The organism is Limnohabitans sp. 2KL-17 (assembly GCF_003063415.1).
Classification (GTDB): domain Bacteria; phylum Pseudomonadota; class Gammaproteobacteria; order Burkholderiales; family Burkholderiaceae_C; genus Limnohabitans_A.
The window spans coordinates 1-53218 of sequence record NZ_NESK01000028.1; the positions used below are offsets into that span (position 1 = coordinate 1).

At 58.9% G+C, this 53218-nt stretch carries 56 protein-coding genes; 28 read left to right on the top strand and 28 right to left on the bottom strand.

Annotation, left to right across the window (positions count from 1 at the left end):
- Positions 1 to 252: 252 nt before the first annotated feature.
- From B9Z45_RS13590 to B9Z45_RS13605, 4 genes are all read right to left on the bottom strand, one after another.
- Entirely contained in the window at positions 253 to 1095 is an 843-nt protein-coding gene (locus B9Z45_RS13590) for a 3',5'-cyclic nucleotide phosphodiesterase (RefSeq protein WP_146180918.1), read from the bottom strand.
- Between the two features lie 27 nt (positions 1096 to 1122).
- Positions 1123 to 1467: a cyclic nucleotide-binding domain-containing protein gene (locus B9Z45_RS13595; RefSeq protein ID WP_108407763.1), complete on the bottom strand. Its 345-nt coding sequence runs from the start codon at positions 1465 to 1467 to the stop codon at positions 1123 to 1125.
- Positions 1468 to 1484: 17 nt separating this feature from the next.
- Positions 1485 to 1955, bottom strand: coding sequence for a cyclic nucleotide-binding domain-containing protein (locus B9Z45_RS13600; protein WP_108407764.1), 471 nt, complete (start codon positions 1953 to 1955; stop codon positions 1485 to 1487).
- Between the two features lie 223 nt (positions 1956 to 2178).
- Complete coding sequence (locus tag B9Z45_RS13605; protein ID WP_108407765.1) at positions 2179 to 3090, bottom strand: SDR family NAD(P)-dependent oxidoreductase; 912 nt, start codon at positions 3088 to 3090, stop codon at positions 2179 to 2181.
- A gap of 140 nt (positions 3091 to 3230) precedes the next feature.
- Here B9Z45_RS13605 and B9Z45_RS13610 point away from each other — a divergent pair, with 140 nt between their 5' ends.
- Positions 3231 to 4115 carry an NUDIX domain-containing protein gene (locus B9Z45_RS13610; protein WP_108407766.1) on the top strand — a complete coding sequence of 295 codons (885 nt, stop codon included), beginning with the start codon at positions 3231 to 3233 and terminating at the stop codon, positions 4113 to 4115.
- A 41-nt stretch (positions 4116 to 4156) separates the two neighbouring features.
- Positions 4157 to 4522 carry an Hpt domain-containing protein gene (locus tag B9Z45_RS13615; RefSeq protein WP_233252205.1) on the top strand — a complete coding sequence of 122 codons (366 nt, stop codon included), beginning with the start codon at positions 4157 to 4159 and terminating at the stop codon, positions 4520 to 4522.
- 57 nt (positions 4523 to 4579) lie between these two features.
- Here the strand turns inward: B9Z45_RS13615 and B9Z45_RS13620 are convergent, their stop codons facing one another.
- Together B9Z45_RS13620 and B9Z45_RS13625 are read right to left on the bottom strand one after the other, a co-directional pair.
- Positions 4580 to 5605 (bottom strand): tRNA-dihydrouridine synthase, encoded by a 1026-nt coding sequence (locus B9Z45_RS13620; RefSeq protein ID WP_108407767.1) that lies wholly within the window; start codon positions 5603 to 5605, stop codon positions 4580 to 4582.
- Positions 5606 to 5617: 12 nt separating this feature from the next.
- Positions 5618 to 6136: a GNAT family N-acetyltransferase gene (locus B9Z45_RS13625; RefSeq protein WP_108407810.1), complete on the bottom strand. Its 519-nt coding sequence runs from the start codon at positions 6134 to 6136 to the stop codon at positions 5618 to 5620.
- Positions 6137 to 6239: 103 nt separating this feature from the next.
- Between B9Z45_RS13625 and B9Z45_RS13630 the strand changes: the two genes are divergently transcribed.
- The 4 genes from B9Z45_RS13630 to bktB all read left to right on the top strand — a co-directional run bounded on the left by B9Z45_RS13630 (position 6240) and on the right by bktB (position 10577).
- Positions 6240 to 7082, top strand: a complete 843-nt coding sequence (locus tag B9Z45_RS13630) for a cytochrome c (protein ID WP_370445845.1) — start codon at positions 6240 to 6242, stop codon at positions 7080 to 7082.
- A gap of 8 nt (positions 7083 to 7090) precedes the next feature.
- The gene (locus B9Z45_RS13635; RefSeq protein ID WP_199221910.1) at positions 7091 to 8416 is read left to right on the top strand and encodes a cytochrome c; all 1326 of its coding nucleotides are present in this window, start codon (positions 7091 to 7093) and stop codon (positions 8414 to 8416) included.
- A gap of 88 nt (positions 8417 to 8504) precedes the next feature.
- Positions 8505 to 9260 carry an SDR family NAD(P)-dependent oxidoreductase gene (locus B9Z45_RS13640; protein ID WP_108407812.1) on the top strand — a complete coding sequence of 252 codons (756 nt, stop codon included), beginning with the start codon at positions 8505 to 8507 and terminating at the stop codon, positions 9258 to 9260.
- 132 nt (positions 9261 to 9392) lie between these two features.
- Positions 9393 to 10577, top strand: a complete 1185-nt coding sequence (bktB, locus tag B9Z45_RS13645; protein WP_108407769.1) for a beta-ketothiolase BktB — start codon at positions 9393 to 9395, stop codon at positions 10575 to 10577.
- Positions 10578 to 10581: 4 nt separating this feature from the next.
- Here the strand turns inward: bktB and B9Z45_RS13650 are convergent, their stop codons facing one another.
- The 5 genes from B9Z45_RS13650 to B9Z45_RS13670 all read right to left on the bottom strand — a co-directional run bounded on the left by B9Z45_RS13650 (position 10582) and on the right by B9Z45_RS13670 (position 15046).
- The gene (locus B9Z45_RS13650) at positions 10582 to 10941 is read right to left on the bottom strand and encodes a RidA family protein (protein ID WP_108407770.1); all 360 of its coding nucleotides are present in this window, start codon (positions 10939 to 10941) and stop codon (positions 10582 to 10584) included.
- The gene (plsY, locus tag B9Z45_RS13655) at positions 10938 to 11567 is read right to left on the bottom strand and encodes a glycerol-3-phosphate 1-O-acyltransferase PlsY (protein ID WP_108407771.1); all 630 of its coding nucleotides are present in this window, start codon (positions 11565 to 11567) and stop codon (positions 10938 to 10940) included. Before plsY ends, B9Z45_RS13650 begins: the two co-directional genes overlap by 4 nt.
- Before the next feature lie 28 nt (positions 11568 to 11595).
- Entirely contained in the window at positions 11596 to 12087 is a 492-nt protein-coding gene (locus B9Z45_RS13660) for an aminoacyl-tRNA deacylase (RefSeq protein WP_108407772.1), read from the bottom strand.
- A gap of 9 nt (positions 12088 to 12096) precedes the next feature.
- A complete protein-coding gene (locus B9Z45_RS13665) occupies positions 12097 to 13158 on the bottom strand; it encodes an aldo/keto reductase (protein WP_108407773.1) in 1062 nt (353 codons plus the stop codon).
- Positions 13159 to 13282: 124 nt separating this feature from the next.
- Positions 13283 to 15046, bottom strand: coding sequence for an acyl-CoA synthetase (locus tag B9Z45_RS13670; protein WP_108407774.1), 1764 nt, complete (start codon positions 15044 to 15046; stop codon positions 13283 to 13285).
- Between the two features lie 25 nt (positions 15047 to 15071).
- Here B9Z45_RS13670 and B9Z45_RS13675 point away from each other — a divergent pair, with 25 nt between their 5' ends.
- The 5 genes from B9Z45_RS13675 to B9Z45_RS13695 all read left to right on the top strand — a co-directional run bounded on the left by B9Z45_RS13675 (position 15072) and on the right by B9Z45_RS13695 (position 21532).
- Positions 15072 to 15986 carry an alpha/beta fold hydrolase gene (locus B9Z45_RS13675; RefSeq protein WP_199221911.1) on the top strand — a complete coding sequence of 305 codons (915 nt, stop codon included), beginning with the start codon at positions 15072 to 15074 and terminating at the stop codon, positions 15984 to 15986.
- 44 nt (positions 15987 to 16030) lie between these two features.
- Complete coding sequence (locus B9Z45_RS13680; RefSeq protein WP_108407776.1) at positions 16031 to 16561, top strand: hypothetical protein; 531 nt, start codon at positions 16031 to 16033, stop codon at positions 16559 to 16561.
- A 70-nt stretch (positions 16562 to 16631) separates the two neighbouring features.
- Positions 16632 to 17736, top strand: a protein-coding gene (gene prfB, locus B9Z45_RS13685; protein ID WP_108407777.1) for a peptide chain release factor 2 whose coding sequence is annotated in 2 segments (ribosomal slippage) — positions 16632 to 16712 and positions 16714 to 17736 — 1104 coding nt in all. Because the reading frame shifts where the segments join, the coding sequence is not laid out codon by codon here.
- Positions 17737 to 17769: 33 nt separating this feature from the next.
- A complete protein-coding gene (gene pepN, locus B9Z45_RS13690) occupies positions 17770 to 20481 on the top strand; it encodes an aminopeptidase N (protein WP_108407778.1) in 2712 nt (903 codons plus the stop codon).
- Positions 20482 to 20509: 28 nt separating this feature from the next.
- Positions 20510 to 21532 (top strand): class 1 fructose-bisphosphatase, encoded by a 1023-nt coding sequence (locus tag B9Z45_RS13695; protein ID WP_108407779.1) that lies wholly within the window; start codon positions 20510 to 20512, stop codon positions 21530 to 21532.
- A 58-nt stretch (positions 21533 to 21590) separates the two neighbouring features.
- Here B9Z45_RS13695 and B9Z45_RS13700 read toward each other — a convergent pair whose 3' ends face one another.
- Positions 21591 to 22487 (bottom strand): NYN domain-containing protein, encoded by an 897-nt coding sequence (locus tag B9Z45_RS13700; protein WP_108407780.1) that lies wholly within the window; start codon positions 22485 to 22487, stop codon positions 21591 to 21593.
- A 101-nt stretch (positions 22488 to 22588) separates the two neighbouring features.
- Between B9Z45_RS13700 and B9Z45_RS13705 the strand changes: the two genes are divergently transcribed.
- Complete coding sequence (locus tag B9Z45_RS13705; RefSeq protein WP_370445846.1) at positions 22589 to 23323, top strand: CoA pyrophosphatase; 735 nt, start codon at positions 22589 to 22591, stop codon at positions 23321 to 23323.
- A gap of 7 nt (positions 23324 to 23330) precedes the next feature.
- Positions 23331 to 24305, top strand: a complete 975-nt coding sequence (locus tag B9Z45_RS13710) for a CobD/CbiB family protein (protein WP_108407782.1) — start codon at positions 23331 to 23333, stop codon at positions 24303 to 24305.
- A gap of 22 nt (positions 24306 to 24327) precedes the next feature.
- Here B9Z45_RS13710 and rsgA read toward each other — a convergent pair whose 3' ends face one another.
- Genes rsgA through B9Z45_RS13725 form a run of 3 tightly spaced genes read right to left on the bottom strand, consistent with a single transcriptional unit; the run spans position 24328 to position 26882 of the window.
- Entirely contained in the window at positions 24328 to 25308 is a 981-nt protein-coding gene (rsgA, locus tag B9Z45_RS13715; RefSeq protein WP_108407783.1) for a ribosome small subunit-dependent GTPase A, read from the bottom strand.
- Positions 25309 to 25314: 6 nt separating this feature from the next.
- Entirely contained in the window at positions 25315 to 25626 is a 312-nt protein-coding gene (locus B9Z45_RS13720; RefSeq protein WP_108407784.1) for a 4a-hydroxytetrahydrobiopterin dehydratase, read from the bottom strand.
- Positions 25623 to 26882, bottom strand: a complete 1260-nt coding sequence (locus tag B9Z45_RS13725) for a M48 family metallopeptidase (RefSeq protein WP_108407785.1) — start codon at positions 26880 to 26882, stop codon at positions 25623 to 25625. Before B9Z45_RS13725 ends, B9Z45_RS13720 begins: the two co-directional genes overlap by 4 nt.
- 92 nt (positions 26883 to 26974) lie before the next feature.
- On the opposite strand from B9Z45_RS13725, the gene orn reads away from it, so the two are divergent.
- Both orn and B9Z45_RS13735 read left to right on the top strand, forming a co-directional pair.
- Positions 26975 to 27565 carry an oligoribonuclease gene (gene orn / locus B9Z45_RS13730; RefSeq protein ID WP_108407813.1) on the top strand — a complete coding sequence of 197 codons (591 nt, stop codon included), beginning with the start codon at positions 26975 to 26977 and terminating at the stop codon, positions 27563 to 27565.
- A 247-nt stretch (positions 27566 to 27812) separates the two neighbouring features.
- Complete coding sequence (locus B9Z45_RS13735; protein WP_108407786.1) at positions 27813 to 29897, top strand: DEAD/DEAH box helicase; 2085 nt, start codon at positions 27813 to 27815, stop codon at positions 29895 to 29897.
- Between the two features lie 151 nt (positions 29898 to 30048).
- Here B9Z45_RS13735 and rplS read toward each other — a convergent pair whose 3' ends face one another.
- The 4 genes from rplS to rpsP all read right to left on the bottom strand — a co-directional run bounded on the left by rplS (position 30049) and on the right by rpsP (position 32250).
- The gene (rplS, locus tag B9Z45_RS13740; RefSeq protein ID WP_108407787.1) at positions 30049 to 30432 is read right to left on the bottom strand and encodes a 50S ribosomal protein L19; all 384 of its coding nucleotides are present in this window, start codon (positions 30430 to 30432) and stop codon (positions 30049 to 30051) included.
- Positions 30433 to 30576: 144 nt separating this feature from the next.
- Positions 30577 to 31344 carry a tRNA (guanosine(37)-N1)-methyltransferase TrmD gene (trmD, locus tag B9Z45_RS13745; RefSeq protein ID WP_108407788.1) on the bottom strand — a complete coding sequence of 256 codons (768 nt, stop codon included), beginning with the start codon at positions 31342 to 31344 and terminating at the stop codon, positions 30577 to 30579.
- Between the two features lie 26 nt (positions 31345 to 31370).
- Positions 31371 to 31982 (bottom strand): ribosome maturation factor RimM, encoded by a 612-nt coding sequence (rimM, locus tag B9Z45_RS13750; RefSeq protein WP_199221912.1) that lies wholly within the window; start codon positions 31980 to 31982, stop codon positions 31371 to 31373.
- Between the two features lie 16 nt (positions 31983 to 31998).
- Positions 31999 to 32250, bottom strand: a complete 252-nt coding sequence (rpsP, locus tag B9Z45_RS13755; protein WP_108407790.1) for a 30S ribosomal protein S16 — start codon at positions 32248 to 32250, stop codon at positions 31999 to 32001.
- A gap of 137 nt (positions 32251 to 32387) precedes the next feature.
- Between rpsP and B9Z45_RS13760 the strand changes: the two genes are divergently transcribed.
- Positions 32388 to 32909 carry a GNAT family N-acetyltransferase gene (locus tag B9Z45_RS13760; protein ID WP_108407814.1) on the top strand — a complete coding sequence of 174 codons (522 nt, stop codon included), beginning with the start codon at positions 32388 to 32390 and terminating at the stop codon, positions 32907 to 32909.
- 8 nt (positions 32910 to 32917) lie between these two features.
- On the top strand, positions 32918 to 33364 hold the full coding sequence (locus tag B9Z45_RS13765; RefSeq protein WP_108407791.1) for a hypothetical protein: 447 nt from the start codon (positions 32918 to 32920) through the stop codon (positions 33362 to 33364).
- A gap of 33 nt (positions 33365 to 33397) precedes the next feature.
- On the opposite strand, the gene folK is transcribed toward B9Z45_RS13765, so the two are convergent.
- From folK to B9Z45_RS13790, 5 genes are read right to left on the bottom strand one after another with little or no spacing between them, the layout of a single operon-like run.
- The gene (gene folK, locus B9Z45_RS13770) at positions 33398 to 33883 is read right to left on the bottom strand and encodes a 2-amino-4-hydroxy-6-hydroxymethyldihydropteridine diphosphokinase (RefSeq protein ID WP_108407792.1); all 486 of its coding nucleotides are present in this window, start codon (positions 33881 to 33883) and stop codon (positions 33398 to 33400) included.
- Between the two features lie 18 nt (positions 33884 to 33901).
- Positions 33902 to 35473: a polynucleotide adenylyltransferase PcnB gene (pcnB, locus tag B9Z45_RS13775; protein ID WP_108407793.1), complete on the bottom strand. Its 1572-nt coding sequence runs from the start codon at positions 35471 to 35473 to the stop codon at positions 33902 to 33904.
- A complete protein-coding gene (locus B9Z45_RS13780) occupies positions 35470 to 36138 on the bottom strand; it encodes an HAD family phosphatase (protein ID WP_108407794.1) in 669 nt (222 codons plus the stop codon). The genes pcnB and B9Z45_RS13780 overlap by 4 nt, the downstream gene beginning before the upstream one ends.
- Entirely contained in the window at positions 36135 to 36821 is a 687-nt protein-coding gene (gene hda, locus B9Z45_RS13785) for a DnaA regulatory inactivator Hda (RefSeq protein WP_108407795.1), read from the bottom strand. The genes B9Z45_RS13780 and hda overlap by 4 nt, the downstream gene beginning before the upstream one ends.
- Entirely contained in the window at positions 36818 to 37909 is a 1092-nt protein-coding gene (locus B9Z45_RS13790) for an AI-2E family transporter (protein WP_108407796.1), read from the bottom strand. Before B9Z45_RS13790 ends, hda begins: the two co-directional genes overlap by 4 nt.
- A 159-nt stretch (positions 37910 to 38068) precedes the next feature.
- On the opposite strand from B9Z45_RS13790, the gene purM reads away from it, so the two are divergent.
- Complete coding sequence (purM, locus tag B9Z45_RS13795; protein ID WP_108407797.1) at positions 38069 to 39100, top strand: phosphoribosylformylglycinamidine cyclo-ligase; 1032 nt, start codon at positions 38069 to 38071, stop codon at positions 39098 to 39100.
- Positions 39101 to 39111: 11 nt separating this feature from the next.
- Here the strand turns inward: purM and B9Z45_RS13800 are convergent, their stop codons facing one another.
- Both B9Z45_RS13800 and murJ read right to left on the bottom strand, forming a co-directional pair.
- A complete protein-coding gene (locus B9Z45_RS13800; RefSeq protein WP_108407815.1) occupies positions 39112 to 39972 on the bottom strand; it encodes a SirB1 family protein in 861 nt (286 codons plus the stop codon).
- A gap of 17 nt (positions 39973 to 39989) precedes the next feature.
- The gene (gene murJ, locus B9Z45_RS13805) at positions 39990 to 41555 is read right to left on the bottom strand and encodes a murein biosynthesis integral membrane protein MurJ (RefSeq protein ID WP_108407798.1); all 1566 of its coding nucleotides are present in this window, start codon (positions 41553 to 41555) and stop codon (positions 39990 to 39992) included.
- Between the two features lie 133 nt (positions 41556 to 41688).
- Here murJ and rpsT point away from each other — a divergent pair, with 133 nt between their 5' ends.
- Positions 41689 to 41997 carry a 30S ribosomal protein S20 gene (rpsT, locus tag B9Z45_RS13810; protein WP_108329882.1) on the top strand — a complete coding sequence of 103 codons (309 nt, stop codon included), beginning with the start codon at positions 41689 to 41691 and terminating at the stop codon, positions 41995 to 41997.
- Between the two features lie 288 nt (positions 41998 to 42285).
- Here rpsT and B9Z45_RS13815 read toward each other — a convergent pair whose 3' ends face one another.
- The gene (locus B9Z45_RS13815; protein ID WP_108407799.1) at positions 42286 to 42606 is read right to left on the bottom strand and encodes a DUF3579 domain-containing protein; all 321 of its coding nucleotides are present in this window, start codon (positions 42604 to 42606) and stop codon (positions 42286 to 42288) included.
- Between the two features lie 211 nt (positions 42607 to 42817).
- Here B9Z45_RS13815 and B9Z45_RS13820 point away from each other — a divergent pair, with 211 nt between their 5' ends.
- The 8 genes from B9Z45_RS13820 to B9Z45_RS13855 all read left to right on the top strand — a co-directional run bounded on the left by B9Z45_RS13820 (position 42818) and on the right by B9Z45_RS13855 (position 51091).
- Positions 42818 to 44020 carry an aspartate aminotransferase family protein gene (locus B9Z45_RS13820; RefSeq protein WP_108407800.1) on the top strand — a complete coding sequence of 401 codons (1203 nt, stop codon included), beginning with the start codon at positions 42818 to 42820 and terminating at the stop codon, positions 44018 to 44020.
- Complete coding sequence (argF, locus tag B9Z45_RS13825; RefSeq protein ID WP_108407801.1) at positions 44017 to 44985, top strand: ornithine carbamoyltransferase; 969 nt, start codon at positions 44017 to 44019, stop codon at positions 44983 to 44985. Before B9Z45_RS13820 ends, argF begins: the two co-directional genes overlap by 4 nt.
- 16 nt (positions 44986 to 45001) lie before the next feature.
- Complete coding sequence (locus tag B9Z45_RS13830) at positions 45002 to 45310, top strand: YkgJ family cysteine cluster protein (RefSeq protein ID WP_108407802.1); 309 nt, start codon at positions 45002 to 45004, stop codon at positions 45308 to 45310.
- Positions 45311 to 45378: 68 nt separating this feature from the next.
- Positions 45379 to 46005 carry an arylformamidase gene (gene kynB / locus B9Z45_RS13835; protein ID WP_108407803.1) on the top strand — a complete coding sequence of 209 codons (627 nt, stop codon included), beginning with the start codon at positions 45379 to 45381 and terminating at the stop codon, positions 46003 to 46005.
- Between the two features lie 22 nt (positions 46006 to 46027).
- A complete protein-coding gene (gene kynU, locus B9Z45_RS13840) occupies positions 46028 to 47314 on the top strand; it encodes a kynureninase (RefSeq protein ID WP_108407804.1) in 1287 nt (428 codons plus the stop codon).
- 10 nt (positions 47315 to 47324) lie between these two features.
- Entirely contained in the window at positions 47325 to 48230 is a 906-nt protein-coding gene (gene kynA, locus B9Z45_RS13845) for a tryptophan 2,3-dioxygenase (RefSeq protein ID WP_108407805.1), read from the top strand.
- An 87-nt stretch (positions 48231 to 48317) separates the two neighbouring features.
- Positions 48318 to 48827 carry a (2Fe-2S)-binding protein gene (locus B9Z45_RS13850; RefSeq protein ID WP_108407806.1) on the top strand — a complete coding sequence of 170 codons (510 nt, stop codon included), beginning with the start codon at positions 48318 to 48320 and terminating at the stop codon, positions 48825 to 48827.
- Positions 48824 to 51091, top strand: a complete 2268-nt coding sequence (locus B9Z45_RS13855) for a xanthine dehydrogenase family protein molybdopterin-binding subunit (protein WP_108407807.1) — start codon at positions 48824 to 48826, stop codon at positions 51089 to 51091. The genes B9Z45_RS13850 and B9Z45_RS13855 overlap by 4 nt, the downstream gene beginning before the upstream one ends.
- 10 nt (positions 51092 to 51101) lie before the next feature.
- On the opposite strand, the gene B9Z45_RS13860 is transcribed toward B9Z45_RS13855, so the two are convergent.
- Positions 51102 to 52307: an FAD-dependent monooxygenase gene (locus B9Z45_RS13860; RefSeq protein ID WP_108407808.1), complete on the bottom strand. Its 1206-nt coding sequence runs from the start codon at positions 52305 to 52307 to the stop codon at positions 51102 to 51104.
- A 123-nt stretch (positions 52308 to 52430) separates the two neighbouring features.
- On the opposite strand from B9Z45_RS13860, the gene B9Z45_RS13865 reads away from it, so the two are divergent.
- Positions 52431 to 53102, top strand: a complete 672-nt coding sequence (locus B9Z45_RS13865; protein WP_108407816.1) for a tripartite tricarboxylate transporter substrate binding protein — start codon at positions 52431 to 52433, stop codon at positions 53100 to 53102.
- Positions 53103 to 53218 lie beyond the last annotated feature (116 nt).

Here is a 53218-nt window from a genome sequence, read left to right on the forward strand (position 1 = left end):
CGCATCGTGAAAAGGCTCTCGGTGAAGGTGTCAGCGCCGCGCATCATGTGTCCGTGTAGTTGCTCAACAATTAACGTTTCTCAGGGGCTCGGCGTGGACCTAAACATGGGAGTATTTCAGCAGCCTGTTAAAGGCCCAGGCCACCTAGCGTTATCAGCTCAAAGGATGGTGGCCAGTGTCTTTACCAACCCCAGCGTTCCCTGCTCTGAACCCGAGCGCCGCACCGTTTCGGCTTGGGTCTGACTTGCATTGTCAGGACTGGCCTGAAGAAGTGAAGGCATTGATTTTTTGATTAATTTTATTTTTAACATTCAATACATGGGATGAAGGGCTTGAGAAAATAACATTTTGCAAAAAATTCAGTTGACCGGTTTCGGTCGCAATGGTTTTATAAGCGGAATAATCAATGAATTTCCACTCCTCAGACAAGGCCAAACTTAAATCCTCACTGAATTCAGAGATACAGCTGGCCATGATATCGGCTTCATTCAACAAAATTGTTAACCAGTCTTGAGACCATTCAAAAATCTGATTTTCAACTCTCAAATGATTTGCTCTCATCATTGAAAAATCCGATCGCTCTACGGCATATTTAATCCGGTCAATCCAAATTATTGGGATATGGTGTTTTTCCAAAATGGGCATCACGGCTGCCAAGGATTTTTTTTCAATCTCTGCGGGGTTTGTGTTGATACGTCCAGGGTGTTCGAAATCATGCACGGCTGCGGTCAGCAAGCCAGCCGCCATCCATGCTGGTTTTCGTGAATGAAACTGCTCGGTTTCTATGAGCATTTGCAAAGACATGGCCACTGACACATCAGCGGTATGAAGACGATTGTGGTAATTGGGCTCATGGATATGGGCTGCATTCGAATACATTATTTCAAAGGCTTCAGACACTTCCAGGGCCGCTGAAAGCATTTGTTTCACCTCTGACGTCAATTCACTGTCTCGAAAATCCATGAATTCAATGCACTCTTGCATGACTTTCGGCAAGCCCACCCAGTGTTGCGGCCATGAAGCACGCAGCGTCATCCATGCATGATCCAAACAAGAATTCCAACTTGCGGCCTTTTTATCCAGAAAAAGATTCAAGTGACCTCCTTGAAAACTGACAAGTCTTTAATCTCTTTTGATGGCATTGTTCATGGATTGCTGCAACAAAAGCGCCTCCATGACCACCACAAACAATGGGGAAAAGGAGCAAAGCAAATTGACGGCTTCTATATTGTTGATTTTTTTGCAGACCACGTCTCCTTTGGCGCAAACAGTTGCATTTCTTATACCGCCAGACAAAATGGCTGCCTCACCAAAAGATTGCCCCTCTGGAATGGCCCCAAAAACCTGACCCTTTTGATCAAGCAGTTCCACCTGGCCTTTTTTCAGAAAATACAGGTCCGTTGCAGGATCTCCTAACTTGAAAATCGTCTGACCATCACTGAATTCTTCAAGAATAAAATTACTCATGGTGGTTTTTCAGAGTGTTAAATGGTTGTCAAATTTCGCTTGATGATCGTGGCCATGATCAAACGCAATTCTGCTGGAAGAACTTTTACAATTTGATTAACTTTGTGGAATGAAATGATCTTGACTTGCACTGAAGTTAAAGCAACCGCTGTATATCTTGATGCCAAGCCAGCCATGCCCTCTGCTAAACCCAGTACGGAACCAGCCCCCAGCATGTGAATCTTGTTGCCGCGCTGAATTTGCACCTCTCCATGAACCACAAAATAAGCGTCCTCGAACTTTTGGCCAATTTCAATGATTTTTTTGTTTTTCAGAAACAAGTTTTCATTGAGCAAAGGCGTCCGCAAAATACTCAAAAACAGTCGTTCATCACTCGACAGATGCCCTGCTTTCAAGGCCGCAGAACCCTCGCCCGAGTGCAGGTAATGGGCACCGAGTTTGACCAACTTTTCTGAATCAACCGAAAAGCAAAGCGGTTGGGCTGTCATTGATTTTTTTCTCCGTGTGTGACCAACGTGTTGAAGATCCGCGTTCCCTTATACCCCGCATATTCAAGTACGAGGTGCAACACGGTTGAACCGACTGTTTGTTCTTACTGCGCGGGCCTTGGTGGAAAGCACATTTTTCAAAACAATATTTTCAAAACCCGACGCAGCACCCCCATGCCCGCCAGCACCTGAGCACCACCTGTGAGCACCTGATGCTCGAAGGTCAGGCTCGGTGAGCCTTCATCGCCTTGTCCACTTCCAGTGCGCCTTGCGCAGAACCCGACAGCGGCACCAACTCGCCTTGGCGGTCCTTGACCTGCGCCATGGCCGCAGCCAAGCGCTCGGCTGCATCAGGGCCGGTGCCCAGGTGTATGCCCTGAGTCAGGGTGATGTGCGCTACCTCAAAGCTGCCTGCACCGGCGCAGATAATGGTGCGGTTGGGTGCCTCTTCGCTGGCCATCACCAGCATGGCGGGCACCACGGCGCTGGGCTCCAAAGCCTTGAGCACTTGCTCTGGCATCAGGCCTTCGGTCATGCGGGTAGCGGCAGTGGGGGCCAGGCAGTTCACCCGAATGTTGTGCTTTTCACCCTCGATGGACAGGGTCTGCATCAAGCCCGCCACCGCCATCTTGGCCGCACCGTAATTGGCTTGGCCAAAGTTGCCGTACAAACCGCTGGAAGAGGTGGTCATCACCACACGGCCGTAGTTTTGCGCCTGCATGATGGGCCAAACGGCCTTGGTGCAATGCACCGCGCCCATGACGTGCACGTCCATCACCAGCCTGAAGTCAGCCAGTTCCATCTTGGCAAAACTTTTGTCGCGCAAGATGCCGGCGTTGTTCACCAAAATGTCCACCCGGCCCCAAGCGTCCACCGCCTGCTGGACCATGGCTTTCACGGCATCAAAATCGGTGACCGATGCGCCGTTGGCCATGGCCTCACCCCCGGCTGCGCGAATTTCATCGACCACGGCCTGCGCCGCCGAAACCGATCCACCCACCCCGTGCACATCGCCGCCCAAGTCATTCACCAGCACTTTGGCGCCGCGTGCTGCCAGGGCCAGAGCATGCTGTTTGCCCAAGCCCCCCCCTGCGCCCGTGACGATCGCAACGCGGCCTTTGAATTCGATGCTCATTTATTTTTCCTTGGATTGATGGCTTGTGAGTGGGTGACAGGGCCGAACAGCACCATCTGCTAATCTGGTAACTCAGAGAAGCTTTGTTCGACTTTAAAGCAGCCAGCCATTGTGTTGTGTTGCACGATTGACACCCCGCCATGGAACTCAACACCAACATCATCACCACCGCACCTCTGGACTCTGCTTCGGTGGTCTTGCTGCGCGACAGTGCACAAGGCATGCAAGTGCTTTTGCTCCGGCGCCACCAGGCGTCCAACGTGTTGGGTGGCGCCTATGTGTTTCCGGGTGGCAAACTCGACGCGGCTGACCAAAGTCCTGGTTTGCTGGCCCAACTGAGCCAGGATATCGGCACCTTGCACCAGCGACTGGCCGAGCCAGATCTGAGCGCTGAACGGGCTGCGGGCCTTTTTGTGGCGGCTATTCGCGAGGCGTTTGAAGAGTGCCGCATCTTATTGGGCCAAACCAGCGATGACAGCCCGGACCTGCAAGCCTTGCAAGACGCTTTGGCCAGCGGGCAAAGCTGGTCAGAGGCCTTTCAAAACCTTTCGCTTCGCTTGTCCACCGACACCCTGGTGCCCTGGACCCGTTGGATCACACCCCGACAGTCATCCGTCACCCACAAACGCTTTGACACCCGTTTTTTCATCACCCGGGTGCCCGAAGGTCAAACCGCCGAACACGACAACCATGAGACCACTGAAGCGCTGTGGATTACACCGCGCGAGGCGCTGGTCCGCTACTGGGACCACCAAATCGAGCTGGCACCGCCGCAAATCATGGGTCTGGTTCAGCTTGGCAGACACCAGAACACCCAAAGTGCGCTGACAGAAGCCCAAAGCCGCCGCCCCCCCGTGGTGGAGCCAGAACCCTTCGACCAAGACGGCGTCCGAACCATTTGCTACCCCGGTGACCCACGGCATTCGGTGGCGCGATCGGCGTTTCCCGGCCCGACCCGCCTGATGTTCAAAAACAAGCGCTTTGAGCCAGAATTGGGTTTGGCAGCTTTGCTGGGTCAAGATTAACTATTACAATTTGTAACACTAATAGATCATCTCCAGCATTCATGAACGAAACAACTGCCCCCATTTATCTGTCTGTTGAACGGGCGATCGAATTCATTGGCGATGCCAACGGGGTTTTGTCCTTGTTGAACACCTTGCACCAGACTTTGGGCGAAGACCTGCCGCGTATTCAGGCATTGTTGGAAAATGATGACATGCATGGTGTGAACCGCGTGTTGCACCAGCTGAAAGGATTCACGCCTGTGTTCTGCGTTGACAGCCTGGTTGAACTGGTCGTGCGTGTTGAGCAAATGAGCAAGCACGCTGAACCCACTGATGTCCGTGCAGCCTACAACCAATTGGCCCCCCAGCTGGAGACGCTCCGCACTGAAGTCGCCACACACCTGGCGCGCCACCCGCAGGCTTGAACAAGCCTTGATCCGTTTCAGTGGACTGCACAGCCACTGGACGACAAAGCACCAACCTCAGGCGCAAATTTCAGTCTTACCGATCTTTTCTGAAGATTCTGGCAAGTTTTGTGCGTCCAGCCACTGCGCAATGGCGGCGGGGTCATGCATCAGACGCAGTTGGTCAAACGCCTCGTGTGCCTGTGGGTGGACCCGCCGCAAATAATTGAGCCATTGCTTGAGCCGCCCCGCGCGGTGCCGAGGCGCCACCCGCTGGCTGATGCCCTGCCAGAACAGGCGCATCAACACCACGATGTGTGCCCAGGTCACGGGCTCCCCGATCGACGTTCCTGTCTGCACTGAATCGTGGTGCGCAATGGCCAAAGCCAGACCCGGGTCGGCCACCATGCCACGCCCGATCATCAGCCGCTCACACCCGGTCACTTCGCGGCAACGCAATGCATCTGACAAAGTCCAGATTTCGCCATTGGCCACCATGGGCAATCGCACATGCTGGCGCAAATCGGCAATACGGTCCCAGTAAGCGGGCGGCCGGTAGCCATGAGCCTTGGTTCGGGCATGCACGACCAGATCGCTGGCACCGGCAGCCTCAATGGCCTGTGCGCAGTCCTCGGCGCGTCGGTCATCGTTGAAGCCTAGGCGCATCTTCGCCGACACCGGGATGTGCGCCGGCACTGCACGGCGCACAGCAGCCACGATGAGCCCCACCAACTCGGGCTCATCCAGCAAGACCGCGCCACCCCGGTGCTGGTTCACTGTTTTGGCGGGGCAGCCGAAATTCAAATCAATGCCGGCAGGTCCCAGTTCGGCCAATGCGGCCGCATTGTCTGCGAGGCAAATTGGGTCTGAGCCCAGCAACTGCACACGGACCGGCACCCCTGCGGGGGTGCAACTTTTGTTCAGCAATTCAGGCGCCACGCGAATGAAGGCTCGGCGTGGCAGTACGGTGTTGGTGACCCGGATGAACTCCGACACGCACAAGTCCACACCACCCACACGCGTGAGCATGTCACGCAAGGTGTGGTCAAGTAGCCCTTCCATGGGCGCCAACAAAATGCGGCTGCCCAAGCTGCTTGCGGTCATGGGGTCAGGCCATCAACTGAGCTTGCGCTTGAGCCGGACTTCTTCAATCTTCACGCCCCCCAGTGGCACGGTGCGGGCGGTGTTCATTTCGCGCTTGAAACCCGCCAAATCGTGGAAACGCAAGGTTTTCTCATGCAAAAGCGGCAACCAGACGGTGACCTCCGTGCAACCCTCTTCTTCCAGGCCTTCGAGTGCCGCGTCCCACAAGGCCAGGCCAATACCTTGCCCCAAACGGTCGGGGGCCACGTAAATGGCCCAGATTTCGCCTGTTGTATTTTTGGATTTGGGGTCGCGTGAACGGTCAAATCCGACAAAACCGACCACCTCACGGTCATCGATGGCCACCATGACTTGCGGCTCACCGTATTCAATCGCTTCTTTCCAGAAGGACACACGTTTGGGCATGGGGGTGGCGTCCCAATGCGCATCAGGCACCTGGCCAGCGTAGGCAGCGCGGCAGGCGCTCACATGCAGTGCGGCCACTGCGGGGGCGTCTTGAAGGGTGGCAAATCGGACTTGGATATCGGACATGGCTTGAACTTGAAAGGAAAAAAACGTGCTGAAAAACCAGGTCTTTCGGCGCAAAACCAGACATTGTCGCCGCTTCGGTTATCTTCAACACATGAGGACGTCTTTGAGCAGCATGAATTATCCGTTGGCACATCACCTGAACGTCCTTGGCGGTCAAGCTGCCAACACTTTCAAGAAGGGGCGAACCTGGTTTTTTGCAGGGCTTGTCTGGACAGTCGGTGTTCTTGCCACGGGCCTGGCCGGCGCCCAAACCCCTGGCCGGTTTGCCGACGATATGGCCGAACGCACCCGTGCCTGCACCGCCTGCCACGGCGACCAGGGCCGCGCTGGACCCGATGGCTTTTACCCGCGCCTGGCAGGCAAGCCGGCAGGCTACCTGCACAACCAGCTGCGCAATTTTGCGCAAGGCCGACGCCATTACGACCTGATGGCGCGTCTGGTCAACCCCTTGGCCGACGACTATCTGGGCGAAATGGCCCAGTACTTCGCCAACCTGAAACTGCCCTACCCGCCCCCCACGGCCAACAATCCCATCTCGCCCGAACGCCTGGCCAAAGGCCAGCAGCTGGTGACCCAAGGCGACCCCGCACGTGGTCTGCCCGCTTGCACGCAATGCCATGGCGTGCGTCTGACAGGCGTGCAGCCCAACGTGCCGGGCTTGCTTGGCTTGCCACTGGACTACCTGAACGCGCAGTTGGGCGCCTGGCAGACCGGGCAACGCCGCGCCCACGCCCCCGATTGCATGGCCAAAGTGGTCAAACGCATGCCGGCTGCAGACCTGATTGCTGTTTCGAGTTGGCTGGCACGCCAGCCCTTACCACCTCAAACTCAGGCAGCAGATCGCCCCCCTGCAGGCCCCGCGCTGCCAGAAGCGCTGCGCTGTGGCAGCGCGCCCGAACTGTCTGCCCAGGAGCCAGCGAAGCCCAATGCCGGAGGCCGATCATGAACCGCCTCATGCTTTCCGCAAAACCCTTTCGGCGATTGGGCCAAACCATTTTGCTCAGCCTTGGAGTGCTCGCTTTAGGGGTGGTGTGGGACAACTGGGGCGACATGGTTTTGCCCCAAAAAGACGCCCCGGCCCTTTCGGGCATGACGACCGAAGCCCAAATCGAGCAGGGACGTTACCTGGCCCTGGCGGGAAACTGCATGGCTTGTCACACCAGCCTGGGCGGGCCAGCACTGGCAGGCGGACGCCGCATCGACACGCCTTTTGGTGGTGTCTACAGCAGCAATCTCACCCCCGATCCGCAGACAGGCCTGGGTCGATGGGATGCGCAAGATTTTTGGCAAGCCCTGCACTTGGGCCGCTCCAAGGGTGGGCGCTTGCTGACCCCGGCCTTTCCTTACAACCACACCAGTGTCATCGCCCGCGAAGACAGCGATGCGATTTTTGCCTGGCTGAACACCCAAGCCCCTGTCGCCCAGCCACAGCCCGCCCACAGCCTGGTCTGGCCCGTGGGCACTCAGGCGGCCCTGGCCGTCTGGCGCAGCATGTACTTTGAGCCCAGTCCCTTCGTGGTGGACAAGCAGCAAAGTGCCCAATGGAACCGTGGTGCTTACCTGGTGGAGGGTCTGGGCCACTGCGCGGCATGCCACAGCCCGCGCAATGCGCTCGGAGCGAGTGGCGCGGTCAATGATCTGTCAGGCGGCCTGATGCCGGTGGTCAATTGGTACGCCCCCGACCTGACCCGTGACGCCGAAACCGGCTTGGCCAGCACACCCCTGCCCGAGATCGTGCGCCTGTTGCGCACCGGTGCATCGGCCTCGGCTCAAACCAACGGCCCAATGGGCGAAGTGGTGCAACACAGCCTGCAACACCTTAGTCCGAATGATCTGCAAGCCATGGCGGTTTATTTGCAATCGCGTGCACAAAATGCCCCAGAGCAGGCCCTGCAGAGTCCTCGCCAGCCAGCCCGCATCAGCCTGCAAGTCGCCAACCATGGCACCAAGGTGTACGAACGCCATTGCCTGCAATGTCACGGTGAAAAGGGCGAAGGCATCAACACCCCAGATGGCAAGGTGGCCTACCCGTCCCTGGCAGGCAACCGCGCTGTGCTGATGAAGGACCCGACCAATCTGGTGCAAGTGCTGTTGTACGGCGGCTACGGCCCTGTCACCAAAGGCCACCCCCGCCCATTTGGCATGCCCCCTTTTGTGCTGGAGCTGGACGACCGCGACATTTCGGCCGTACTCACCCACCTGCGCACCCAGTGGGGCAACCAGGCTAGCGAAGTCACGCCCCTGCAAGTCAACCGTATACGGGCAGCGCAAGGGCATTGATAAGTCTGATGGGTCTGCCTTGCCCCAAGGCACAGGCGTGTCAACTTCAGCACCGAATTGCCATGGCCTTCCTATTACCATGCTCACCATGAAACACCACCTTTACATCCTCACCGGGGCCTCGCGGGGCATGGGCTTGGCCATCGCCGAGCAATTACTGCAAGAAGGCAACAGCCTGCTGTGCATCTCGCGCCACGCCAACCCCAGCCTGCAAGCGGCGGCACAAAAAAACAACGTGTCCTTGGTGCAATGGACCCAGGATTTGGCCGATGGTGAAGGCGCCAGTCATCGCTTGAAGACTTGGTTGCAAAGCCAAAACGCAGCCGATTTGGCGAGCGTGACCCTGATCAACAACGCCGGCGCCATTCCCCCGATCCTGCCACTTAGCCAATCGAGTCCCGCCGATTTGGCACAGGCGTTGCGCGTGGGTCTGGAAGCGCCCATGGCCTTGTGCGCGGTGTTTTTGGGCGCCACTGAAACATGGACCATGCCAAGAAAGGTGCTCAACATTTCTTCGAGCCTGGGGCGCAATGCCATGGCCTCACAAGCAGGGTATTGCGCTGCCAAAGCAGGCATGGACCACTTCACGCGCTGCATGGCACTGGACGAAGCCCTCAAGCCCAACGGCGCCAAAGTTTGCTCTTTGGCCCCTGGCGTGATCGACACCGACATGCAAATTCAGTTGCGTGGCGCAGCCGGGGAGGCTTTTCCGGACCAGTCAACGTTTTTGCAACTCAAGGAAAGAGGTCTGCTGAGCAGCCCGTCCCATGCGGCAACACTGGTGCTGGGATATCTCGCCCGTCCTGACTTTGGTCAAAAGTCCGTGGCCGACATCCGGGACTGAGCAACTGCGTTAGGGACAGTAACTTGCCGGAGTTTGAAAATTTCTTTGTCAGGTCAACGTAGCCATTGACCCCGACACTTGCAAGGTCAAACTTGTTGATTTTTGTCATTTTTAAAATACTGGAGACATCCCATGAGCCGTGAAGTTGTTGTTGTCAGCGGTGTGCGCACCGCCATTGGTACCTACGGCGGCAGCCTGAAGGACATTGCGCCCACCGAGCTGGCCGCCCAAGTGGTGCGCGAAGCCCTGGCACGGGCCGGCACCGACGGCAAAGACGTTGGCCATGTCGTGTTCGGCCATGTGGTCAACACCGAGCCCAAAGACATGTACCTGTCGCGCGTGGCAGCCATCAATGGCGGCTGCGCCGAGGGCACACCGGCTTTCAACGTCAACCGTCTGTGCGGCTCGGGCCTGCAGGCCATCGTCAGCGCCAGCCAGTCCATCATGCTGGGTGACTGTGACATCGCCATTGGCGGCGGTGCCGAAAACATGAGCCGTGGCCCCTACGCGTCCTTGAGCGCCCGCTGGGGTGCCCGCATGGGAGACACCAAAATGATCGACATGGTGGTCGGCGCCCTGCACGACCCCTTCCATGCCATCCATATGGGTGTGACCGCTGAAAACGTGGCCGCCAAATACGGCATCACCCGCGAAATGCAGGACGCGCTGGCCGTGGAAAGCCACAACCGTGCCGAACGCGCCACCTTGGCCGGCTATTTCAAAGACCAGATCATGCCGGTCATGCTCAAGAGCAAAAAGGGCGAGATCGCTTACGCCACCGACGAGCACTTCCGCCCTGGCTGCAAGCTCGAAGACATGGCCAAGCTCAAGCCGGTGTTCGTGAAAGAAAACGGCACTGTGACCGCTGGCAACGCTTCAGGCATCAACGACGCCGCTTCTGCGGTCGTGCTGATGGAAGCTGGCGCCGCCAAGGCACGTGGTGCCAAGCCGATGGCTCGCCTGGTGGGTTATGCCCACACCGGCCTGGACCCGAAAATCATGGGCTTGGGCCCGATCTCGGCAACGCAGGCCGTGCTCAAGAAAACAGGGCTGAGCGTGAATGACCTGGACGTGATCGAGGCCAACGAAGCCTTTGCCGCCCAAGCCTGCGCCGTGACCCGCGAACTGGGTCTGGACCCGGCCAAGGTCAACCCCAACGGCTCGGGCATCTCGCTGGGCCACCCGATTGGCGCCACCGGCGCGTTGATCACCGTGAAAGCCTTGTACGAACTGCAGCGCGTCAACGGCCGTTACGCACTGGTCACCATGTGCATCGGTGGTGGTCAGGGCATCGCGGCGATTTTTGAACGCATGTGAGCCTTCAGGGCTTGACGGCAGCCGTCACCACCACTTCAATCCGGTAAGCCGGATTGGCCAGCGCCGCCTGCACGGTGGCGCGTGGTGGGGCGGTGCCGCTCATCACCCAGGCGTCCCACACCTCGTTCATGGCGGCGATGTCCGTGATGTCTTTGAGGTAAATCTGGGTGCGCAAAATGCGGGTTTTGTCGCTGCCCGCTTCGGCCAGGCGCAACTCAATCTGGCTCAGCACATCGGCTGTCTGGCTGCGGATGTCGGCAGCCTCGCACTCGGGCACCATGCCCGCCAAATACACCACACCATTGAAGATGGCCGCCTCGCTGTATCGGGCGGCCACATGCAGTCTTTTCAGGTCTTGGCTCATGGTTTTTTCTGGCCCAATTTCGACTCGGTGCCCGCCAGCAGTCGGTTGATGTTTTCGCGGTGGCGCCAAACCAGCAGCAAGGCCATGACCGACAAGCAAAAGACCTCGGCCACTGTGGCTTGCCAGGCAACGCCAGTGCCAAACAGGTAAAAGGCGGGTGCAAACACAGCCGCCACCATCGAGGCCAGCGACACGTAGCGGCTGAAATAAACCACGATGGCAAAGGTCAGCACGGTCGCCAGGGCCAAGAGGCCATTGACCCCGACCACCACGCCCACCGCCGTGGCCACACCTTTGCCGCCCACGAACCCAAAGAACACGGGGTACAAATGCCCCAAAAAAGCGGCAAGGCCAGACAAAGCGGCCACGCCCGCACCCAAGCCGTACTCAGGCCCATAAGTCAGAACCAAGGCCACGGGCAGCCAGCCTTTGGCTGCGTCCAAAAGCAAGGTCAGAATGGCCGCCTTTTTACTGCCCGAGCGCAACACGTTGGTGGCACCAGGATTTTTGCTGCCATAGCTGCGGGGGTCACTCAGACCCATCAAGCGGGTGACGATCACTGCGAAGCTCAGTGAACCCACCAAGTAACTGACCAACACCACGGTCACTGGAATCAATATGTCCATTGAAGGCTCCCTTGTTCTTGTACGGGCGTCATTCTGCCAGCGCGCAATTCACAGGCTGCGCTGCCAACAGCTGCACGCAAACCTGCGGGTCAATGCCCAACAGGTAACCGCGCCTGCCACCGTTGATGCAAATGCGCGGTAAGGCCAGGATGCTCTCTTCAATGAACACCGGCATCGACTTTCGGGTGGCAAAAGGTGAGGTACCGCCCACCAGATAACCGCTGTGGCGATTGGCCACTTCAGGCGCACAGGGCTCGACCGATTTCAGGCCGATCTGCCGCGCCAGATTTTTGGTGGACACCTTGCGGTTGCCGTGCATCAGGACCACCAAGGGCCTGGCGTCCTGGTCTTGCATGATCAAGGTCTTGACCACCACAAACGGGTCCATGCCCAGCACCTGCGCGCTGTGCTGGGCGCCGCCGTGTTCCAGGTAGTCGTAAGGGTGCTCGGTGAAGCTCACCCCCTGCTGGCGCAAGAGCGCAGTGGCAGGAGTTTCACTGACTTTGTCTTTTTTGGCCATCGGCCAATGTCACAAAGCCGGATCGCGCATTTCCCACCGGATGGCGTCGATGGCCTTGACGACCTCTGGTGACAACTCGGTTGTCCAGGCGGCGAGGTTTTCGTTGAATTGGGCCACCGAGGTCACACCGATGATGGTGCTGGTGACGCACCAGCGGTGGTAGCAAAAAGCCAAGGCCATCTGAGTGGGCGTCATGCCGTTGTCGCGTGCCAGCTGGTTGTAGCGGCGTGCAGCCACCAAGGCTTCAGGGCGGCCCCAGCGTTGCTTGCGCATCGAGTCGTACCGGGCAATGCGGCCGCCATCCGGCAGCAGCGGGCCGGTCAGATCAAAGTTGTCGTACTTGCCTGTCAGCAAGCCAAAGCCCAGGGGCGAGTAAGCCAGCAAGGACACGTTCAGGCGATAGCAGGTTTCGTCCAGCGCGTTGTCATAGGTGCGGTTGACCAGGCCATAAGGGTTTTGCACCGTGGCCACGCGCGGCAGACCATGCTGCTCGGCCAGGCGTACAAATTCGTGCACACCATAAGGCGTTTCGTTGGACAAGCCGATGTGACGGACCTTGCCTGCCTTGACCAGTTTGGACAAGGCCTCGAGTTGTTCGTGGATCGGGGTGAGCGGCTTGTCTTTGCTGGGGTCAAAATAAGTGATGCCAAACACCGGCACATGGCGCTCGGGCCAATGGATCTGGTACAAGTCGATCACATCGGTTTGCAGACGGCGCAGGCTGGCGTCACAGGCATTCAGAATGTCTTGCCCGGTCATGCCCGAACCTTCTCGAATCCATGGCATGCCGCGTGAAGGCCCCGCCACCTTGGTGGCCAGCACCAACTTCTGGCGGGCACCGGGGCGCTTGGCCAACCAGTTGCCGATGTAGGTTTCGGTGAACCCGCAGGTAGCAGCCGTGGCGGGCACAGCGTACATCTCTGCGGTATCGATGAAATTGATGCCGGCTTCGAGTGAGCGGTCCAGGATGGCGTGTGAATCCGCTTCGTGGACTTGCTCACCAAAGGTCATGGTGCCCAGGCAGATGGGGGTCACTTGCAAGTCGGATTGTCCGAGCTGAACGAGTTTCATGGTGTTTCCTGTGTTGTTCTGAAGAGGTTACGGCCGTCGACAGAGGGCCCTTGCTGAGAATGCTCGACGGGGCCACATCGGAGTGACAAAAGCCCATTGGCAAACGCTTATTTTGTCACGGCATTCAAGACGGGCTGATGGCTGCGATCCGGGCTTCTTCCTGTAGCCGCAGCACCCGGCGTTGAACTTTGCCCGTGGTGGTCATCGGCAACTGGTCGATGAACTCGATTTCCTTGGGGTATTCGTAGGGCGCGAGCAAGCCCTTCACATGGCTTTGGAGCTGGCGTCTGACCTCGTCGTCAAAGGCAAACTGACCCGCCCCTGCAGGTCTGCGACTTAGCCAGTCGGGCGACATCACCACATAGGCTTTGACCAACGCGCCGCGGTCCGGATCGGGCTTGGGTACCACCGCCGCATTGGCAACTGCAGGGTGTTTGACCAGGCAATTTTCAATCTCGCCAGGGCCGATGCGGTAACCCGCCGCCTTGAACATGTCGTCGGTCCGGCCCTGGTACCAAAGGTAGCCATCCGCATCGGCCACCGCCATGTCACCCGTGCGGCACCAGTGGCCGGTGTATTTGGCCTGGGTGGCTGGGTCGTTGCGCCAATAACCCAAAAAGAAAACAGGGTCGGGCTGACCGTGCACGTCAAAGCGGTTGACGGCCACCTCCCCCGGCGTGCCAGCAGGGCACACGCGGCCCGCTTCATCAATGACCGCGACCTGGTGGCCCGGATATGCTTTGCCCATGCTGCCGGGTTTGGCAGGCCACAGGCGGGCACAGTTGCCCACCACATAGTTGATCTCGGTCTGGCCAAACATTTCATTGACCGTGATGCCCAACTGTTTTTGACAGTAATCAAATACCGCATCACCCACGGCCTCCCCCGCGCTCATCATGGCCTGGAGATGCAGCCGATACCGGGCCTTCACATTGGGCACCGCCTTCATCATGGCTTTCAGGGCCGTCGGAAACAGAAAGGTGTGCGTGACGGCATGGCTTTGCAAAATCTCAAAAGCTGCTTCTGGCGAAAAGCGCCCGTTGAAGGCCACGATGGGACGACCGAAATACAAACTTGGCAGCAAGGCGTCCATCAAGCCACCCGTCCATGCCCAGTCGGCAGGCGACCAAAAAACGGCCTTGGAGGGGCGATCGGCGCGGTCCGGGTCAAAGCCAAACCAGTTTTGGCTGCACACAAAACCCGTGAGGTTGCCGATCAAGGCCCTGTGCGGAATCAGGGCGCCCTTGGGGTTGCCGGTGGTGCCACTGGTGTAGATCAACACGGCCGGATCCTCGGCCAAGGTGGGCACGGCCTTGAAGGTGGGCGCACTGGCTTGAGTGACCTGGGCGTAATCCAGATCGGCCAGCGCAGCCGCCTGCCCAACGCCGATCAGGGTTTGCAAACTGGGGCAGTCGGGGCGGGCCTGTTGCAAAGCCTGCACCGTGGATTCGTCGCACACCGCCACACGGGTCTGGCTGTCGTTGATGCGAAAAGACAAGGCCTCGGGCCCAAACAGCATCGACAAAGGCATGGCCACCGCGCCCATTTGCAAAACGGCCATGTAGGCCACGGCAGTTTCATAGCGCTGGGGCATCACGATCGCCACCCGGTCGCCGCGCTGCACGCCTTGCGCCCGCAGCACCCGGCTCAGGCGGTTGGCATCTTGCTGCAACTGCCCAAAAGTCCAACTGCGCCCCAGGCCCTGCCCCGCCACATGCTCACGCACGGCCTGTCGTTTGGCGGTGGCTGGCTGCGCTGCCCACTGCCCGCAACACGCCTGCGCCATGTTGAATTGGCGGGGCACTTTCCAGCCAAAGCCCTGGTGAATGTGCAGGTATCGGTCAATTTGAGGACGGGCTTGGCGGTCTTGGGTGCGACTGACGCTCATGGAATGTCTCCTTATGATGGAAAGTATGTACCAAGTTTTACGCGAACCACAAAGCCTTTGGGTGCCGCTGCGCGGCTGCCGTTACCACGTTCGTCAATGGGGCACAGCCAAGCCCGGTGTCACGCCCTTGGTGCTGGCCCATGGGTGGATGGATGTGGCCGCTTCCTGGCAGTTCATGGTCGACGCCTTCAGCGAAGCCTTTGCACAGCAGCGCCCCATTTTCGCCATGGACTGGCGGGGCTACGGTCTGACTGAAGCCCCTGCCACCGACTGTTACTGGTTTCCCGACTACCTGGCCGACCTGGACGCCTTGCTTGACAGCCTGTCACCCGGCCAACCTGTGGACTTGGTGGGCCACAGCATGGGTGGCAACGTGGTGATGATGTACGCAGGCACCCGCCCCGAGCGCATCCGCCACCTGGTCAACCTCGAAGGCTTTGGCTTGGCGGCCAGCCAGCCCACTCAAGCCCCTGCACGCATGGGTCAATGGCTGGACGAACTCAAAGCGCAGCGAACGGGCGAAAAAGACCTGAAACCCTATGCCGATGCACTGGGAGTTGCTGCGCGCTTGATGAAAACCAACCGCCGCCTCAGTCAGGACAAGGCCAACTGGTTGGCGCAGCACTGGGCCAGGCCCGGCAGCGATGGGCAGTGGCGCATTCTGGGCGATGCGGCGCACAAGGTCATCAACCCCTATTTGTTCCACGTCGAAGAAGCCCTGGCCATGTACGCTCGGATCAGCGCCCCCGTGCTGGTGGTGGAGGCTTCTGACGATTCACTCGGCCAGTGGTGGAAGGGCAAATACACGCTGACCGAATTTCATGAGCGCTTGAAAGCTGTCCCGGCGCTTGAGCAAGCCATCATCCATGATGCCGGCCACATGCTGCACCACGACCAACCGCAAGCACTGGCGTCAGTGCTTGAGAAGTTCATGGGCTGAGAAGCCCTAAAATCACTTGGTTTTCATTTTGGCGATTGTCGGCGATGCACTTCCTTCATGTTTTACGTTTTTCCCTGGCCGCGGCCTTGACTTTGTTTGTCAACTTGGCGAATGCAGATGCGGCAAGTCGCTATTGCCCCGACTTTTTGGCGGTCAAAGGTGCTGCGGAACCCACACACCGCGGCGAGTTCACTTTTTCCCCTTTCACCCACCACTGGAGTCAAAACCCCGAGCACAAAAAAGTGGTCATGGTGGCCTTTGACGAACAGTTGCCGGGAGACCGTTTGTGTGGCGTCAGCTTTTTCACCAACTCATTCGGCCAGCCTTCGGTTTATGTTTACGCAGGCCAGCAGTTCAACGCGCTTTTGGGCGTGCCTAAGCTGTATGCCAAAGTCACAGGCGGCCTGATGTATGGCTACGTTGCCCCCTATGAAAACAAAGTCCCTCTCAATTACAACGGTTTTTCACCGGCCATTATTCCTTCCCTCGGCTACAGATTGAGCCAACACGACTCGGTTCAACTCCAATTCCTGGGCAATGCTGCCTTGATGTTCTCCTACGGGCGTCAGTTTTAAAACGCAGTCACCACGGCCCCCTGCCAACTCATGAGAAAATGCCCGATTTACCGAATCGGACACATACCCCATGGACGCAGAACACATCAACCAAATCGGCGCAACCCTCACTGACCTGACGGCGCGGACCCAAGCATTACGGGGGTATCTTTGACTACGATGCCAAATCTGAACGGCTGAGAACCGTCAACGCATCGCTCGAAGATCCATCGGTCTGGAACGACCCCAAGAAAGCCCAGGAACTGGGCAAAGAGAAAAAAACCCTCGACAGTGTGGTGATCACCATCACCAACTTGACCAGCGAGCTGGCAGACAACCTTGAACTCTTCGAGATGAGCAAGGAAGACGGCGACGACGATGGCCTGTTGACCATCGAGGCAGAAGCCGCCAAGCTGTCCAAACTGGTCGAGGACCTCGAATTCCGACGCATGTTCCGCCATGAGGCCGATCCACTGAACTGTTTTGTAGACATCCAGGCGGGCGCTGGCGGCACCGAAGCTTGCGACTGGGCCAGCATGCTGCTGCGCCAGTACCTCAAATACGCCGAGCGCAAGGGCTTCAAGGCCACCGTGGAAGAAGAAACGCCAGGCGATACCGCGGGCATCAAGGGGGCCACCATCAAGATCGAAGGCGATTACGCTTTTGGTTTGCTGCGCACCGAAACCGGCGTTCATCGCCTGGTGCGCAAAAGCCCGTTTGATTCATCGGGCGGACGCCACACATCATTCGCCTCTTTGTTTGTCTACCCGGAGATTGACGACTCAATCCAGATCGACATCAATCCCTCTGACGTGCGGACCGATACCTTCCGCGCCAGTGGTGCGGGTGGTCAGCACATCAACAAAACCGACTCGGCCGTGCGGCTGACACACATCCCCACGGGCATCGTGGTGCAGTGCCAGGATGGACGAAGCCAGCACAGCAACCGCGACGTGGCCTGGCAACGGCTACGCTCTCGTTTGTACGACTTTGAAATGCGCAAACGCATGGAAGAGCAGCAAAAGCTGGAAGACACCAAGACCGATGTGGGCTGGGGTCACCAGATACGAAGCTACGTGCTGGACAACAGCCGCATCAAGGATTTGCGCACCAATGTCGAGATTTCGGCCACCCAAAAAGTGCTCGATGGCGACCTCGATGCGTTCATCGAAGCCTCACTGAAACAAGGCCTCTGACCCGGTCAGACCTCAACCAAAACGGAGTTAGTGATGCGTGAAGGACAACCCACCGCGATTAACCGGGCGGCCTATGCCGCCCCGGCCTTCTGGATCGACACGGTCGATCTGACGTTCGACCTCGACCCGACCAAGACCCGCGTCTTGAACAAGATGCGCCTGCGGCGCAACACCGATATGCCAGCGCAGCCCCTGCGTCTGGACGGTGAAGACCTCAACCTGGCGCGCGTGCTGGTCAATGGCGCAGGCACTTCCTTCAAGATGGACGGCAACCAACTGGTGCTGGAAAACCTGCCCGAAGGTGCCGATGCCTTTGATCTGGAAATCTTCATCACCTGCAACCCCGAGAAGAACACCCAGTTAATGGGCCTGTACGTCAGCAACGACTCGTTCTTTACCCAGTGCGAGGCCGAGGGGTTTCGCCGCATCACCTACTTCCTGGACCGGCCTGATGTGATGGCCAGCTATGCCGTCACGCTGCGGGCCGACAAGTCCAAGTACCCGGTGCTGCTGTCCAACGGTAACCTGGTCGAGCAGGGCACACTGGAAGATGGCCGCCACTTTGCCAAATGGGTCGACCCGCACAAAAAGCCCTGCTACTTGTTTGCATTGGTCGCGGGTCAACTGGTCGCGCGCGAACAACGCATCCTGAGCCGCTCCGGCAAAGAACACTTGCTGCAAGTGTTCGTGCGCCCCGGTGACCTGGACAAAACCGAACACGCCATGAACTCGCTGATGGCCAGCGTGGCGTGGGACGAAGCCCGTTTTGGTTTGCCACTCGATCTTGAACGTTTCATGATCGTCGCCACCAGCGACTTCAACATGGGCGCGATGGAGAACAAAGGCCTGAACATCTTCAACACCAAATACGTGTTGGCGAACCCGGCCACAGCCACCGACATGGATTTCGGGAACATTGAAAGCGTGGTGGGTCACGAGTATTTCCACAACTGGACCGGCAACCGCATCACCTGCCGCGACTGGTTCCAGCTCTCCCTCAAAGAGGGTCTCACGGTCTTTCGCGACCAGGAATTCAGCCAAGACATGGCAGGCGACGTCAGCGCTCGCGCCGTCAAGCGCATCGAAGATGTGCGCGTGCTGCGCACCGTGCAGTTCGCGGAAGACGCCGGCCCCATGGCCCACCCGGTGCGGCCTGACAGTTATGTCGAGATCAACAATTTTTACACCGTCACCATTTACGAGAAGGGTTCTGAAGTTGTTCGCATGATGCAGACCCTGGTGGCCACGCCCAGCGACAACCAAGGCCGCGAAGGCTTTGCCAAGGGCATGAAGCTGTACTTTGAACGCCATGATGGCCAAGCCGTGACCTGCGATGACTTTGCACAAGCCATTGCAGATGCCAACCCCGACTCGGCCCTGGCGCGCAACCTGGTCGAGTTCAAGCACTGGTACAGCCAGGCGGGCACCCCCCGCCTGCAAGCGGCCGGCGACTACAACGCCCCTGAGAAAACCTACACACTCACGCTCAGCCAAAGCTGCCCCGCCACGCCCGACCAGGAACGCAAAGCACCCTTCGTGATTCCCGTCACACTGGGCTTGCTCAGCCGCGAAGGCCAGGCGCTGCCGCTGCAACTGGCAGGTTCGGCAAGCAGCAACTTGCAGCAGACGCTGGTCCTGAAGGACAACAGCGCCAGCTACACCTTTGTCAACATTGACAGCGAACCCGTGCCCTCGCTCCTACGGGGTTTCAGTGCCCCTGTGGTGCTGGAAGACGGCTTGTCTGCCATCGACCTGCTGATCTTGCTGGCCCACGACAGTGACCCGTTCAACCAATGGGAAGCCGGTCAGCGCCTGATGCTGCAAAGCGCTCTTGACGCGATCCAACAAAACAAGGACCTGACGGGCATTCCGGTGCTGTCTGATGCGCTGGTGAGTGCCTTGCGCAATGTGTTGCGCCACCCCGAATTGGATGCGGCCTTCAAGGACCTGGCCCTCACGCTGCCGTCTGAAAACTATATCGCCGACCAACTGGATGTGGTCGACCCGCAACGCGTTCACGCCTTGCGCGAAAACATGCGCCTGCAACTGGCCAACGCCTTGCAAGCCGACTGGCAATGGGCTTGGGACACCCACAAAAACAACGGCGCCTACACACCCGATGCCAAGTCGAGTGGACGCCGCGCTCTGGCCGGTCTGGCCATGAGCATGTTGTGCGTTGCCGCGGTTCACAGCGGCGACTCCGTCACGCCGGGCCGTGTTTACCAGCAGTTCAAAGACGCCAGCAACATGACCGATCGCTTCAATGCCTTGTCGGCGCTGGTGGTCAGTGGCCATGCCTTGGCACAAGACGCACTGCCCCTCTTTCACAAACTCTTCCAGCACGAAGCCCTGGTGATCGACAAATGGTTTGCACTGCAAGCAGGCGCGCCTGACCGCACTGGCGATGTGTTGCCCCGTGTGCGCCAGCTCATGCAACATGCCGACTTCAGTTTGCGCAACCCCAACCGTGCCCGCAGCCTGATCTTCAGCTACTGCAGCGCCAACCCGGCAGGTTTTCACCGCGCCGATGCAGCAGGCTATGTGTACTGGAGCGAGCAGGTTCTGGCGCTTGATGCCATCAACCCGCAAGTGGCTGCACGCCTGGCGCGCGCCATGGACCGCTGGAGCCGCTTGGCCGAGCCCTACCGCAGTGCCGCCCACGTCGCGATCGAACGCGTGGCCGCCAAAGCCGATCTCAGCAACGATGTTCGCGAAGTCATTGGCCGCGCCCTGAGCGTGGCCTGATCACGCCGCCATAACGCAAGGAATCTCCATGAGCAGCAAAATTTCCCTTTCCCGCTATCTGGTAGAGCAACAGCGCGACAAAGGCCATATCCCGGCCGAGTTGCGCTTGCTGCTCGAGGTGGTGGCCCGTGCCTGCAAAAGCATCAGCCACGCCGTCAACAAAGGGGCTCTGGGCGGCGTGCTGGGCAGTGCCGAAAGCGAGAATGTGCAAGGCGAAGTCCAAAAAAAGCTGGACATCATCGCCAATGAAGTGCTGATTGAGGCCAACGAATGGGGTGGCCACTTGGCCGCCATGGCGTCTGAAGAGATGGACAGCATTTACCTGGTGCCCAATCGTTATCCACAAGGCGAATACCTGCTGCTGTTTGACCCTTTGGATGGCTCGTCCAATATCGACGTCAACGTCAGCATTGGCACCATCTTCAGCGTCCTGAAAAAGCCCGAGGAAAGTCAGGGTGTCACCGAGAAAGACTTCTTGCAAGCTGGCAAAAACCAGGTGGCAGCAGGTTACTGCGTGTATGGCCCGCAAACCACACTGGTGCTCACCGTGGGCGACGGCGTGGCCATGTTCACACTCGACCGAGAGCAAGGCTCTTTTGTACTCACGCAAGAGAATGTGCGGGTGCCCGCTGACACCCAAGAGTTCGCCATCAACATGAGCAACATGCGCCACTGGGATGAGCCCGTACGCCAATACATTGACGAATGCCTTCAGGGCAAGGATGGTTCACGCGGCAAGGACTTCAACATGCGCTGGATTGCCAGCATGGTGGCGGATGTGCACCGAATCCTGACCCGTGGCGGCGTGTTCATGTACCCCTGGGACAAGCGTGAACCGCACAAACCCGGCAAGTTGCGCTTGCTCTACGAAGCCAACCCCATGAGTTGGCTGATCGAGCAAGCTGGTGGTGCGGCCACCAACGGCAAAGATCGCATTCTGGATCTTCAGCCAAACCAGTTGCATGAGCGCGTGAGCGTGGTGCTGGGCTCCAAAAACGAAGTCGAACGCGTGACGGCCTACCACGCAAACGGATCGTCATCGAAAAGTTAACGGAAACCACTTAAACGGTTGAGCTGCCCATAAGTTGTGACATGGGCAGCAACCGCACTCATTGTTCTTGTGGCAAGTCTTCACTTTGGGTTGTCGCTGCAGTGTCGACCGGAGTTTGCGCAACCACCGCGCGCAAAGTCTCACGCAGCATTTTCTTCTCGGGCAAACTCAGGGCACGCGCCAAGCGCTGGCGCATGCGCAGCAGCAACTGACGGTCCACTTCTTGTGGAATGCCACGGCTAACCTGCAACGCATCCCTCAAATCCTCGCGCAAGTCTTCTGGCTCATCCGCCCACCACGCCGTGATCACCTCGAGCATGGATTGACGCAACTCTTCCACGTCTTCCACGGCGAGGCCCATGCCACTGGTCAACTTGCCCTGCAGCATGTCGGCAAGGGCCTGCGAATTGACCACCACCCGGCGGTCGGCCTGCGAAAGCAATCGCGCCCAGCCTGGATCGGTACGGACCATTTGAGTCATGTTGCGGGCAGACTCATCGGCCAGCAGATGAACACTCAAGCCACTCAACTGGGCTTCGTCGATGGTGGCCAAAAAGCGCTCATCGTCGCTGGCCACCAGCACATGGTCGCAGGCATGGTGATCGGCCAGCTGCTTGAGGTCATGACCCAATGAACGCAACAAGGACGAGCCGCCATCGGCATCGTGCGTTTGAACCAGACGCACAATTTGGTCATCAATGATCAAGCCGTCCGACCGGTCGCTGTACCAGTAAATGCGGCGCAAGTCGACATCGAGCCCCGCCTGCGAAAGGGCTTGCGACAGCAAACCCAGCAAGCCTTGCCGGTTCACCGACTCGCCCGTGGCACCTACGGCCCCTTGCTGCGCCATCCAGATCAGGAATCGGCCATCGATGAGCGCCATGCAGGTACCAGAGCGGGGGTCGCCAAAACGGTGGTCGGATGGGGAGCCTTGAGAAAAATAATCACGCTTCATGGTTTCAACCTAAATAAATAAGAATTAGCGCTGCTAAAAAGTACAGCTTCGGTCATTCTAAAGCTGCCTGACTGACTGCCAGGTCCGTCTGTCGGGTATAAATACCGACTGTGTCCAAACCTTTGTCTTTTGATCCTCGCAATGTTCCTATTTGGCGCATCGATCATGATTTGCCTGCTGTTCCGTCTGCACATTTGTTGCCTGACGCACTGAAAGCCCGCTTTGAACAACCCCCTTCCTGGCAAACAGCAGTCGAGCGGGAGACCTCCTATTCCAGCAGGTCGCCTGCACACGCGGCGGTTTTGGTGCCTATCGTGATGCGTGGGGCGAACTTTTCAGAGTGCACAGTTTTACTGACTCAACGGGCAGACCACATGTCAACTCACTCCGGTCAGATTGCTTTTCCAGGAGGCAAGGTAGACCCGCAAGACGCCGACCGACCTGCCACCGCACTTCGCGAGACCCAAGAAGAAGTGGGCCTGCACCCCAGACATGTTCAGGTCATTGGCGAATTGCCTGTTTACGTGACCGGGTCCGCTTTTTGGGTGACGCCGGTCATTGCACTGGTATCGCCCGACTTTGATCTGACCCTTAATGCGGATGAGGTGCAGGACGTTTTCGAGGTGCCTTTGAATTTCTTGATGAATCCTGCGCACCACCGACGCCACGCTTTTGAGTGGCAAGGGGCCCAACGGCAATGGTTTTCAATGCCCTACCAGGAGCGACAGATTGCGGCTGATGGTCAAGATGTCCTGGTGGAGCGTTTCATTTGGGGCGCAACTGCCGCTATGCTTCGAAACTTCTACCATTTTTTAGTGGTCAACCCGCAGCCATGAGAACACCATGAGTTTTTTTGCAATCCTGTTGGCTTTGGTCCTTGAGCAGGCTCGCCCGCTCAACCCCGTCAATGCGATTTATACCCGGGTCGAGCGCTGGGTCAGTTGGGTTTCCCGCACTTTTGATGCAGGTGTGCGGCACCAGGCCTGGGTCACCTGGGGTATCACGGTATTGGGTCCGGCCATCCTTGCGATGCTCGTCCACTGGGGGCTCGAGTTTGGTTTGGGCTGGCTATTTGCTGTCATCTGGAACGTGGCACTGCTTTATGTGACCTTGGGATTCCGGCAATTCAGCCACCACTTCACCGCCATCCGCGAAGCCCTGGAAGAAGGCAATGAAACCAAGGCCAGGGAACTGCTTGCCCAGTGGCAACAAGTGCAGGTCGGTCAGATACCACGCAGTGAAATCGTTCGGCATGTGATCGAGTACTCCATGATCGCAGCACACAGGCATGTTTTTGGCGTGTTTTTTTGGTATGCAGCCCTGTCCATCATCGGCCTGGGCCCGGTCGGTGCGGTGGTTTACCGCCTCACTGAATTGGCCCAACGCCGCTGGCAAGAGCCGACTTCAGACGGCTCTGTAACGAGTGAAGCCTTGCGCTCAGTGGCCACAAGGGCCTGGGTGGCCATGGATTGGCTGCCTTCACGCATGACCGCTTTGGGGTTCGCCATTGTGGGCAGCTTTGAAGACGCCATGGATGGCTGGCGCAACCATGCTCAAAATTTTCCCGATGACAACGATGGGGTGATCCTGGCCGCCACGGCGGGCGCCATCAACATACGCTTGGGTGGCGCCCCGCTGAAAGCGCCCGGCCAAGACGGAGAAGACGACGAAGCAAACGACACAATGGGCGGGAGCAGCACGCCAGGCCGTGTTCCCGAGGTGGCTCACTTTGCCCAAGTGGTCGGCTTGGTCTGGCGAACCGTGATCATGTGGTTGGTGCTGGTCGCTTTGCTCACCATGGCCAATCTGGTGGGCTGAAACAACCCGCATCAACCCTGCCCTACCAGCGCTGCTGACTCAACTCTTCAAAAAGTTGCGCGTAAATGCGGTGGCGCCGGATGCTGATGGTGCCTTCGTGCTTTTCATTTTCCACCTGAGCCAGTACGGCGCAGCCAGGCTCGTGCAAATGCGTGCAGTTGTAGAACTTGCAGCCCCCCACATGGGCGCGCAAATCGGGCATGCAATCGGCCAGACGGGTTGGCTCGATATGGTGCAGGCCAAACTCCTGGAATCCAGGTGAATCGATCAGCGCTCCTCTGCCCGAACCGGTCTCATTCAAGGCGTCAAGCGCAGGCACCCAATACCAGCGCGTGCTGGTCGTCGTGTGTTTGCCTGAGTTGAGTGCGAGTGAAATCTCCCCCGTCTCCACCTGTGCATCGGGTACCAATCGGTTGATCAGCGTACTTTTGCCGCTGCCCGATGGGCCCAGCACCAGAGTCGTCAGGCCTTGCAATTGCGCACACAAGGCTGCCACGCCATCATCGGCCACGGGGCTGCGCGGACTCAGGCTGATGGGCATCACGCTGTACCCCATGGCCCGGTAGGGCGACAAACGCTCCCAGGCTTGGGCAAAAGCTTGCGTCAGGTCGCTTTTGTTGAGCGCAATGACCGGGTTGATGCGTTCGGCTTCAGCCGCCACCAATGCACGCGACAACTGGCTTTCCGAATATTCAGGGTCTGCCGCAATCAGGATCAGCACGCGGTCCAGATTCGCCGCGAAGGATTTGGTGCGAATTTCGTCTTGGCGGTAAAACAGGTTGCGGCGGTCCTGCAGCTTTTCGATGCTGCCTTCATCACCGGCAATTTGCCAGAGCACCTGGTCACCCACCACGACCTGATTTTTCTTGCCCCGGGGGTGGCATATCAGCCGCCGTCCTTCTGGCGTCTCCACCAGGCAGTGGCGACCGTACGTGGCCACCACCAGACCGGGCGCCAAATCGACAGCCAGTGGGGCGGGTGGGCGTTGTTTGGGTTTACTCATGAGGGCTCATACGGGCAACAAGGCATCGGTTTGTTTGGCCGCATCAAAGTCGAGATGGCTCAGGCCTTTCACATCGTGCGTTTGCCAACGCACGACACAACGGCGGTAGTTCAAAACAAGTTCTGGATGGTGGTTGATTTTTTCAGACAACCAGCCGACGCTGTTGACGAACAGGAGCGCATGGGTGTGCTTGTCAAATTCAAAAGTTTTTTCAATGGTGATGTCTTCACCATCGCCCGACAAGGCCCAGCCGGGGATCTGGCTCAGGGCCATGACCACTTCGGTGCGTTTCAAAGCGCGAATGTCGGGCCGGGTCATGCGGTTCTCATCCTCAGCAAACGCTCACTGGCTGGAGGGTGCGAGTAATAAAACTTCACGTACATCGGGTCGGGCGTCAGGGTAGCGGCATTGTCCTGGTAGAGCTTAAGCAAGGCTGAGGACAAGTCTTTGCCGGGCGTTTGAGATACCGCATAGGCATCGGCTTCAAACTCTTGCTGGCGTGAGCGCCAGGACGACACAGGGGCAACGAACAAAGTGAATACAGGGGTGACCAACATGAACAAGACCAGCGCCAGGGCATCGTTGCCACCCTCCAGGTTGGGCATAACGCCCAAGCCCGTGTAAAACCAGACCTGTTGGGCCAGCCAACCCAGCAAGGCCAACCCGGCAAGCATCAAGGAAAAGCTGGTCGCCATCATTTTAAGAATGTGCTTGTGCTTGAAATGGCCCAGCTCGTGCGCCAGCACAGCCTCCATTTCTGCAGGGCTCAATTGCTTGAGCAACGTGTCAAAAAAGACCACGCGTTTGCTGGCCCCGAAACCGGTAAAAAACGCGTTGGAATGTGCAGAGCGGCGACTGCCATCCATCACGAAAAAGCCCTTGGCCGTAAAGCCCGAACGCTGCATCAGGGCCTGTACCCGGGCTTTGAGCGATTCATCGTCCAGCGGGCTGAACTTGTTGAACAGCGGCATGATCACGTTGGGCGCGATCGCCATCAAGAACAACTGCCACCCCACCAAAACGCCCCATGCCCAAAGCCACCACCACTCACCACCGGTTTGCATGAGCCACAGCAAAACCCACAATATTGGCATGCCCAGGACCAGGCCCAGCGCCAGCCCCTTGGCCATGTCGGCCAGCCACAAGCCTGGCGTGATTTTATTGAAACCAAACCGCTGCTCCACCCCAAAAGTTTGCACCAGCGACAAGGGCAAGCCGATCGCGCCACCGACCAAGCTGAAGACCAGTACCAAGGCGATTTGCTGCGCCATGCCAGACCCCATCCAGCCCAGCAACAACTGGTTCAGTGCATCGAGCCCGCCCAGCAGCGTCCAGCCCATCAGCACCGCTGCATCAAGTGCGATGTCAATTTGAGACAAGCGGGCCTTGGCCAGTGTGTAGTCGGCTGCTTTTTGGTGATCTGCCAAAGAGACTGTTTCGGCGTACGTCACCGGCACGGCAGCACGGTGGCGAGCCACATGCCTGACTTGCCGGGTGTTGAGCCAAAATTTAAGGGTCACATGCGCCATCAAGGCGAGCACCAGGGTCAGGGTCAAAGTTAGGGATGCATTCATTACGCCATTGTAGGAGCCGCACCCTGCACACAATGTCTTGTGGTGATTTCGGGCGCGGATTGTCCGCTTGTGGCATCAGCGACAATCGATACATGTCTGAAGCCCACTCCCCCACTTTTTCCACCGATACAGTTGAACTGCAAAAATCCGACCAGAACCTGGTGTGGATCGACTGTGAGATGACTGGCCTTGACCCCGAAAAAGAGCGTTTGCTGGAAATCGCCGTTATCGTGACCGGCCCGCACCTCACGCCACGCATCGAAGGTCCGGTTTTGGTGATTCACCAAAGCGATGAACTGCTGAACCAGATGGATAAATGGAATAAAGGCACTCACGGTAAAAGTGGGCTCATCGACAAAGTCAAAGCCTCGACCACCAGCGAAGCCGATGCTGAAGATCAGATTCTGGTGTTCCTTAAAAAGTATTTGCCTAAAAACAGTTCCCCCCTTTGCGGCAACACCATCAGCCAGGACCGGCGCTTTTTGGTCAAATTTATGCCCAAGCTGGAGGCTTTCTTTCACTACCGCAACCTGGATGTGAGCACTTTGAAGGAGCTGTCACGCCGCTGGAAGCCCGAGGTGTATTCGAGTTTCAAGAAGCAGCAAAAGCACACCGCACTGGCGGATGTGCACGAGTCGATCGATGAACTGGCCCATTACCGTGAGCATTTCATTCAATTGTGAATGTTCAGGGAAAACCCTAGCGAATTTTTCCGATCTGTGACATAATTCAAGGCTCGCTGCACATGGGTGCAGCGTTTCTCACATCTCCCTTCATGCCTTGACCCAAAGATAGGGTCACTCACAGCGGCCAGGCTCCATGCCAAGCGCCACTCGCGAGCACCGTTTGATGGTTGATGTTTTTTCAACCTTGCGGTGCCTTCGGCCTAAGCATACTTTTGCTGCCGTCTCTCCGTGCGAGTTTTTACACATGACCGACACTTTGAACACAGTGCAGGGCGAATTGACGCCTGCCGAAAACATTTCCATCTCCGCTGAATTGGCTCCCATTGCCACAACAGCACCGGCAGCCAACCTGGCCACCGAAATCATGGTCACAGCCGCAGCGGCTGAAGCCATCACCGAAGAACCTGTCAGCGAAGCGGCGGCTGAGGCTGAAGCCACTGCGGTCTTGCCCAATGGTTTCGTCGAACTGGGCCTGGCCCCCGAACTGGTGCAAGCCGTAGCCGACCTGGGTTACACCCAGCCCACTGCCGTGCAACTGCGCGCCATTCCTTTGGCCCTGCCCACGATCGGTGGCTCCAAAGACGGCAAGTCCAATGGCTACACCGACTTGATGGTCTCCAGCCAGACAGGCAGCGGCAAAACAGCCGCTTTCTTGCTGCCCGTGCTGCACACCCTGATCGCCCAAATGGCTGAACAGGAAGCTGCTGAGCGCGCTGAATTTGACCAAGCCTGTGCCGATGCCACCGCCAAGGGCGAGCCTGCCCCCAAGCGCGCCAAACGCAAAGACCCCACAAACCCACGCAACTTCAAGGCACCAACCCCTGGTGCCCTGATCGTGTGCCCCACCCGTGAACTGGCTCAACAAGTCGCACAAGACGCTATCGAGTTGGTCAAACACACACGCGGCCTGCGCGTGGCCAACGTGGTCGGCGGTATCCCCTACCAGTTGCAAATTGCCAAGCTGCAAAATGCCAATCTGGTTGTAGCCACACCTGGCCGCTTGCTCGACCTGCAGCGCTCCATGCAAATCAAGCTGGACCAGGTCCAGTTCCTGGTCGTCGACGAAGCCGACCGCATGCTTGACCTGGGCTTTTCGGACGACCTGGCCGATATCAACGACATGACCAGCCAGCGCCGCCAGACCATGATGTTCAGTGCCACTTTTGCACCACGCATCCAGCAACTGGCCATGCGCGTCATGCATGACGGTGGTTCATCCGTGCAGAAAATCCAGATCGACAACCCACAAGAAAAGCACAACAACATCAAACAGGTGCTGTTTTGGGCCGACAACGCCCAGCACAAGCGCCAATTGCTTGACCACTGGTTGCGCGATGCCTCGATTGACCAGGCGATCGTGTTTTCCAGCACGCAAATCGAATGTGACGGCTTGGCCGCTGACTTGCAGCAAGACGGCTTCTCAGCCGTGGCACTGCACGGCGCCTTGAGCCAGGGCATGCGCAACCGCCGCTTGATGGCTTTGCGCAACGGCCAAGTCCAGATTTTGGTGGCCACCGATGTCGCAGCGCGCGGCATTGACGTGCCCACAGTCACCCACGTCTTCAACTTTGGCTTGCCGATGAAGGCCGAGGACTACACCCACCGCATTGGCCGCACAGGCCGTGCTGGCCGTGATGGCTTGGCCGTGACCTTTGCAGAAGTTCGTGATCGCCGCAAGATTGGTGACATCGAGTCCTACACACGCCAGCCTTTCAAGGCCGAAGTGATTCCAGGTATGGAACCCAAAGCACGCATGCCCGAGGCGCGCAAACCCATGGGCCGTGGTGGCGACCGTTTTGGCGGTGAGCGCAACTATGCCAACGCAGGTGGCGGCTTCCGTGGTCGTCCAACCGGTGGTGGTGGTGGCCGTGACTTTGGCGGCCCCCGCGACGGTGGCGGTTTTGATAACCGTGCACCCCGTGGCAATTTCCGTGACGAGCAGCCCCGCTTTGAGCAGCGCAGCGAACAACCCCGTTTTGATGCACGCAAAGAAGGCGGCCGTTTCGAAGCCCCTCGAGCCGACAGCCGTGGCGGTGACCGTTTTGAGCAACGCGCAGCGCCAGCACACCCATGGGACCGTGGTGACAACCGCGGCGCTCCACGTCAAGATGCCCGCCCCGAAGGCGCACGTCAAGGCGCTGGCCGCTGGGAAGAGCGCGGCGGTGACAACCGCAATGCCGCACGTCCAGCACCTCGCGGCGCTGCGGGGGACAAGTTTGCACGGGGTCCCAAACCATTCGGCGCGAGCACCTTCAAGCCCCACGCTGCAGGCGAAGGCCCTGCTGGCAAACGCGGCGGTACTCGCGTGCTGAAAATCTCTCGCGGTTGATCCGTCGCATGGGCTAAAGCCCAGGGCCACACCATAAGGCCTTGCCCTCACCGGCGAGGCCTTTTTTCATGGCGCAAACAAAGCGTTTAAACCATAAAAAAACCGCCCTGGGTGCAAACCCGGGCGGTTTTTACGTCTGACAGAAAAGGCTTTACGCTTTGACAGCAGGCGCTGCTTTGCGCTGTGGCAACTTTTCCTTGATACGTGCCGACTTGCCGCTGCGGTCACGCAGGTAGTACAGCTTGGCGCGACGAACATCACCGCGACGCTTGACTTCGATGCTGGCGATCACAGGGCTGTAGGTTTGGAACGTACGCTCCACGCCTTCACCACTGGACATTTTGCGCACAGTGAAGCCGCTGTTCAGACCACGGTTGCGCTTGGCAATCACAACACCTTCGTAGGCCTGGACGCGCTTGCGTGCACCCTCCACCACGTTGACGCTGACGATCACGGTGTCGCCGGGGGAAAATTCAGGAATCACTTTACCCAGACGGGCAATTTCTTCCTGCTCAAGAGTTTGAATCAAATTCATTTTTGAACTCCGTCCGATCATGCCTCGCTACACAAGGGGCGTTTCGTGCTGTAAGGGCCATGCAGTGCATGACTGAGCCAAATCGCGGCGGGTAGAGGATCGAAAAGCCTTTGATTATAGCTTCTTGGAAGCACAACTGTGATTTTATGGGGGCGAGGCGTGCTGATCCTCTTTCAGGAACGTCTCATCTTCGCGACTGAGCTTGCCCGCCAGGCGGGCTTGCACCAGCAATTCGGGGCGGTGCATTGCGGTCAGGTGCAGACTTTGTTCGCGCCGCCAGCGCTCGATGCGCGCGTGATGGCCCGATGTCAAGGCCGTCGGGACGGCATGACCTTGCCATACTTCCGGACGGGTGTAGTGCGGGGTGTCCAGCAAGCCGTCCAGGGCCGGGTTGAAACTGTCAAGTTGGTGGCTGCCCTCATCGTTGAGTACGCCCGGCTGCAAACGAGCCACGGCATCCAGCAACGCCATCGCCGCGATTTCCCCCCCGGAAAGCACGAAGTCGCCCAAACTGATTTGCTGGCCCACGTATTGATCAATGAAGCGTTGATCAACGCCTTCATAGCGCCCACACAACAACACTGCACCAGCGCTGTCCGACCACTGCGCCACAGCCTTGTGGTTCAAGGTCTGCCCAATGGGGGAAAACAACACCAGGGGTGTGGGGGCCAGATCTTGTCGGTCTGCACGAATGGCCGTCAGACAATGGAACAAAGGTTCAGCCAGCATGACCATACCGGGGCCACCGCCAAAAGTCCGGTCGTCTACGCGGCGGTAGTTGCCTTCGGCATGGTCACGGGGGTTCCATAGACGGACATCGACCAGGCCACTTTCATAGGCACGGCGAGTGATGCCACTTGTCAACAAGGGCGCAAACAACTCAGGAAACAGGGTGATGATGTCAAAGCGCATGGCTTGCCCTTCACGGTCGGCAACAATCAGTAGTCAGGCTGCCAGTCAACAGTGATGCGTTTGCCGGCCAAATCCACGCCATCGACAAATGCCGCCACAAAAGGAATCATCCGCTCAACAGGTTTGCCGTCATCCGATGGGGAGGAAGCTTCAATCACCAGCACGGTTTGCGGACCGGTGGACATCAGGTCACGCACTTGGCCAAGGTCCAGACCCTCGCGATTGAACACTTGCAAGCCGATGAGGTCAACCCAGTAATACTCATCATCGCCCGCAGTGGGAAAACTCGAGCGGGGAACAAATATGCGGGCGCCGCGCAAAGACTCAGCGGCAGTGCGGTCATCGATATGGTGAGCGCAGGCCACCACGGTGCCAGAGTGGTCCTTGGCTTCTTTGATGCTCAATAGCAAAGGTTCGGTCCAGCCTACCTGCTGAGCCGCTTCGGCTTCGGTTGGCCGTTTGGGTTTCATTGGCCGATCGGGCGGCAACAAGAACCAGCGCTTTGAAGAAAAAAGCGCCTCTGGTGAGGCGCTGTGGGGCAAAACCTTGAACCAGCCCTTGATGCCCCAGGCATCGGCGATGCGTCCGATCTCGATGGCGTCAGCCGGCAGTGCGGCTGCTTCCAGGGGAAGACGCATGGCCAAGGTCAGCCAATCAGGCTGCGGCAGTGCCAGCTTGACGGATCAGGCGTTCCACAGTGGGGGACGCCTGTGCGCCAACGCTCTTCCAGTAGGTCAGACGGTCTTGCGCAATGCGCAGACCTTCCTCGCCACCTTTGGCAGTGGGGTTGTAAAAGCCGATGCGCTCGAGGAAGCGGCCATCACGGCGCACACGCTTGTCGGCAACAACGATGTTAAAGAAAGGGCGTGCTTTGGAGCCGCCGCGGTTCAAACGAATAACAACCATGATTTATCCTTGGGTGGTTGGGTGTCTTGGGAACAATTGCCCAGATGCCCGATATCCTTCAGCGTTTGAGACACGCAACTGGCCACCCGGCCAGTGACACACTGAAAAGCCTGCCATTATACAACGGGAGCCCAGCCTTGCCTCTGATCAGACCCAGCCGCGACGAAGACATCGCAGCCATCACTGCGATTTATCACCACCACGTGCTCACGGGCACCGGAACTTTCGAGATCGATCCCCCGACCGAAACAGACATGGCCAGTCGAAGAGCAGATGTACTGGCCAAGGGTTTGCCCTATCTGGTCGTCGAAGACGAAGGCCGCGTGATGGGCTTTGCTTATTGCAACTGGTTCAAGCCCCGACCCGCTTACCGCTTTTCGGCAGAGGACTCCATCTACATGGCCCTGGAAGCTCACCACAAGGGCTTGGGCAAGGCACTGCTGGCCGAGTTGTGTGCCCGCGCTGAACGCGCAGGCGTGCGCAAATTTCTAGCGGTCATTGGCGATTCGGCCAATGCAGGGTCGATTGGCCTACATCAGTCCCTGGGCTTCAGCCATGTCGGCGTGCTCAAGTCATGCGGCTGGAAATTCGACCGCTGGCTGGACGTTGTGATGATGGAAAAGCCTTTGGGCGCTGGCGACAGCACCGCTCCGCAATAATCAAGCCCATGAAACACAAAACACTCGCGACCTGGTTGGCTTTTTGGGGTGGGCCCCTGGGCTTGCACCGTTTTTATCTTTACGGCTTTTCTGACACGCTCGCCTGGCTCTTGCCCATGCCGACTGCACTTGGTTTTTATGGCTTGGAAAGGGTTCAGCAATTTGGACTGGACGACAAGCTCAGTTGGTTGTTGATCCCCTTGCTGGGATTCACCATTGCGGGCTGCGCCTTGAACGCCATCGTTTACGGCCTGACACCCACTGAGAAATGGAATGCCAGGTTCAACCCCAACGCGGATGCACAGGCCGTTGCAGGGCAAACCCATTGGGGCACAGTGATCGGACTGGCCATTGCCCTGCTCATGGGGACTGCGGTGTTGATGTCAAGCCTGGCTTTCAGCTTTCAACGGTATTTTGAGTACCAGATTGAAGCGGCCCGTCAGATCAGCCAATAACAACCGGCAAGCTGACCCCATCAGTAACCGCTGCTACAAAATCGGCAAGCGTTCGATGGCCTGCGCCTTAACAAGGGCCAAATCCTCAGCATTCACGCAACCCGGCCACACATCGGCCAGGGGGTACAACACAAACGCCCGCTCGCGCCATCGTGGATGGGGCAAAGTCAGGCGTGGGCTGCTCATGCGGGCATCGCCATACATGAGGACATCCAGATCAAGGGTGCGAGGGGCATTCAGGTGAGAACGCTGACGCCCAGCCTGGCTTTCAAGTGCTTGCAAGGCATCGAGCAAGTCAGGGGCAGACAACCGGGTCTCCAGTTGGGCCACGGCGTTGACGTAGTCCGGCCCCCGGGCTTCGTGGGGTGCGGTGCGGTACAGCCGGGATCGGGCTGTCAACCGAGAGTCTGGCAACAGCGCCAGCGCATCAAAGGCCTGAAGCACCGTTTGCAAGGCATCGCCCAAATTGGCCCCGATTGCCACATAAGCGGTCACGGGGTCTCGCCAGATCGACACCATAGGTTGGCGGCAGCGGGCTTATTCGGAGCTGCCTGAATCGACCGCCCCGTCTGCGACAGAGCCAGGCTTGCGACGGCGGCGACGGCGCTTTTTGACAGCGCCTTCATCACCCGTATCGGATGGAGGAGCTGCGTTACTTGTTTCGCCTTGGTCGGATGTTGCTCGGGGCGCCGCATCGCCTTCAGGCCTGGGCGCACGGCGCACACGGGGCTTGGGCGTTTGCGAGGCCTGCTCGGCCTTGGCTGCCTGCACCAAGTCTTCACGCTCCGAATCGCTGGCCATGCTGAATTCTTGCCACCAATCGGCCAGACGCTCATCCACCTCCGCGATGTCGGCACGCAGTCGCAAAAAGTCAAACCCGGCGCGAAAGCGCGGTTGTTCTACCAAACCGAATGGCGTGCTGCCCACCCGCTTTTCAAAGCGCGGTTGCATCATCCAAATTTCTCGCATGTCGGCTGCCAGCTTGCCCCGCCCTGAAACGTCGCCAATTCGGGCGTCGAAGACTTCATCGATCGCATCTTGCAAGGCCGGGTAAGGGTGGTCTTTGCGGGCCAGGCGTTTGGCCCAACCCTCTCGCACATCGGCCCACAACACGCAGGCCAGCAAAAAACTGGGCGCCACAGGCTTGCCCTCACCAACGCGTCGGTCAGTGTCGGCCAAGGCCACTTGCACAAAAGGGCTGTCGACCCGCTCCACGACAACATCCAGAAGTGGGTAAATGCCGTTGGCCAAGCCCAGGTTTTTCAGCTGAGCAATGGACGCCAAGGCGTGCCCGGTTTGCAACAGCTTGAGCATTTCATCGAACAATCGGCTTTGTGGCACATCGGCCAGCAAGGCGGTCGATGCTGCCAATGGCTTGGCGGTTTTGGCTTCAAGCTTGAACCCCAAGGGGCCCAGCTTGGCGGCAAAACGCACGGCACGAATAATGCGCACCGGGTCTTCTCGGTAGCGCGCAACCGGGTCGCCAATCATGCGCAGTACACGCTTTTTGGAGTCCTGGATGCCGCCGTGATAGTCCACCACCAACTGCGATTCGGGATCGTAATACAAGGCATTGACTGTGAAGTCGCGGCGCGTGGCGTCTTCGTCTTGCGGCCCCCAGACGTTGTCTCGCAGCACGCGACCGGTCGAGTCAACCGCGTGTTTCATGCCCGCCAACTCGCTTTTGCTGGTGCGCTCATTGCCCTTGACCTGTTCGGCCGCAGCATTGTCAAGATGGGCGCGGAAAGTCGAGACCTCAATCACCTCGTTATCTCGACCGCGGCCGTAGACCACATGCACGATGCGAAAGCGACGCCCAATGATGAAGGCCCGACGAAACAGGCCCTTGACCTGCTCGGGCGTGGCATCGGTGGCCACATCAAAGTCTTTGGGACGCAAGCCCAACAGCAAATCGCGCACCGCACCACCCACGATGTAGGCTTCAAACCCGGCCTGCTGCAGGGTTCGCACCACGTTCACGGCACGCTCATCCACCAGATTCGGGTCGATGCCATGAACAGATGCGGTCACTTCAGTGCGGCGACCAAAATGAGGCTTGTTGCTTTTAGGTGATTTACCCATCAGCTTGTCGATGAATTGTTTGATCATTCTTGAAAGAGTTCGAGGATGCGCCAGCCACGTTCAGTGGCTAATTGACGCAACCGAGCGTCAGAGTTCGTTGCCACCGGATGGTGGACTTTTTCCAAAAGAGGCAAGTCGTTTATGGAGTCCGTGTAAAAGGTCATCTCGACATCGCCCCATCCCAAGCCGTTCTGGTCCAGCCACTGCGCGACTCGGGTTACTTTACCCTCCCTGAACGAAGGCGTGCCGCGGATCTCGCCGGTGATCCAGCCGTTGGCATCGCGCTCCAGTTCCACCGCGATCAACTCGCTGACCCCAAAAGCCTGGGCAATCGGTCGGGTCACAAACTCGTTGGTGGCGGTCACGACGATGACCGTATCACCCGCGTGCTGATGTGATCGTACCAGCGCCAGCGCCTCGGGCATGACGCGGGGACGGATGACTTCGTCCATGTAGCGGGCATGGGCATGTGCGGCCTCAGTCGCTCCACGCTCGCGTGCTGCACGTGTGGCAAATCGGACGTAATCATGGATATCGAGCGTTCCCGCCTGGTAATGGGCGTAGAACTCGTCATTGCGCTGGTTGAACACAACAGGGTCATTCCAACCCAGTTCGGTGGTGAACACACCCCATGTGTGGTCAGAGTCCAGCGGCAACAGCGTGTGGTCCAGATCGAACAACGCGAGTTTCATTCGCTCTCCAGCATGGCACGAACCAGCGGAATGGTCAGGGCGCGCTGCGTTTGCAAAGCGTATTGATCCAGGTGATTGAGCAACTGCATCAGACTGCCAAGGTCACGCGAAAAGCGGTTGAGCATGTAGGACATGACTTCATCGCTCAAAAACAGGCCTCGCGCATCGGCCTCTTGCCGCAGAACTGCTCGCCGCTCGGGCTCATTCAGAACTTGCAATGCGTTCACATGACCCCAGCCAAAGCGGGTGCGCAGGTCATCGCGCAGCTTCAAATCAGACGGCGGCAATGCGCCCGCAGCGAGCACCCAGCGCGGTGAGCCTGTGCGGGGCGTGAGCGCATTCACAAACCAGTTGAACGCGGTGTTTTGCTGCGCTGTGTTGTACAGGTGCACATCGTCCATCAGCACCGCCGCCCAGCCGTCGTTGAATTCGGTTGGGTGCAGCGTGTGGGGGTCAAGCCAGCCCACTTGGACACCCTGCTCTTTCAGGGCGTGTTGGACAGCTTGCAACAAATGGGTTTTACCCGACCCGCTTTCGCCCCACAGGTAACTGGGCACAGGCGAACGACTGGTTGATGCAGTCCAAAGGCGCAAGTGGCTCAAAGCCGCCAAATTAGGACCTGCAAAAAAATTATCCAGCGTGGGAGGCGACGCCAGGCCGATGTCCAGAGCCAGTTGCTTCATGCCTTGTCAGGCCCCTGCCCGGCACCGTCCGAACCACTCTTTTGGTACAGATCGCTGTGCAAATACTGCTGACGCAAGCGGCGCAGACCCACCAGCAAAACGGCGCTGGCGGGCAATGCCATCAGCACACCGACAAAACCCAGCAACTGACCAAAGGCCATCAAGGCCAAAATAACCGCCAACGGGTGCAAGCCAATGCGCTCTCCCACCAATCGGGGCGTGAGTACAAAACTTTCGATCAGTTGCCCCAAGCCGAACACCACGGCCACCATCACCACAGCCTGAGCCGATGCAAACTGCAACAAGCCTGCCAGCAAGGCCAACACAAGACCCAAGCCAAAGCCCAAATAAGGCACGAACACAGCCAGGCCGGTGAACACGCCGATGGGCAACGCCAAGTCGAGGCCAAACAGCCCCAAGCCCACCGCATAAAAAACCGACAACGCCAGCATGACCAGCAACTGTCCCCGCAAATATTCGCCCAGCACCGAGTCACTTTCTTGCATGAAGCTGTCAAAAGTGCCGCGCCACGCCGGTGGCACCAACTCGGTCACGCTGTTTACCAGACGCGTCCAATCGTGCAACAGATAAAACAAGGCCACTGGAACCAGCACCGCATAGCCCATCAGAGCAAGGGCAGCACTGCCGCCCAGCTTGAGTGATGACATCAGGGGCGCCCACCAGTCTTCGCGATTGGCACTGAGGTAAGCCACCAGTTGGGTTTTCAAGTCACCCAAGTCGAGGGACACGTTCAAACCCAACTGATTCAACAAGGGGTTGATGGCATCCGCCAAACGGTCCAGCAACAAGGGCAACTGCTGCTGAAGCAGCGGCCACTCCCGAACCAGAATGGGCACCAGAAGAAGCAAAAGCCCCAGCAGCGCCAAAATGGCCAGCGCCTCAACCAGCACCACAGCCAAAAAACGTGGCAAACGGGCTTGGGTCAAAGCCTCTAGGCGCAGCACCAGGGGATGCAGGACATACGCCATGACAGCCGCGATCACGAATGGGGCCAGCACCGGCGCAAGCAGCCAGAAAACCAGGACTGCAGCCAAGGCCACACCCAACCAGGCGGCCAGGCGGGACATCAAAAATGGCAGGGGTGCTTGCAAGTGGATCTCGTGGTTTGCTTTGGATCGACCTGATCGGTCAGGGCTAACCCTTAAAATAAGCAGTCATTTTAGTCTGCCAGTCAATGATTGGCCCCTCGATCCCCATTTTTAACTGCCCCTTGTGGGCCAAAACCCATGAGTCAAGCTCCACTTTCCTACAAAGACGCCGGTGTCGACATCGTTGCAGGCGACGCCCTGGTCGAGCGGATCAAGCCTTTGGCCAAAAAAACCATGCGCGAAGGTGTGCTGGCGGGCATCGGCGGTTTTGGCGCTTTGTTTGAAGTGCCCAAGCGCTACAAGGAACCGGTGCTGGTGAGCGGTACCGACGGCGTGGGCACCAAACTCAAGCTGGCTTTTGAATGGAACATGCACGACACCGTGGGCATCGACCTGGTCGCCATGAGCGTGAACGATGTGCTGGTACAAGGCGCCGAGCCGCTGTTTTTCCTCGACTACTTCGCCTGTGGCAAGCTCGATGTGGACACGGCCGCTGCGGTAGTCGGCGGGATTGCCAAAGGTTGCGAGCTGTCCGGCTGCGCATTGATTGGCGGTGAAACCGCTGAAATGCCTGGCATGTACCCCTCAGGGGAGTACGACCTCGCCGGGTTTGCCGTCGGCGCGGTCGAGAAATCCAAAATCTTGACTGGGCAAAACGTCCAGGCGGGTGACGTGGTGCTGGGCCTGGCTTCTAGCGGCGTGCATTCCAACGGTTTCAGCCTGGTTCGCAAATGCATTGAGCGCGCTGGCGCCAACATTCCGGACGCGCTGGATGGCAAACCCTTCAAACAAGCCCTGATGGAGCCTACCCGCCTGTATGTATTGAACGTGCTGGCCGCGCTGGCGGTGCATCCCATCAAGGCATTGGCCCACATCACCGGGGGCGGTTTGCTCGAAAACATTCCCCGTGTCTTGCCCGATGGTTTGGCCGCACACCTGAACAAAGGCAGTTGGCCTCAAACCGAGTTGTTTGCCTGGCTGCAAAAGACGGCGGGCATTGATGACACCGAAATGAACCGCACCTTCAACAACGGCATCGGCATGGTGGTGGTCATTGATGCCACCCAGGCCGACGCCTGCGCGCAGACCCTGCGTGAAGCCGGTGAGCAGGTCTACATTATTGGCAAGATCGCGGCACAGGGCGCAACGGCACAGGTCGTCGTAGCCTGAAGCTGGAAAACTCAGGTGCTTGCGAGTTCGTCGATGCGGTTTCTCAACGCATCATGGTCGGGCGCCAAGGGCTCAGCCTGCAAATAAATCTGCAGATCTCGCAAGGCTTCAAGTTTTTGGCCCAGCTCTGCAAACACCAAGCCACGGTCACGCCTCTCAGACCAGGCTTCTGGCAAGAGCACAACCAGCCGGTCCAACACGCTCAACATGCGGGGCCAGTCCTCTTGTGAACGGAAAATCTCTTTGAGGTTGCGCAACATGCGGGCCAGCAAATCACGGGGCGGGCAATCTTGCAGATAAAGGCCCAAAGGCGTTTCGCCATCGTCCAGATCAGCACCAGAGGCCGCACCAATGGTTTCCCTGAAAGGACCAAGGCGCTCGGCCAGGTTGTCAACACCCAAAGAATCACCCGTTAAAGGGTCGAGTACCACCAGACCCCCTTGAAGCGACACCTTCACCAAAAAGTGTCCTGGAAACGAAATGCCTTGTGCCTGAAGCCCCAAGCCTTGGGCCAATTCAAGCCAGATCACCGCCAAAGAAATCGGAAGACCCCGTCTTGTGCGCAGCACTTCGTGCAAATAACTGTTTTCAGGTGCGTAGTAATCGTTGGCATTGACACCAAAACCCATTTCTTTGTAGAACACTTGGGTCAACACAGCCAAACGGGTCAAGTCGTCCGAATCAGAGGGCAAACGGGCTTTGATTTTTTTGAGCAATCGCGCCAGATCGTCCAGCACCTGCTGCATGTCCATCGCAGGTTCTTCGTCCTGAGCCAGGCTGGCAGCCGCCTCCAGCAAAGGAAAGTGCTCGTCACTTTCCACCAGGCTGGCAAAGTAAGTCAGCGGCGTCGGAGGTAAAAAACTCAAAGACATGTTCAGTCGGCCATCGGTCAACGTTTGAGAAAAGCCTTGAGCCGCAAACCCGTAGCCCACAAGACACCAAAATAAAGCAAGGCCGAACCCAGCATGATCCCGATCATCCAGCCAATCCGCAGCCAGGGGTCTTGGCGCAGACTCACCCAAGGCAAATTTTGTGCGGCGAACCACAGCATAGCGGTCAACAAGCCCGTGGCCAGCACCACCTGCAATGCAAAGCGCCACCAACCCGGCTGCGGCTTGTAACTGCCTCTGCGCAGCAGGCCCACCAGCAACCACAAGGCATTCACCAAAGCACCCAGGCCGATCGACAAAGCCAGTCCGGCATGGGCCAAATAAGGGACCAGCAGCAGGTTGAACACTTGCGTCAAGACCAACACCGCCACCGCAATGCGCACCGGTGTGCGAATGTCTTGGCTGGCGTAATAACCGGGCGCCAGCACCTTGATGGCGACCAAGCCAAGCAATCCCACTCCGTAGCCGGTCAGGGCCAAGGTGGTTTGCTGCACATCGCGATCAGTGAATGCACCGTAGTGGTAGAGCACCGAAACCAACGGCTTGGAAAACACCAGCAGGGCGGCAGCACAGGGCAGCGCCAAAAGCACCACCAGACGCAAGCCCCAGTCCAGCATGGCGGCATAACGATCGCTGTCGCCAGTGGCTTTTGCAGCGGCCAATTGCGGCATCAACACCACGCCCAATGCCACACCCAGAATGGCAGTTGGAAACTCCATCAGCCGGTCTGCATAGGTCAGCCAACTGACGCTGCCAGGTGCCATGTGCGATGCGATCTGCGTATTGATGAGCAAAGAAATTTGAGCCACCCCCACGCCCAGCAAAGCCGGCGCCATGAGTCGCAAAATGTTTCGTGTGGCCGGGTTGGTCCAGGCTTTGCGGACTGCTGCAGGGCCCATACCCAGACGGGGCAATAAGCCCAAACGGGCCAGCGCCGGAATTTGCACAGCCAATTGCAAAAAGCCCCCCAACATCACGCCTGCCGGCAGGGCATAAATGGCTTCGATGCCCCGATCAGCCAACCAGGGCGACAAAAACCAGGCCGCCGCGATCACGCTGACATTGAGCAGCACGGGGGTGGCGGCAGGCACGGCAAAATGCCGCCAGGTGTTCAAAATACCTGCTGAAAGTGCCACCATGGACATGAAGGCGATGTAGGGGAACATCCAGCGCGTCATATGGACAGCCGAAGCGTAACCACGGGCGTCTTGCTGCAAGCCACTGGCCAAAGCCCAAACCAGCCAAGGGGAAGCCAAGACGCCCAAAATCGACAAAATCAACACAGACCAGGCCAAGGAGGTGGCCACACTGTCGATCACTTGCTTGGTCGCTTCGTCGCCATGCTGGGCGCGGCTGGCTGCCAAAACCGGCACAAAGGCCTGGCTGAAGGCCCCTTCCGCAAAGAGGCGGCGAAACAGGTTGGGTATCCGAAACGCCACATTGAAAGCATCGGTCAATGCGCTGGCACCAAAGGCAGAGGCGATCAGCAACTCGCGCACCAAGCCCGTGATCCTGGAGGCCAGGGTGAAAAAGGACACGACGGAGGCAGAACGAAGGAGGCTCACAGTGGCCGAGTGTAGCGGCCCCGAGCCTCACCAACGGCGCCCTGGGCACATAAACTGTCTGCCGGGGGCGGTCTCATCTGCTAGAATGCCCGGTTCGCTGGACATCATCCTCAGACACTGAAAGAAAACATCCATGGCATCCGCTAAACCCAAAAAGAAAAACCCCCGTCTTGCTTCCGGCCGTAAACGCGTCCGTCAAGACGTCAAAATCAACGCCGCGAACTCCTCGCTGCGCTCCAAATACCGCACGGCCGTGAAAAACGTCGAAAAAGCCGTTGCAGCTGGCGACAAGACCAAAGCCACAGAGTTGTTTGCAAAAATGCAAACCGTGGTGGACATCATTGCCGACAAAGGCATCTTCCACAAAAACAAGGCAGCCCGTGACAAGAGCCGCCTGAGCGCCAAGGTCAAGACCCTGGCCCTCGCCGCAACCGCAGCCTGATCCGCTCCACCAGATCAACAGCCCGGCAGGGCCCAGCCCTCGCCGCCGTTTGAAACGGGTGCGCTGTCCGCGAAAACTAAACCGCCCAGGTGAAAACCTCGGCGGTTTTTTCATGGGCCATTGGAGGCGTGGTGGAGGTTGAGTTGGGGCCATCGCCAGGTTCCTCGTGGCTCGCTTCGCTTGTAAAAACTGTGACCCAGCGATGGCCTTAGCTCAACGGGGTTTATCCGAGTCAAGTGGATGGCATGTGCACACAAAAAAAGACCTCAAGCGGTTGGCCGTGAGGTCTTATTTTTCAGTGGGAGGGTCGGGCAACAAGCAGGCGTCGGCCACTTGCAAGCCATTGTCCCGCGCAAAGTTCATCACAAAATCCCAGGCCATGACGTTGTGTTCACGCAAGTCGAGGTTGACGACCACGCATTTGATGCCCCCAAACGTGTTGGGAATGCACCAAGGGGAATAGCTCAGGTGGCTACCGGGGGTGGCACCACCGGGACGAAAGGGGCTCATGACGCCCGCCAGACGTTCGGCCCAATCGCTGGGCCTGAAAGGTTTGCCATCCGCGGTGATGCCCTGGATGAAAACTTCTTTGGCGGTATTGGAAACCATCGGATAGAGGTGTGGATCAATCGGACCAGCAAAGCGGGATCGCCGCCTGCGGGTTTGCCCAGGTATTCTATCTTATATAAGACCAGACACCCGTTGCCAAGCTGTATCGATGGGCTGGACAGAGCAAGCAATGGCGAAGTTGCTTCTGCCCCTAAAATCTGCTCTCAGCGGCTCTTCATGTTGGGCCGATTTTTATTTCTGGAGTTCACGCATGACCGCTCACATTGAAGCCGCCTCACCGCACACCATGAACACCTATGGCCGACTGCCGATTGCACTCAGCCATGGTCAGGGTTGCCGAGTCTGGGACATCAATGGCAAGTCTTATCTGGATGCGTTGGCAGGCATTGCCGTGAACACCCTGGGACACAACCACCCCGACCTGGTGCCTGCCCTGCAAGACCAGGTCAGCAAGATGATCCACAGCTGCAACTACTTTCATGTGCCCAATGCAGAAGTGTTGGCGGCCAAACTGGTAGAGATGTCGGGCATGACCAACGTGTTTTTTTGCTGCACCGGCTTGGAAGCCAATGAAGCGGCCATCAAACTGGCACGCAAATTTGGCCACGACAAGGGCATCGACAAGCCCGAGATCGTGGTCTACGAAAAAGCTTTCCACGGCCGCAGCATCGCGACCCTGAGCGCCACCGCCAACGAAAAGCTGAAAAAAGGCTTTGGCCCCATGCTCGAAGGTTTTTTGCGCGTGCCGGTTAACGACATCAGTGCCCTGAAAAAAGCCACCGAAGGCAACCCCAATGTGGTGGCGGTCTTCATGGAAACCATTCAGGGCGAAGGCGGCGTCAACCCCATGCGCATCGAATACCTGCAGCAGGTGCGCGCCCTGTGCGACCAAAAAGACTGGCTGTTGATGATCGACGAAGTGCAGTGCGGCATGGGCCGAACCGGAAAGTGGTTTGCGCATCAGTGGGCAGGCATCGTGCCCGATGTGATGCCCCTGGCCAAAGGTCTGGGCTCTGGCGTGCCGATTGGCGCCGTGGTGGCAGGTCCAAAGGCCGCCCACATTTTTCAGCCCGGCAACCACGGCACCACTTTTGGCGGCAACCCACTGGCCATGCGTGCCGGTGTGGAAACCATCCGGATCATGGAAAAAGACGGCCTGATGGCCAACGCGGCCAAGGTCGGCGCACATTTGCGCGGCGCTCTTGACAAAGCACTGGTAGGCTTGCCGGGTGTGACAGAGGTGCGCGGTCAGGGCCTCATGCTTGGCATCGAGCTGGACCGTCCTTGCGGTGCCATCTGGAGCCGCGCCGCTGAAGCCGGTCTGCTCTTAAGCGTCACAGCCGATAGCGTGATCCGCTTGGTGCCTCCGCTGATCATGACCGAAGCTGAAGCCGATGAACTGGTCGACATTTTGGTGCCCCTGATCAAGACCTTTTTGGCAGAAACTCCATGAGCCAGTCACCACCCGTGCCCGTGCGGCACTACCTGCAATTCACCGACCTGAGCGCTGACGAATACGCGCATGTGTTTGCCCGCGCCGCCGAGATCAAGCGCAAATTCAAGGCCTACGAAAAATTCCACCCCCTCGCCGACCGCACCTTGGCCATGATTTTCGAAAAAGCCTCCACGCGCACCCGTGTCAGCTTTGAAGCTGGCATGTACCAACTCGGCGGTTCGGTGGTCCACCTGACCACGGGCGACAGCCAGTTGGGCCGCTCCGAGCCCATCGAAGACAGCGCCCGCGTCATCAGCCGCATGACCGATATCGTCATGATCCGCACCTTCGGCCAGGACAAGATCGAGCGCTTTGCATCCCACTCGCGTGTGCCCGTCATCAACGGCCTGACCAATGAGTTTCACCCCTGCCAAATCCTGGCCGACCTGTTCACCCTGCTGGAGCACCGGGGTCTGGACGCCCAGGGCAAGCCTGACCCGTCTTACCTGAAGGGCAAAGTGGTGGCCTGGGTAGGCGACGGCAACAACATGGCCAACACCTGGCTGCAAGCGGCCGAGTTGCTGGGCTTCACGGTGCACCTGAGCACACCCAGCGGCTACGAAGTCGATCAGGCGGTGGCGGGCCTGCGCAGCAGTGACAGCTACAAAGTGTTCAAAGACCCGCAAGACGCCTGCCGGGGTGCTGACCTGGTGACCACCGATGTCTGGACCAGCATGGGCTTTGAGGCCGAAAACGAAGCGCGCAAGAAAGCCTTTGCCGACTGGTGTGTGGACGAAACCATGATGCAAGCGGCCAAGCCCGATGCGCTGTTCATGCATTGCCTGCCCGCCCACCGGGGCGAAGAGGTCAGTGCCGAAGTCATCGATGGCCCGCAATCGGTCGTCTGGGACGAAGCCGAGAACCGCATGCATGTGCAAAAAGCGCTCATGGAGTTTTTGCTGTTGGGCCGCGTGACCCAATGAAACCGCCCATCCGACCATGACTGCCTGCACCACCTGCGGCGCTTGCTGCGCCAGTTTCAGGGTGGACTTTTCAGCATTCGAAACCGAAGGAGGCGGGGGCTCGGTTCCGGCTGGTTTGGCCGACAACATCACCGAACACACCTGCCGCATGCGTGGCACCGACCACAGCCCACCGCGCTGCGCCGCGCTCTATGGCAAAACCGGTGAACAAGCCATTTGTGGCATTTACGAATGGCGTCCATCGCCCTGCCGGGAATTTGAAGAAGGCAGCCCAGCCTGCGAACACGCTCGGCGTAAACACGGCCTGGCCGCGCTGAACCTCTGAAGTCTTTTTTGCGGGTGTTGGAAATAACCGACACCACGGTTTTTTGGCGGGTGCTACCTTCGCACACCATGAAAAAACTTTGGGACATTTCTCCACCTGTCGATGCGGCCAGCCCGGTCTTTGCGGGTGATACACCCTATCGCCAACAATGGGCGGCCACGCTATCGGCAGACTGCCCGGTCAACGTGAGCGCCATCACCCTGTCGCCGCATGTGGGCGCGCATGCCGATGCGCCGCTGCATTACGACCCGCAAGGCGCTGCCGTGGGGGCTTTGGACCTGCTGCCCTTTCTGGGCCGCTGCCGCGTCGTCCACGTGCTGGACGCTGGCTCCTTGATCACCACCCAGCACCTGCAGCACGCCCTGGGCGATGTGCCCGAGCGGCTGCTGGTGCGCACTTACCGGCAATTTCCTCTGACGCAGTTCGACCAGCAACTGACCGCCTTGCACCCCAATACCGTGCAGCACCTGGCGGACCTGGGCGTGAAACTGATTGGGATTGACAGTGCCAGCATCGACCCGGCGGACAGCAAGGCCTTGCCCAGCCACCAGGCAATCCGCCAGCGCGGCCTGCGCGTGCTGGAAAACCTGCTGCTCGACGATGTCCCCGAGGGCGATTACGAACTGATCGCCCTGCCCCTGAAACTGATGACCGCTGACGCCAGCCCTGTGCGTGCGGTCTTGCGCGAACTTTGAACGCTTCTTGAAAGACAAACCGATGATGAACCTCACCCCCTCTTTGCAAGACTGCGAACTGCTGGACAAACAAGACCCACTGCGCAGCCTGCGCGGTCAATTCGACTTGCCGCAAGGCGTGATTTACCTGGACGGCAATTCGTTGGGCGTCATGCCCAAAACTGCGCCGGCCCGTGTGGCCCATGCCGTCACCCACGAATGGGGGCAAGACCTGATCAAGAGCTGGAACACCGCAGGCTGGTTCACCCTGCCCCAGCGCGTCGGTGACAAGATTGCACAGCTTGTTGGCGCGCAGCCCGGTGAAGTGGTGGCCGCCGACAGCACCTCGATCAACCTCTTCAAAGTGCTGGCTGCAGCACTGCAAATCGCCGCCGCTGACCACCCACACAAAACCAAAATCGTCAGCGAGCGGAGCAACTTTCCAACGGACCTGTACATCGCCGAGGCTTTGTGCAAAGAGCGCGGCTTGACTTTGCAACTGGTCGAAGCCGCTGACATTCCCGCGGCTTTGCAAGACGATGTGGCCGTGCTGATGCTGACGCACGTCAACTACCGGACGGGTGCCATGCACGGCATGCAGGATCTGACCGCTCAGGCTCATGAACACGGCATTTTGACGGTATGGGATCTGGCGCACAGCGCAGGCGCTGTGCCGGTTCATCTTCACGCTTCGGGTGCCGACTTTGCCGTGGGCTGCGGCTACAAGTACCTGAACGGTGGCCCCGGTGCACCGGCTTTTGTGTGGGTACACCCGCAACATACTGACCGGTTCTGGCAACCCTTGGCAGGCTGGTGGGGACATGCCGCACCGTTTGCCTTCACGCCCGACTACCAACCCGCCAAAGGCATCACGCGCTATCAATGTGGCACGCAACCCATTCTGAGCCTCACGGCGCTCGACTGCGGCCTGGACGCTTTTTTGAGCGCAAAGGCACTGGGCGGCATGGCCGCCTTGCGCCAAAAATCGCTGGCCCTGACTGGTCTGTTCATGCAATTGGTGCGCACGCGATTGCACGGTCAGGGCTTTGGCATCGCCACGCCCGAACCCGAAAACTTGCGCGGCTCACAAGTCAGCCTGACCCGAACAACAGGCGCCTACGCCATCGTGCAGGCCCTGATCGCGCGCGGCGTGATTGGCGACTTCCGTGCGGGAGATGGCGGCCAACACGCGGACATCCTGCGCTTTGGTTTTACGCCGCTCTACGTGGGTTACGCCGATGTCTGGCAAGCGGTGGAGCACCTGCACCAAGTCATGGCCAGCGGCGAATGGCAGGACGCCCGATTTGCGCAAAAGAATGCCGTGACCTGAAAGGCCAACCATGAGTTCATGTCCATTTCATACTGCTGCTCCAGGCCAAGGCAAGAGCGGCAACGAATCTCCAGCCACCGCACCCGGCGAACGCATCGTGCAAGAGGAGCATGCCCATCTGGACTTTGACGGTCGTATGAGCTATGGCGATTACCTGCAACTCGATGCCATCCTGAACGCCCAAAAACCGCTATCACCCGATCACAACGAAATGCTGTTCATCGTGCAGCACCAGACCAGCGAGCTGTGGATGAAGCTCATGCTGCATGAGCTGCATGCGGCCATCACCAGCATTGCCCACGACCAATTGCCCGATGCCTTCAAGAAGCTGGCCCGTGTGAGCCGCATCATGGAACAGTTGGTCCATGCATGGGATGTGCTGGCCACCATGACGCCCCCCGAATACAGCGCCATTCGCCCTTATCTGGCCCAGTCCAGCGGCTTTCAGAGCTGGCAATACCGCTGCGTTGAATTTGCCATGGGCAACAAAAATGCCGCCATGCTGCAGCCCCATGCGCACCGCCCCGATCTGTCGGCCATTGTTCAAGCAGCCTACGAAGCCCCATCGCTGTACGACGAGTGCTTGCGCCTGTTGAAAAGACGCGGCCTGGATGTGCCCGACAGCCACACCCAGCGTGATTGGCGCCAGCCTTATCCGGCCAGCGAAGCGGTAGAGAATGCGTGGCTCGTGGTTTACCGCAACCCCCAGCAGCACTGGGACCTGTACCAACTGGGCGAAGAGCTGACCGACCTGGAAGACGCTTTTCGTTTGTGGCGATTCAGGCATGTCACCACGGTGGAGCGCGTGATCGGGTTCAAGCGCGGCACGGGCGGCACCGGCGGGGTGAGTTACCTGCGCAAGATGTTGGATGTGGTGCTTTTCCCCGAAATCTGGACACTGCGCACGCAACTGTGAAGCACCGCACTCTGAGCGGGTCCAAAGACAGCTAAGCCGTGTATTCATTTGCACTAACATGCCCACTTACACCAAAGGGACGACACCGTGCAACTGAACATCAACGGCCAAAGCCGCACCGCCAACGCCGATCCCAGCACACCCTTACTTTGGGTGCTGCGCGACGAGCTCAACCTGACGGGCACCAAATTTGGCTGCGGCGTGGCCGTTTGCGGAGCCTGCACCGTGCATGTGAATGGCCAGCCCGTTCGCTCGTGTGTGATGCCCGTGTCAGCTGTGACCAACCAGAAAATCAGGACCATCGAATCCCTGGGTACGCCCGACCAAATGCACCCCTTGCAAGCGGCCTGGATTGCCGAGCAAGTGCCCCAATGCGGGTACTGCCAAAGCGGCATGCTGATGGCCGCCGCAGCCCTGCTGGACAAAAACCCCCAGCCCAGCGATGCCGATATTGACGCGGCCATGACCAATTTGTGCCGATGTGGCACTTACCAACGCGTGCGTGCTGCAATCCACCGCGCAGCAGCCAGCATGACAAACGGCGTGAAGAACAAGACCCCAAAACAAACGCTCCTGAAGACAGGCGGTGCCAAATGAAGCGCCGCACCTGGCTTCTCAGCGCTCTAGGCGCTACCGGCGCTCTGGTCGTGGGCTGGGGCGTCATGCCTGCCCGTTCACGTCTGGGCACACCCGAGTTGATGCTCAAAACCGAAGGCGATGTCGCCCTCAACGGCTGGATCAAGATCGCCCAAGACGGTTCTGTTGTGCTGGCCATGCCTCGCAGCGAAATGGGCCAGGGCGTGCACACCGCGCTGGCCATGCTGGTGGCCGAAGAACTGGACGTGCCCCTGCAGCGTGTGCGCCTCGAGCAAGCAGGCGCCGACAGCATTTACGGCAACGTCGCCATGCTGGTGGCCAGCTTGCCCTTTCACCCGCTGGACAGTGAAGGCGATCACAAACCCATCAAGATCAAGATGGGGGAGTGGATGGTGGGCAAAATCGCCCGCGAATTGGGCATCAACGCCACCGGTGGCTCGTCCTCCATCGCCGACTTGTGGGACCCTTTGCGGATGGCCGCAGCCACCGCACGGGCCAGCCTGGTGCAAGCGGCAGCCAAGACTTGGCAAGTCCCCGCCAGCAACATCACCGTGGCCAATGGCGTGATGCAACACGCCTCGGGCAAGTCAGCACATTACGGCCAGATGGGTGCTGCGGCGGCAGGCAGCACGCCGTCAGGTGTCGCGCCAAAATCACGCCAGGACTGGAAGCTGATTGGCCAGCCCGCACAGCGTTCCGACATCCCCGCCAAAGTGACCGGTCAGGCGCAGTTCGGGCTGGATGTGCGTCTGCCCGGCATGCTGTTTGCCGCCGTGCGCATGAACCCCCAACTGGGCGGATCGGTTTCTGCCATGGACACGAAAGTCGCCCTGGCCTTACCCGGTGTGAGCCAAGTTGTGAAGCTCGATGCCTGGGGCGGTGGCACTGGCGGACTGGCCGTGGTGGGCAAAAGCACCTGGCAGGCCCGCCAGGGCGCGCAAGCTGTGCAGGCCCAATGGCAAGCCCCCAACTCTGACGCTCTAGACACCCAGCGCATCCAGACGGCGCTGCTGAACAGCTTGAACACCGAAAACGGCTTCACCTTCCATGAGCAGGGTGTGCCCGCTCAGGCTGAAAAAGCCGCCGCCAAGCGCATTGACGCGCTGTACCAAGCGCCCTATTTGGCCCACGCCACGATGGAGCCGATGAACTGCACGGCTCAAGTCAAAAATGGCCAAGTGGACATCTGGGTGCCGACCCAGGTGCCACAAATGGCGCGCGCCATGGCGGCGCAAGTTGCAGGCGTGAAGGAAGACCAGGTCACCGTGCATGTGACTTTGCTGGGCGGCGGTTTTGGCCGCCGGCTGGAGGTGGACTTTGTCGGCCAGGCCGTGCAGGTGGCCATGGCTTGCGCAGGCTTGCCCGTGCAGTTGTTCTGGTCGCGCGAAGAAGACATGGCCCACGATTTTTACCGGCCCATGCACCTGGCCAAGTTTCAGGCCTCTCAGGATGAGAAAGGCGAGATCACCAGTTTGCGCATCAAGTCAGCGGGCGACGCCATCACACCGCGCTGGATGGCGCGTGCGGCACCTCATCTGTCAGGCCCCATCGACATGCCCGACAAAACCACCGCCGAAGGCCTGTTCGATCTGCCCTATGGCTTTCCCAGCCAGCACATGAGCCATGTGGCCACGAAGTCCGGCGTGCCGGTGGGTTTCTGGCGTTCGGTGGGTCATTCGCACAACGCGTTCTTTTCTGAAAGCTTCATGGACGAACTGGCCGCAGCAACGCAGCAAGACCCACTGGCGTTTCGCCTGAGCTGGCTCAAGGAAGCCCCTCGTTACGCGGCGGTGTTGCAACTGGCCGCCAGCAAAGCGGGCTGGGGCAAGCCCTTGCCCGCGGGGCACGCGCAAGGTTTGGCACTGCACGAATCCTTTGGCTCCATCGTGGCGCAGGTGGCCGAAGTGTCTTTGGACCAAGGCCAAATCCGCGTGCACCGCGTGGTTTGCGCCATCGACTGTGGCACTGTGGTCAACCCCGACACGGTGGCCCAGCAAATGGAAAGCAGCGTGATTTATGGGCTGAGTGCGGCCCTGTTTGGCCAGATCGACATCGTGGGCGGCGAGGTACAGCAAAGCAACTTCCCCAGCTACCCCATGGTCACGCTCAGCCAAGCACCTAAGGTTCAAACCTATATCGTGCCCAGCACCCGGCACCCCGCTGGCGTGGGTGAGCCGGCAGTGCCGCCACTGGCACCCGCGGTGGCCAACGCCTTGTTTGCCCTGACCGGCAAGCGGCTGCGGGCTTTGCCGCTGGTGGTTTGAATTGGCAGGTTCAAGCCAGCGGCCCTTGCCCATACAACCAAGGCACATCCATCAAGCGCTCACCCAATAGCCGCATGGACCAATCGCGCCCCATGGCCAAAACGCCCTGGGCATGGAAAATCTGGCCGTTGCGAATCGCCCGGGCTTGCACCCGTGCATTGCGCGCCCAGCGCTGCGCCGCATAGGCCTGCAACTGCGCAGCAACGGGTTGACCCGCCTGGACAAGGCACTCAGCCAGCACCTGCGCATCCTCGATCGCCATGCCTGCGCCTTGGGCCAGATAGGGTCGCATCGGGTGCGCGGCATCGCCCAACAGTGCCACACGGCCTTGTGCCATTTGCCCGGCAGCGGCGATGGGCGCACGGTCGTGCAGCGCCCAAAGCCGCCAGGCCGGAACAGACCCCAGGCGCTCCTGCAGGTCTTTGCCGATCGCGCCGGAATCACCGCCCATGGCCTGCAGCAAGGTTTGGGCGTGTCCGGCCTGGTCCCAGCTCTGGGCTTGCTCGGGCTTGCGGCCATGCACGATGGCCACCAAATTGAGCCACTCCCCGCTGCGCACGGGGTAATGCACCACATGCAGGCGCGGCCCCATCCAGACGGTGACCTGGTCTGTGCGCAAATGAACGGGCAAATCGGCCTGTGCCACCAAGGCCCGGTAAGCCAGATGACCGGTAAAGCGCGCTGGTTCATCCGCCAACAGTTGCTGGCGCACCGCGCTCCACAAGCCATCGGCCCCGATCAGGGCATGGGCTCGCAGGCTAGCGCCTTCGGCAGTGTGCACATCCAGCCCCTGTGCCGTTTCGCACCACCCCTGAACGGACTGTCCCAGTTGCAAATCGGCGCCTGCCGTAAGCGCGGCCTGGTGCAGCAGGCCATGCAAATCGGCGCGGTGCACCGTGGCGTAAGGCCCACCATAAAGCGCCTGTGCCCGTTCACCCAAACGCAAGGTGCCCAGCACTAGGCCGGTTTTCGCATCGCGGGTTTGCAGTTTCTCAGGAAAAGCCGCCACCTGCGCCAGCGCTTCACCCAAGCCCCAAGCCTGCAAGATGCGCGTGACGTTGGGGCCAAGCTGAACACCCGCGCCCACCTCGCTGAATTGCGCGGCACGCTCCAGCAATTGCACGGAGAGGCCCTGGCGCGAACAAGCCAAGGCAGCGGCCAGGCCGCCAATGCCGCCACCAGCCACCAAAATTCTTGAATTAGCCTGATTGACCATGCGCAGATTGTGCCCGGGTCAATGGCTGCCTATAAACTGGGCCAACGAAGGGATCTCGAAGGAATCGCTGGCGCAAGCCAGGCTGGCCCGAACGATCTGATCACCCCCCAATTTGTACACACCATGACACTCCGTTTCTTGTTTGCCATCTTGTCGGGTTTGAGTCCACTCATGGTCGTCAATGCCTGGGCCCAAGCACCCGCCTACCCGGTTAAGACCATCCGACTGATCGTGCCCTTCACGCCAGGCGGCAGCACCGACATTCTGGCCCGCACCATCGGACAAAAACTCACCGAAGCCTGGGGCCAACCGGTGGTCATCGACAACGTGCCCGGCGCAGGTGGCGCCATTGGCGCCGACAAAGTGGCCAAAGCGGCTGCCGATGGCTACACCTTGCTGATGGGACACATCGGCACACTGGCCATCACGCCTTCTGTTTATCCACAGCTGCCCTACGACCCTGTCAAATCTTTCACGCCCGTGGCTTGGGTGGCGCGTGTGCCCAACGTGCTGGCGGTTCACCCTTCGCTCCCTGTGAAATCCGTGCGCGAATTGGTGGCCTATGCAAAAGCGAATCCAGGACGGCTCAATTTCGGCTCAGGCGGCAATGGCAGCGCTGCACATGTGGCCATGGAATACTTCAAATGGCGCAGCCAGACTTTCATGGTGCATGTGCCCTATCGTGGCGCCGCACCGGCAGTGAGTGACACAGTGGCAGGCCAAACCCAATTGATCTTTACCGGAGCACCGGCCCTGATGCCGATGGTCAAAAGCGGCAAGTTAACAGGCTGCTGAAATACTCCCATGTTTAGGTCCACGCCGAGCCCCTGAGAAACGTTAATTGTTGAGCAACTACACGGACACATGATGCGCGGCGCTGACACCTTCACCGAGAGCCTTTTCACGATGCG

Coding starts and splice junctions, on each gene's coding strand:
- bktB (WP_108407769.1), top strand. CDS start 9,393: ATGAGCCGTGAAGTTGTTGTTGTCAGCGGTGTGCGCACCGCCATTGGT.
- B9Z45_RS13815 (WP_108407799.1), bottom strand. CDS start 42,606: ATGGTTTCCAATACCGCCAAAGAAGTTTTCATCCAGGGCATCACCGCG.
- kynU (WP_108407804.1), top strand. CDS start 46,028: ATGATGAACCTCACCCCCTCTTTGCAAGACTGCGAACTGCTGGACAAA.
- B9Z45_RS13660 (WP_108407772.1), bottom strand. CDS start 12,087: ATGGCCAAAAAAGACAAAGTCAGTGAAACTCCTGCCACTGCGCTCTTG.
- B9Z45_RS13605 (WP_108407765.1), bottom strand. CDS start 3,090: ATGAGCATCGAATTCAAAGGCCGCGTTGCGATCGTCACGGGCGCAGGG.
- B9Z45_RS13625 (WP_108407810.1), bottom strand. CDS start 6,136: ATGTCCGATATCCAAGTCCGATTTGCCACCCTTCAAGACGCCCCCGCA.
- B9Z45_RS13665 (WP_108407773.1), bottom strand. CDS start 13,158: ATGAAACTCGTTCAGCTCGGACAATCCGACTTGCAAGTGACCCCCATC.
- kynA (WP_108407805.1), top strand. CDS start 47,325: ATGAGTTCATGTCCATTTCATACTGCTGCTCCAGGCCAAGGCAAGAGC.
- pcnB (WP_108407793.1), bottom strand. CDS start 35,473: ATGATCAAACAATTCATCGACAAGCTGATGGGTAAATCACCTAAAAGC.
- folK (WP_108407792.1), bottom strand. CDS start 33,883: ATGGTGTCGATCTGGCGAGACCCCGTGACCGCTTATGTGGCAATCGGG.
- rplS (WP_108407787.1), bottom strand. CDS start 30,432: ATGAATTTGATTCAAACTCTTGAGCAGGAAGAAATTGCCCGTCTGGGT.
- argF (WP_108407801.1), top strand. CDS start 44,017: ATGAGCCAGTCACCACCCGTGCCCGTGCGGCACTACCTGCAATTCACC.
- B9Z45_RS13610 (WP_108407766.1), top strand. CDS start 3,231: ATGGAACTCAACACCAACATCATCACCACCGCACCTCTGGACTCTGCT.
- B9Z45_RS13640 (WP_108407812.1), top strand. CDS start 8,505: ATGAAACACCACCTTTACATCCTCACCGGGGCCTCGCGGGGCATGGGC.
- B9Z45_RS13830 (WP_108407802.1), top strand. CDS start 45,002: ATGACTGCCTGCACCACCTGCGGCGCTTGCTGCGCCAGTTTCAGGGTG.
- B9Z45_RS13680 (WP_108407776.1), top strand. CDS start 16,031: ATGCACTTCCTTCATGTTTTACGTTTTTCCCTGGCCGCGGCCTTGACT.
- B9Z45_RS13860 (WP_108407808.1), bottom strand. CDS start 52,307: ATGGTCAATCAGGCTAATTCAAGAATTTTGGTGGCTGGTGGCGGCATT.
- B9Z45_RS13820 (WP_108407800.1), top strand. CDS start 42,818: ATGACCGCTCACATTGAAGCCGCCTCACCGCACACCATGAACACCTAT.
- B9Z45_RS13650 (WP_108407770.1), bottom strand. CDS start 10,941: ATGAGCCAAGACCTGAAAAGACTGCATGTGGCCGCCCGATACAGCGAG.
- B9Z45_RS13670 (WP_108407774.1), bottom strand. CDS start 15,046: ATGAGCGTCAGTCGCACCCAAGACCGCCAAGCCCGTCCTCAAATTGAC.
- purM (WP_108407797.1), top strand. CDS start 38,069: ATGAGTCAAGCTCCACTTTCCTACAAAGACGCCGGTGTCGACATCGTT.
- rpsT (WP_108329882.1), top strand. CDS start 41,689: ATGGCATCCGCTAAACCCAAAAAGAAAAACCCCCGTCTTGCTTCCGGC.
- rimM (WP_199221912.1), bottom strand. CDS start 31,982: ATGCGTCTTCCCCTGGAAGCAGCCGCACTGCCGGCTGACGCCATCGAG.
- B9Z45_RS13620 (WP_108407767.1), bottom strand. CDS start 5,605: ATGACCGCAAGCAGCTTGGGCAGCCGCATTTTGTTGGCGCCCATGGAA.
- rpsP (WP_108407790.1), bottom strand. CDS start 32,250: ATGGTTGTTATTCGTTTGAACCGCGGCGGCTCCAAAGCACGCCCTTTC.
- B9Z45_RS13855 (WP_108407807.1), top strand. CDS start 48,824: ATGAAGCGCCGCACCTGGCTTCTCAGCGCTCTAGGCGCTACCGGCGCT.
- trmD (WP_108407788.1), bottom strand. CDS start 31,344: ATGCGCTTTGACATCATCACCCTGTTTCCTGAGTTGTTTGCGCCCTTG.
- rsgA (WP_108407783.1), bottom strand. CDS start 25,308: ATGAGTAAACCCAAACAACGCCCACCCGCCCCACTGGCTGTCGATTTG.
- B9Z45_RS13675 (WP_199221911.1), top strand. CDS start 15,072: ATGTACCAAGTTTTACGCGAACCACAAAGCCTTTGGGTGCCGCTGCGC.
- B9Z45_RS13725 (WP_108407785.1), bottom strand. CDS start 26,882: ATGAATGCATCCCTAACTTTGACCCTGACCCTGGTGCTCGCCTTGATG.
- B9Z45_RS13765 (WP_108407791.1), top strand. CDS start 32,918: ATGAAACACAAAACACTCGCGACCTGGTTGGCTTTTTGGGGTGGGCCC.
- plsY (WP_108407771.1), bottom strand. CDS start 11,567: ATGGACATATTGATTCCAGTGACCGTGGTGTTGGTCAGTTACTTGGTG.
- B9Z45_RS13635 (WP_199221910.1), top strand. CDS start 7,091: ATGCTTTCCGCAAAACCCTTTCGGCGATTGGGCCAAACCATTTTGCTC.
- orn (WP_108407813.1), top strand. CDS start 26,975: ATGTCTGAAGCCCACTCCCCCACTTTTTCCACCGATACAGTTGAACTG.
- B9Z45_RS13615 (WP_233252205.1), top strand. CDS start 4,157: ATGAACGAAACAACTGCCCCCATTTATCTGTCTGTTGAACGGGCGATC.
- B9Z45_RS13865 (WP_108407816.1), top strand. CDS start 52,431: ATGACACTCCGTTTCTTGTTTGCCATCTTGTCGGGTTTGAGTCCACTC.
- B9Z45_RS13700 (WP_108407780.1), bottom strand. CDS start 22,487: ATGAAGCGTGATTATTTTTCTCAAGGCTCCCCATCCGACCACCGTTTT.
- B9Z45_RS13720 (WP_108407784.1), bottom strand. CDS start 25,626: ATGACCCGGCCCGACATTCGCGCTTTGAAACGCACCGAAGTGGTCATG.
- B9Z45_RS13695 (WP_108407779.1), top strand. CDS start 20,510: ATGAGCAGCAAAATTTCCCTTTCCCGCTATCTGGTAGAGCAACAGCGC.
- pepN (WP_108407778.1), top strand. CDS start 17,770: ATGCGTGAAGGACAACCCACCGCGATTAACCGGGCGGCCTATGCCGCC.
- B9Z45_RS13800 (WP_108407815.1), bottom strand. CDS start 39,972: ATGTCTTTGAGTTTTTTACCTCCGACGCCGCTGACTTACTTTGCCAGC.
- B9Z45_RS13735 (WP_108407786.1), top strand. CDS start 27,813: ATGACCGACACTTTGAACACAGTGCAGGGCGAATTGACGCCTGCCGAA.
- B9Z45_RS13600 (WP_108407764.1), bottom strand. CDS start 1,955: ATGACAGCCCAACCGCTTTGCTTTTCGGTTGATTCAGAAAAGTTGGTC.
- B9Z45_RS13595 (WP_108407763.1), bottom strand. CDS start 1,467: ATGAGTAATTTTATTCTTGAAGAATTCAGTGATGGTCAGACGATTTTC.
- B9Z45_RS13790 (WP_108407796.1), bottom strand. CDS start 37,909: ATGTCCCGCCTGGCCGCCTGGTTGGGTGTGGCCTTGGCTGCAGTCCTG.
- B9Z45_RS13710 (WP_108407782.1), top strand. CDS start 23,331: ATGAGTTTTTTTGCAATCCTGTTGGCTTTGGTCCTTGAGCAGGCTCGC.
- hda (WP_108407795.1), bottom strand. CDS start 36,821: ATGAAGCAACTGGCTCTGGACATCGGCCTGGCGTCGCCTCCCACGCTG.
- kynB (WP_108407803.1), top strand. CDS start 45,379: ATGAAAAAACTTTGGGACATTTCTCCACCTGTCGATGCGGCCAGCCCG.
- B9Z45_RS13780 (WP_108407794.1), bottom strand. CDS start 36,138: ATGAAACTCGCGTTGTTCGATCTGGACCACACGCTGTTGCCGCTGGAC.